This is a genomic window from Halomonas halocynthiae DSM 14573 (assembly GCF_000425725.1).
Lineage (GTDB): Bacteria > Pseudomonadota > Gammaproteobacteria > Pseudomonadales > Halomonadaceae > Halomonas > Halomonas halocynthiae.
Window position 1 is genome coordinate 1 of the sequence record NZ_AUDZ01000015.1, and the last position, 56,561, is coordinate 56,561.

The window sequence follows — 56,561 nt, forward strand, 5'->3', positions numbered from 1 at the left end:
TCCCCGAGGCCTTGAGCCTCCTGAAGGGCCCAGCAAGACTAGCTGGTTGATAGGCCGGGTGTGGACGCACCAATAGGTGTTGAGCTAACCGGTACTAATTGCCCGTGAGGCTTGACCATATAACCCCAAGCCGTTTGATCACGAGACACACGGCCGGATACGCAACTACAGTGCCAACAGTGGCCTGTTGAGACGATCTCACAGCATGATTTACCCCTTTTCGCCTGACGACCATAGCGTGCGTGAACCACCTGATCCCTTGCCGAACTCAGTAGTGAAACCGCTCCGCGCCGATGGTAGTGTGGGGTCTCCCCATGCGAGAGTAGGTCATCGTCAGGCACTTATACCAAAAAGCCCCGAGCGCAACGCGTTCGGGGCTTTTTTTATGCCTGGGGTTGGTGTTTACTGTCGGCGTTAGCCCATAAACTGCCCACCGTTGATATCAATATTGGCACCGGTAATAAAACCCGCATTATCTTCAGAAAGATACACCACCAGTCGGCCGATTTCTTCTGGCTTACCGAAGCGCTTCATCGGGATAGTTTCACGAATTGATTCGCGGACTTTTTCTGGAATCTTCATGATCATATCTGTAGCGATGTAGCCGGGTGAAATAGTATTCACCGTGATGCCTTTACTGGCTGTTTCCTGTGCTAGTGACATAGTAAGCCCATGCATCCCCGCTTTAGCGGCTGCATAGTTAGCTTGGCCAAATTGTCCTTTGCGGCCATTGATAGAGGAAATGTTGATGATACGGCCATAATTGCGATCAAGCATATCCTCAATGACGCTGCGACACGTATTAAATGCCGTTGTTAGGTTGGTATCGATGACCTCGTTCCATTGCTGTTGCGACATCTTCTTTAACGTGCCGTCACGAGTAATGCCTGCACAATTGACGAGCATATCAATCTTGCCATGCTTTTCACGAATATCTTGGGCTTCAGCTAGGCAGGCATCGAAGTCAGAAAGATTGACACCTGACAGTGCAATATTACTGTAGCCATCAGCTTGCTGGGCTTCGAGCCAAGCTTTGGCTTTTTCTGGATTATGATATCCCGCAACTACAAAGTGGCCAGCATCAGCTAGAGCGCGACAAATCGCTGTACCAATACCACCGGTACCCCCTGTTACCCAAGCCACGTAGCTTTTTGATGTTGTCATTAACTGCCTCCTAGTTTCTGAACACACCTGAGCGAATTCTGCTCAGCCCTCGAGTCACACTATGTCAGAAATAAACAATGTATCAACGTAGTAGACATCAATAGTATGGACTATTTTGATCGACATACACGTTATGGCGAAAGATAGGTTGACGAAACTTACTAAGTCTGTATAATATGCCTCACATTGATGCGGGGTGGAGCAGTCTGGTAGCTCGTCGGGCTCATAACCCGAAGGTCATCGGTTCAAATCCGGTCCCCGCTACCAATTTTTTAGAGGCAGATCAGTAATTTACTGGTCTGCCTCTTTTTTCTGTTGCTCGGTAATCCCTTCGAAACACCATGCTGCTCAAAAGTAGAATTTTCCGTAAGCTAAACGCAGGGAGATTCTGTATGAAAAAATCACGTTTTTCTGACAGCCAAGTACTGTCCGAAAATGGCTAGGTGCTGTGATGGCGGGCATGCGTAGCCTGGTCAACATGGAGCGTAATATTATGCGTGCCCAGTATGCGAAACGCGCAAAAGATATGGATCAAGTCGCGGAAAACATGCAGTTCGACAAGAAGACTACAGATAGAGCAAAAAAGCCAACAAGGACATGGGAGTGAGTGACAGTAAGACTGAAAGCGATATAGACGAGAAAGGCAGCGTGAAGGCTGATGGCAAAAAGACTGAAACCGAGCTAGACAAAAAACCTAACGCAGCCCCCCGAACTCGCCGTGACCACAGGCGTATGCATTGAATGGCGAAAAAGATAGCAACCACGCAGAAGGAGGCAGCGAGATCAGGGTCATCCTACGGACGACGCGCTATCCCTCTCGGCACTAAAAGTACCGAGCATCTCGCGCAAGTTTATGAGAAAAAAAGAGCTTATTGCCTTAGCTGGAGTGGCAGCCATGACGCTAAGCGGATGTGCAAGCGGCCCTTATCATCACCAGAGCGATAGGGCTGACTCTAAGGGCATCGATGATTTTTTCGCTGGCGAGGGGTGTGCCATCGGCCCTACGACGCGCCATGCAGCACTGGCTGAGGGTTTTCAGGAAAGCGATATTGATGCCTTGGTCAGTGCAGCAAAGCTCGATGAGCAAACCGTGGTGACCGGAGAGTGGGTTGTTCTTCCACCCGACATGTGCACGATACGTCTTCCAAGCCCTTTAGGCGCACTGGCGCTTAGCGATCCTGAGGTCATGGCGGCCACCTCCTCGACGAGTGCTTACTATAATAGCGGGACCTATCGCAATACAGAGGACTTGGGCTGTTTTTTATCCAGCCCAAAACTACATGACAGCTTAAGGCAGTCACGCGGTTGGGATGATCATACTATTAGCATCGAATATACGCGGATGCTCGGTAGGGCAATTGCCCAGGGCAACGCCGCGTTTTACTCCGACTCGCCACTGCGCACTCCACCCGGCTATCAGATACTCAAGGGAAACTGTGCCAACGTGCCGGCGATGCCGGAGATCCGCGAGAGCAATGCATTTTTGCGCGATCATTTCGATGGCTTGGTTCGCGCGCTTGGTCAGTCACTGGCATGCGACTCAGATGTTAACCTCATCATGACATACAACGAAAACGTTGCTGGTACTTTACAGGAAAACACACCCTTTAATGCATGGCGAGGTCTGGAGATTATGACTGTCGCAATGGGCGCAGGCTGGTACGAGAACATGAGTGCCACGGCCCCAGGCGCTCCGCGGCCACCACTCTGTCATTATCCGTGACCGAAGTAGCACTCAGAGATGCCGATAACCCCATCCGCTGGGTGCTGCCTGCACGCGGTAGAAACCGTATTCGCGATGACAGTACACAAATCCCAAGGCTCGGAATTCTTACACACCGCCCTACTGCTACCGCCCACCATCAACCGGATCCTCACCCGCGAACTGGTCTACACCGGCATCACCCGCGCCCGCGACTGGCTCACGCTAGTGGAAGCCAAACGCGGAGTGTTGAATGAGGCGGTGGTCAGGGAGGTGATGAGGGTGAGTGGGGTTAAAATCTAAAACGTCAAACTATAAAACTAGTATATAACTAAAAAAAGAAATACAATGACAGCTTCACCAACCCCAATACTATTTACCCCAGCCAAACAGAAGCAGCTTTAAACTACCGAATGAATCAATTCAGAAACCATAATCAAAATTTAATTAGAGCCATCGAGAACATTGTAGATAGCGAAGATTCAAGCCAGCTATTTGATCTAATTGACTTAGATGGTATAGATTTAATTGCTCGTCAACTGCTAACATCTGAGGAGATGAAGAATGCTGGTAGTTTTTTCACAGGACAAGCTTTATCCAGTAGATTAGTAGCCGACATAAAAAACACTATCACAGAAAACTCGGTAATACTTGACCCAACCTGTGGCACTGGAAACTTACTTATTGAAGCATCACGTCAACTAGCTATAAAAAAAGGGCTCAAAGATACTCTATCAAAATGGGGAGAGCAACTATCTGGTTATGATATAAACCCATCTTTTGTCGATGCTGCAAAACTAAGAATTATTCTTGAAGCTATCAGTCGTGGTGCAAATAAAGATTGCACCATTGATGAGGCCATGTTGTCACTTAAAAAAATATTGGCAAAAAACACATTAGAAACCACCAAAAAAGATCTTAAAAAGGTAACGCATATATTAATGAACCCCCCTTTCTCAAACTGGCAACTAGATACTCCAGGTTACTTTACTAGTGGAAAAACGAACGCTGCAAGTGTGCTTTTGATTCATTTCATAAGAGAGATGAGGGAAGGCTGTTATATCAACGCAATTCTTCCAGACGTTATTAGATCTGGAAGTCGTTATGTAAAAACTCGACAATTTAGCAATGATAACATTGCTGCCGTTTGTACTGTATGGGGAAGATTCAACAAAAAAACGAATGTTGATGTATTTATTTTGGCAGGAAAAAAAACCAATAAGGAGACTGGAATCAAATGGCAAAAAGAAAACCATGAACGCCCCGCTATTTCTTCACGTTATTTAATAAAAATAGGCCCTCTCGTTTCATATCGAGATAAAGAGGAAGGACCGTTAGCGCCTTATCTGCATCAAAAAAATTCTCCGCATGGTAAAGCTATATCCTATATCTCTGAAAAGAGAAGGTTTAAGGGAAAGTTATATACGCCACCTTTTGTGGTAGTCAAAAGAACGTCTAGCCCAAAAGATAACCCAAGAGCTTCAGCAACATTGATACTAGGAAAGAAACCTATCGCGGTTGAAAATCACATGGTAATAATCAAGCCTTTTAGTGGTTGTTTAGATGAATGCTTAAAGTTATTCCACATTCTAGATAAAGGATCCACTACCGATTTCTTAAATGAGAGAATCCGCCTTAGACACTTAACAGTCAAAGCCATTGGAGAAATTCCACTTTGAAGCACCTAATTACTACCTAAGATACTCTTTGTTAGCAGCGGCATTTATAACAATATTTTGAAATGTCATTATCATAGTCAGCAAGTCATCTTCAAGCTCACCGTAAATCCGCTCCAAATCATCATTACTTAGCTTTTCTCCATGTGCTATTTTATTTCTATTATCAACCATTACCACATCAATAAAATTTTCTTTTAGCGAAAATGGTTTTGTATCTAATGCTAACTGATGCATTATGTTAAACAAAACGCCAGTTTTTAGATTAGACTCAGTATCAACAACCCTTTTCTCATTTATTTTCAACTTGTCATTATCAGCATATATAATATATTCAAATATTTCTTTCTGTGAAGGGTGTTTTTTTAGCGAAAACCCCTTTGAAAATCTATCAGCCAGGCTTGACTGTAGAAAATTTTCTTTTAAATCTCCATATTTAGGAGATATGTAATTTAAATAACACACATAGGCTTGTGATCCGCATTTTAAATAGCCTTCCCAATGAGAATAAAGCAACGCTACAGCTGATTTATACAATATAAACTTTTCGTTTTTACTTGCTTTTCCTATCATAAACTTAATAGTTGTAAGCTCGCGTTTTCGCCACGCCAAATCTTCATCTAAGATAGACTCTAACGCATATAATGATCTAACCTTCATTAAAAACCTCAACACCTAACTGATTCATTTTAACCATCCTATCAAGGGGTCTTGCACGCCGTGTTAAGGTATTAGTAAACTCTTCTTCAGCTGTAAGTTTTTTAGATTTTTCATTTACTTTTCTTATAATATCCTCCTCATTTTGACCACTCTCAAGCGCACTAGAAACACCCTTAGTTAGCGCCTCATATACAGGCAAGGAAACAGCTCCCTCACGCTTATTCTTTACGTGATTAAATTTTTTAAACGTATCCTCTCCTAGAGATTTATTAAATATAGAAAATGTTTTCTTAAAAACCTTAGCCTCTCGATCATAATCAAAATCACTTTCTTTTTTGAACATATTATTCAACTGCTCATCTAAATACGGCCCAACATCGACATGATCGCCTCTAGTCTCAGGTGAAGAATATCTATGCACAAAGAACCTTAAAGCAAGTTCTTCACCATAACATTCCTCTTGCTGTTTTTCTGAAATTGGAATAGTAGCCTTAAAGTCTTCTGATTGCGCAATACTTTGCAACCAAGAAAAGGCTTCACTATTAATCATCAGCAACATACAGTTTCTCACCTCTTGATCTGAAAGCTTCGACCCCCCAGTATTAAGCCTCTGAAATAACTCAAATTTAGTATCGCCTTCACTTTCTTTTTTTATAATTTTGATATCTACTTTCTCTCTTTTGAATATCCGCTTTATCTCAACATGAATTTCATTATCAATATTTTCTTCATCACTCCATCTTTTACCTTCCAAAGCTGGCAGATACCTTGTCTTTTTCAGCTGCAATGGTGGAAGAATTTCACCATCTTCTCCCCTTAATTTCCCTAAAAAAGAGAAAATAGTGGATAACCTTTGTAGTCCATCTACCACATCCCAAATACCATCATCTCTTTGAGCCACAAAGATAGAGGGCAACGGTATACCAAGTAATATTGACTCGATTAATTTACTTTTTTGCTCTTCGCTCCATCTATAAACACGTTGAAATTCTGGATGTATGTCTAACTCACCATCTTCATATAAATTAGAAATTTCTCCAATAGACATCGGATATGCATCGGTATGGACTTGTACACGAGCGGCATCAATTTGGCTTCTCAAATCTTCCATATTCACTCCTAAAATAAAACCGTTAAAACAATGTAGTATCATACATTTCTAAAAACTCAGCTATTACTCAAATTATGATACGAATATACCATTACTAAGCACTTCGTAACATTCACAATATGATTAAACCACATTCAATAACGAAACTTCCGCACGTCTTCACGTGAGAAGTAATGGCATGACGGGTAGTCGCGTTCGCGGAGTTGGATGGTGTTAATGGAGTCGGCGATTAACGTGCCATCAACATGCGCCTGCACGCGTTGGCTAATAGGGTGAAGCTCAATGCGTGGGGGATTTGGCATTAGGTTGTTCCCTGGGGCCTGGGGGCGTTGTTCGCTCTAATGCTTCGAGCCTAGCAGTTAAATTATATTAAGCCTACTTTGTATACTGGGTTTTTAGTTGATAGTGGACACTTCTTGACTTGGGTCATTCATCACGTCCACGCTGCCGCTCGGCCTACTCCTCCGGTGGGGAAAGGTGGGCATCGGCCAGGGTACGTGGCGGGTACTTGCACGCGGTATCAGCCCAGCGCTTCCATACACTCTCATCGACGGAAATATTCACCGCTGGCAGCCCCTGCATGCCCTGCGCATACTGCCGGTAAAGCCGGCCGTCGCCCTTGTATCTAAGACGTGCATACTTGGCGTAGAGCCCGTTTAGAAAATCAGCAAACGAATCTTTCGGTGCCATTTTCCAAGCATCCTCTGCAGCATTGAAGGGAGTCACTTTTAGGCCTGTCTGCTGCGCTTTGGTTAACATCCTGCTCAGCGGTATGTCGGCCAGTGTGTCGCCAGTGCCAGAGCTGCCACGGTTATATTCTGGGGCGGTGATAACTTGGCCAGTATGGCTGTTTTACGCTCGTTAGAATAACGAGGCACTATTAACACCTGAGTCGCCTAATTGGTTAAAAATTAAGCAGTGTTAATTACTCTGACAGCGGCAGCGTTTATTCTACCCCCGCTGCCTGCACTTCTTCGGTCATCTCGGTGGCCAGCTCCCCGACAGTACGAACCGCTTTTTCAATCTCCGGGGTTAGTGTAAATGCGTAGTTAAGTCGCAAACACTGGTGAAACTTACCCGAGGCTGAAAACAGCGACCCCGGCGCCACGTGAATGGCGCGCTGGGCCAGTCGTTCGTTAAGGCGAACGCAGTCTACGGCGGCAGGTAGTTCTACCCACAGCAGAAAACTGCCCTGCGGATAGCTGATGCCAGCGCCCTTGGGGAAGTAGCGCTGCACCCAGCTGATCATGATATCGCGCTGGCGCTGATACTGGCGGGTGGTATAACGCAGGTGACGCTCGTAATGGCCTTTGGCGACGAACTCCGCTACCGCCAGCTGGGGCAGGGTGGCTGACGCGCCGGTCGAGACATACTTCATATGCAGTGCTTTATCTCGATAACACCCCGGCGCTAACCAGCCCACCCGTAGCCCTGGCCCCACCGTTTTGGAAAAGCCGCTGCAGAGTAATACGCGCCCATCGTCATCGAAGGATTTGATCGTGCGCGGCCGCGGAAGGGTGTAGGCCAGATCTCCGTAGATATCGTCTTCGATAATCGCCACATCAAAGCGTTGGGCAAGCTGGAAGAGTGCCTGTTTGCGGGCTTCAGGCATGGTGTATCCCAGTGGGTTATTGTAGGTCGGGGTGACCTGGATGGCGCGGATTGGCCACTGCTCCAGCGCCATTTCCAACGCTTCCAGACTGATACCTGTTTGCGGGTCGGTCGGGATTTCCAGCGCTTTTAAACCGCTTGCTTTAAGGATCTGCATGGTGCCGTAGAAACTGGGCGAGTCCACCGCGACCACATCACCGGGCTGAGTGAGTGTGCGTAGCGAAATGGCCAGTGCTTCCTGGCAGCCAGTGGTAATCATAATATCGTCGGGGTGCAGCAAACAGCCGGAGGTGATGGCCAGCCGCGCAATCTGCTGACGTAGCTCGGGGCTTCCGCTCAGTTTGTCATAGTTAAAGCCATTCAGATCGTTCTTACGGTGCAGCCCCGCTAGTATTTTCGACAGCGGCTTAAGCGTTTCATAGGCTAGGTTTGGCACGCCACGCCCCAGTAAAAGCCGAGAGTCATCGTGCTGGGTAGCAACCAGTTCCAGCACTTGATCCCACTGAGAGACATCCAGTGGGCACTGTGCCGGACGGGAGACGGAAGGCAGCACCGAAGGCACTCTGCTAGGAAGGACGAAGTAACCAGATTTAGGGCGCGAATCAATCAGCGCCGCATCCATCAATTGGCGATAGGCTTCCTGGGCCGTTGAGATACTGACACCAAACTCCTGGCACACTGCTCGAATAGAGGGCAGTCGGTCACCCACGCGGTAAATACCGTGCTCGATACGCTCTCGTACCGTGCCAGCAACTTCCTCGTAGCGTGTCATGTTCCTGCCTCTCTGAGTCTAAAATACGGTCTGTAGTACGGTCTTCAAGACGCTCTCCAGAATAGCCCTCATGACAGCTACCAGTACAGTTTTAAATAAAATAATAAAAACAATACAGATGCTTTCACTCACCAGCATACAGAGGCATCACATAGGCCAACTGTATCTTTAAAAGATAAAACCCTATATCTGTATCGCTTGGGTACGGCTGGGTAATCTGATTGGGCACATCGCCATTGAGGAGAACCACCATGCCACGCTTCAGTTTTACCCAGCTTCGCTGCCAATGGCGCCAATATCGTTTGCGTCGTCGCAGTCGCCGTCAGTTACTATCGCTTGATGATCGACTGCTGGAAGATATCGGCATCACACCTGCTCAGGCGAAAAAAGAGGCGCATAGAGGGTTTTGGCAGCACATTTCACATAAAAGGGGGCCGCATGAAGAGCGCTAACTATTACCTGCTCGACGTCTTTACCGACCAGCCGTTTTCAGGCAACCCGTTGGCGGTGTTTTTAGAGGTAGGAGAGCTTGATACCCGCACAATGCAGTCGCTGGCCAATGAGCTAAACCTTGCTGAAACGGTATTTTTAAGCGCTCCCACGGCGCCCAACCACTATCCAATGCGGATTTTTACACCAACCCGCGAATTGCCTTTTGCCGGCCACCCAACGGTAGGCGCCGCGCACTTGCTAGCGGAGCTGAACCTGGTAAAACCTGATCGCCCTTTGGTGCTTCAGCCAGCTATTGGCGAGTTAACGATCCGTTATCAGCAAGGTAGGGCAACGTTTACCACGGCTCAGCCCGTCATGATCAAGGAGAGTACGATTGACCGGATCACCGCCGTTGAGCTACTTGGGCTGGACAGTCACCAGGTAGTTGGTGACCCGGTGATAGCTTCCTACGGCCTGCCTTTTCATCTGATTGAACTCGCCAGTCAGCGTGCGCTGGAGAGCGTGAGTCTTTCCTCCGCTCACTGGATGGATACCGTTGCATTTAGTGCTGCTGAGCAGGTCTATCTGTATGTGGTTGAACAACAGAGTGGGGAAACAATGCAGATTCGCAGCCGTATGTTCTGTATGCACGACAGTATCTGTGAAGACCCAGCTACCGGCAGCGCCGCCGCAGCGTTAACTGGCTATCTGGCATCACTTAGGCGAGATGCCTTGCAGTGCAAGATTCAGCAGGGGGAAGAAATGGGGCGTCCCAGCGTTATCCACACGGCGGCCAATGGTGATATCAAACCTGGCCTTGCAACGGTGAGTGGACATGCCGTCGTGGTGGGGAAAGGGGCGTTCTATGTGGCTAAGTGATGGCCCGCGCGAGTGTTTCTATCGGTTCGGGTTGACAGCAGCCGGTATCGCCGCCTGTTTAGCATACCACTTAGGCTCTTTGCTGCCTCATGTGGACTTGGCCTGATCAAATAGCTGGGTGACGTCACTGCTGGGTTGCGCCCAAGGCACCTCTCATACGTTGATACGTTTGACGCCATGTTCAGGAGGCTTTGTGCGAGGGGCGCGAGCATGTAGGTAATAAATGATGTTGGAAGAAATGCAGGTGCCGCGAGGTTTTGTTAGCAGCGTCGCGGGCTTGGCAGACCTTACCGCACTCTGAACAGTGATAGGGACTGCCACGCACTCGCTCTCCTCGAAAGTCCCCTGCGGAGATAAACACTGACTCCCTCATCCACAAGGATAGCGATACAAGTGCTACCACTCTCTTATAGCCATAGAGTCAAGACATTGAGAGGGCAGCACGCCATTAGTCTCTGAGGTTATTAGCCTCTGAGCCAGTTGGTTTTGGCTAGGTCCAGCACCTCGTCTCCGCGCCCGTTCATGACGGCACGCAGCATGTAAAGGGAGAAGCCACGTGCCTGCTCAAGCCCGATGCTTGGCGGCATCGACAGTTCCTGCTTGGCCGTGCGTACGTCTACAATAGCTGGCCCGTCATGGGCAAAGGCTTCATTCAGGGCATCATCAATGGCACTTGACGACGTGATACGAATTCCCTTGATGCCCAGCGCTTCACCCACTTTGGCGAAATCCACTTCGGGAATATCTGTGGTTTCATCAATGTAGCCTGCGGCTTTCATTTCCATGGCCACGAAGCCGAGAGACGCGTTGTTATAGATCACGACCTTGATCGGTAAGTTTTCTGCAGCCAAGGTGATGAGGTCACCCATCAGCATGCTGATGCCGCCGTCACCGCATAGTGCGATCACTTGGCGCTCGGGAAAGCTTGCCTGCCACCCAAGCGCCAATGGCATGGCAACCGCCATGGAACCGTGCTGGAAAGAGCCGGTTAGTCGCCGTTGGTGGGTCATTTTAAGATAACGCGCAGCCCACACTGTTGGCGTGCCCACGTCAGCGGTAAATACGGCATCGTCGGCGGCCAGCGCGCTGACGCGGGCGGCAAGATACTGAGGGTGCAGCGGTTTGTTGTCGGCACGCGGCTTGGCAAGATCATCCAGCCCTTGGCGTGCACGCTGATAATGGGACTGGGCCGTTTCCAGAAACTTGCGATCGGTTTTTTCTCCTAGGTGTGGCATGAGGGCCGTGAGTGTGGCGCCGACGTCGCCGACTAGCCCCATCAGCAGAGGGCTGCGTCGCCCTAGGTGGCTGCCGTTGATATCGATCTGCACAACTCGCCCGTGTTTGGGGAAAAAGCCGCGATACGGGAAGTTGGTACCGAGCATGATCAGCAGGTCACATTCGTGCATGGCGTGGTAGCCCGACGAAAAGCCGATCAGCCCTGTCATGCCAACATCAAAAGGGTTGTCATATTCCAGCGACTGCTTGCCACGCAGTGCATGTACGACAGGTGCCTTGAGATGCTCTGCCAGCGCAACGACTTCGTCATGGTAGCCATCACAGCCATAACCGCCGAATACGGTAATCCGCTGGCTGCTATTGATCAGCCTAGCAAGCTCAGTCAGCGCGGATTCAGGGGGCGTCACTACGGGTCGAACAGGAGGGTGCCAGCTGATGTCGCTGACCGGAGACTCCTTCAGCGCCACATCGCCAGGTAGCACGATAACCGCCACGCCGCGCTGGGTAATCGCGGTGTTCATGGCCGCCTCGATGATGCGTGGTACCTGCTCAGGGCTAGACACCAGTTCGCAAAAGTCACTGCATTCTGCAAACAGGTTCTGAGGGTGGGTTTCCTGAAAGTAGCCCAGACCAATTTCGCTGGAAGGAATCTGCGCAGCGATGGCAAGCATCGGCACGTTGGCACGCTGGGCTTCGAACAGGCCGTTGATCAGGTGCAGGTTGCCTGGGCCACATGAACCTGCGCAAACACTCAGGTTGCCGGTCGCGTCTGCTTCTCCCGCCGCAGCCAGTGCTGCGACTTCTTCATGGCGTACTCCGCGCCAAGTAATGCCTTCGCAGGTGCGCAGCGCTTCAGTAATGCCGTTAAGTGAGTCGCCGGGTAAGCCCCAGATATTTTTTACACCAGCTTGCTGTAATAGCTCAATAACCGTATTGGCGATATTTTTTTAGCCATGTACGTCTGCCTTCGGTAGTTAAGACGAGGTTGAGTTGCGGCCCACAGCCTGTTAAGGCATGACGGCCAGCAGCATGAAAATGGCAAAAATAACGAGGTGAACGGCACCTTGCAGGATGGTTGTTCGGCCGGTGGCTAGCGTAATGGTGCCAATGAATAGTGAGAGGAGGAGAAGTACCATTTCCTCAGAACGCAAACCTAGCGCCAGTGGTTGGTCTAGCAAGACGGCAGCAAATGCCACCAGTGGAATAGTTAAACCAATGGTTGCCATGGCGGAGCCCAGGGCCAGCGTCAAACTGGTTTGCAGTCGATTGTGCTTTGCGGCGCGAACCGAAGCAATGCCTTCGGGCATTAATACCAGTGCTGCGATAACGACGCCGACAAGGGAAATTGGCAAATCGGCTGCAAGAACAGCTTGAGTGAGTGTTGGTGCTAGCAGCTCGGCCAGGATGACAACAGAAAATAAGGTCATGATGAGCAGTGCTAGGCTAACCAGTGTCGTCCGTTTTGAGGGAATCGCATGGTGGCTGGAGGTGTCACTGTTATCAGTGCCCAGCGCTGACGACTCATCTAACAGAAAATAACTCCGGTGACGTATTGTCTGCACAAACAAGAAAATGCCGTAAAGGACTATGGAGAACACGCCGATCAGGACCAGTTGAATCGGCGCATAAAAAGGGCCTGCAACGGCAAGTGTGTAGTTAGGCAATATCAGAGCGATAACGGCTAATGTGCCTAGTACGCTGAGGGCTGCTGCGGTTCCTTGATTCTGGAAAGACTGCTCTAAATGACGCATGCCGCCAACAATGAGACTCAGCCCGACAATGCCGTTCAGTACGATCATGATAGTGGCAAATACGGCATCGCGAGCCAAGGTGTCATGGCCGCCGTCAGGCGACAACATCACTGAAATGATCAGGGCTACCTCGATAATAGTGACTGACATCGCCAAGATGATAGAGCCGAAAGGTTCGCCTACTTTGGCAGCAATGATCTCAGCATGGTGTACTGCTGAGAAGATAGCACCGCCCAGTAAAATCGCCGAGATAAGCAGGACAATGGTGCTTGAGGTGTCAATCAGTCCTGATACCTCTGCCCCGATCAGCAGCCAAGCGGCCAGTGGCGCCAGCCAAGCCCAGTGAATAACGCGGTTGATACGACTGTTTTCGTTGCTTTTAGGGGTAGTCATGCAGTCTTTCCTAGAGGCTGTTGCCTGAAGTAGATGTTGTCAGCGTCAGAGCCAGCGGTGGTGTTGGCGGATATGTTCGAATATGGCCGTTTTAAACATTCACGGATGTTCATGCTATCGTTCTTTCATTGTGTATGAATGTTGAGAACATATCAGGCTGGTCTTGAATGTTCGATATAGAGGTTCGGTGAGACAAACACAAACAACTCGTATAGGTAATATCACATGAAGAAAAGCAAGCTGAGTGTGGTGATGGCAGCGATGGTGCTGGTATTTACCAATGCATTAGCTCAAGAGCCTGAGGTTAATCAAGCGTTACTGGATGCGTCTAAGGCGCAACAGGAGGCATTGATCGAATCCTTGAGAGACATGGTTGAAATCGAGTCGGGCTCCGATGATATCGAAGGGTTAGAACGAATGGCGCGCTACACGGAAGAAAGCCTGCGCGCGCTAGGCGCTGAAACACAGCGGATTACCGCGACGAATGATGTGCCCCCAGGGCTTGTCAAAGGAGTGTTCAAGGGGTCTGGCACACTGAAAGTCGCGCTCATCGCACATATGGACACCGTCTATCAACCGGGCATTCTGGAGCTAGAGCCTTGGCGTCGCGATGGAAACAGGATCTATGGCCCGGGCATTGCAGACGATAAGGGAGGGATTGCCGTCATCCTGCATTCGTTGGCGATTCTTCAAGACGCTGGCTGGGATGACTACGACACCCTGACGGTGCAGTTCAATGCCGACGAAGAAATTGGGTCGGTAGGCTCTGGTGCAATTATCACTGAGCTTGGTAGTGAGAATGATGTTGTGTTGTCTTACGAGCCCAGTCCGTCGAAAGAGGTTGCCGGTGCTGAAGGTGTGCTGTTGGGAACCGCTGGTACCGCCAGCTTATCATTGGTTGTGCATGGGCGTGCCGCTCATGCGGGCGCGGCGCATGAGGAAGGGCGTAATGCGTTGATTGAGCTGGCTCATCAGCTTGTGCAAACACGCGATATTGCAAACAGTGTGCCGGGCTCTCAATTGAATTGGACATCTGCGCAAAGTGGTACCGCGCGTAATCAGATTCCAGGGTTGGCAGAGGCCGGTGCTGACGTGAGAATTACCCAGAAAGGCGCTGCTGAAGCGCTACTTGAAGCGGTTAGGACTCAAACAGAAAAAAACCTGCTGATTCCAGATACCTATACAGCCGCTGAGTTAGAGGTTCTTCGCCCGATGTTTGAAGCTGATGAAAGGGGGCGCGCTCTTGCTGAGCTGGCGGAATCGATTTATGCAGAGCTTGGCGAAGGAAAGCTGGGCCAAGAGAATGCTCGTTTGATGCCAACAGAAGGTGTTGTACGGCGCAGTTTGTTGTTGATTCCGGGGACGACGGGCGGTACGGATGCGGGGTTTGCTGCAAGCTCAGGTAAGGCAGCCGTGCTGGAAGGGTTGGGGCTGGCTGGCTGGGGGTATCATGCCAGCCATGAACATATTGAGGTAGATTCAATAGTACCGCGTCTTTACCTAACGACTCGGATGCTGGAAATACTGGGACGCAATTATAGCGAAGCAGAATGACGCCAACGCCGCTGCTCACGGATAACGCTTTTTAGAGAGGTAAGAAGCGTTATCCTCCCAGCCGCTGTGCTCTCTCAACACTTGGCCCTCAGTGCGTGGCATTTTCGTTCTTGGAACCTCGACACTTAAAATCCCTGCACTTAAAACGTCAGTACTTAAAATGTTAGTACTTAAAGCGTTAGTACTTAAAACCATAGCGCTGAGAGGTGATCGACAGCACTTGGAAAAGCACCGCTGTTGACCACCCGAAGAGAAGTACACCGTTCATTGCTGTCATTGGCCCCATCACCATCCAAGGCTCGACGGGCAATATATCGCCATAGCCCAGCGTCGTGTAGTTGACAAAAGCAAAGGTGAAATCTTCCGCTGGGTTCGGCGTGACACCCAGAAAAGCATAAGCCAAGCCCCATAGCCAGATTTCAACGAAATGTGCACCCATAAGAATGGAGGCAGCAAGCACCATGGTTACGATGATTCGCAGCGTTGGTCGAGCGTGATGCTTCAACATAAGGTTGTTATGCACAGTTCGTACCATGAACACTGTCAAAAGCCCGTGGATTGCGATGTTGGTCAGGCTGATCAGAATCCCGCTGAATATCGCAAGCAAAGTTATATGCCTCTGTGATTGGTAACGGTTGCCGAATAGTGAACACACTACTCGATGAATAGTTGGGTCGCGCGCTTGGGTCCTGTATCTTTTATACGTCCAGTGACGAGCAGCGACGAGATACAATATACCCGTTTTCTGCGTGTAAATGCTGAGCAGTGAGCACTCTGGCTATTCGTTGCCAAGAGTGTCGCCGTGTCGGTGCATACGCTGCAAGACTTGCACAAATCGCCGTAGCCCGAGGTTATAGACTTAGCTTGGCATGATGTTAATAGGAACAGATTACGATGAGTAGAAGGCGCGGAATGCTGGGCTCAGATGCCGCAAGGAAAGCTCCTTTTCTGGTACGTTCTTGGTTACTGGTGGCTTTGTTGATGGTGGCAACACCAGCGCTGTCAGCGGCACCTGCCGTCGGAATGTTTGGTAGCTTTTTTCCATCATGGTTACTCTCGCTGTTTGCGGGTGTTGTGGCCACGATTGTCATCCGCGTCCTGTTTGTGGTGATCAAGCTAGATGACATCATTCCGTGGCGTGTGCCGGTTTATTTGTCCATGACGCTTGGAATGACGCTGCTATTTTCCTTTCTATTTTTTGGGCGCTGAACCATGAAAACTCATGCTTCTAAAAAGGCGGTCTCTATTGTTGGGGCAGTGATTGCTATTGTTATCATTGTGGGTGCTGCTGTTATGGCTTACCAAAGCTACGAAAATGCAACGGCCAACCCACTGTCAGATGATGCTGCTTTAATTGCGGATGTCGTGCGTGTTGCTCCATCGGTAGCGGGTCGTGTTACGGCGCTGCACGTTGAGGAAAACGATTTTGTTCGCGAAGGCGAGCTGTTGTTTGAAATTGATGATACGGCTTACCAGCTAGCGCTGGAGCAGGCTGAAGCGGACTTGGCTATGGCGATAGCGGCCGGTGGCGATCATGCACGAAATATTTTAGCCGAACAGGCCAATGCGGAAATTGCCGAGGCTCAGATTAGCCGAGCCAGAGCGAATCTGGCGTTGGCAAATCAAACGCTTGGTCGGCTGCTACCGATGGAGTCTAAAGGCTATGTTTCCACGCAGCAGATCCATGACGCTCGCACGGTGAAGCGTAATGCTGAAATCAGCCTGCAAGAAGCGCTTAAGCAGCGTCAGGCCGCTGATGCATTGGTGGGTAATGACGAGGCAACTCGCGCGCTGATTAATGCTCGGCAGGCCGCAGTGGGAATCATGCAGCACGAACTGGCAGGCACCCGAGTTTATGCGCCGGCTGATGGACGGATTGTTGGCGTGAGAGTCTCAGAGGGGGATTATGTCATGCCGGCCCAGCCCCAGTTCAATTTGATCAGAACGGATACCTGGTATGCGTCAGCCAATTTCACTGAAACCATTCTTGAAAATATCGCCGTAGGTAACTGCGCCACAGTTTACGCGCTGGCCAACCGTCAACGAGCGATCAAAGGCACAGTCGTTGGTATAGGCTGGGGGGTTGCTTCGAAAAGCTTGATTGAGCTGCCAGTGTCGCTGCCGATTGTGCCGAAATCTCTTGATTGGGTTCGAGTTCAGCAGCGCTTTCCGGTACGTATTCGGTTAGAGAACCCACCTGCCGAATTAATGCGGGTTGGTGCTTCAGCTGTGGTTACTGTGCATCATGCCGATGATTGTTGATTCTGCGTGGGCAAAAATTGCCCGCCAGGCTTGGGAAGACATTCAGCCTTTTCCGGGCCGGTTTGGGTTAAGCTGGCGCGTGGCGCTGTTGTGCACCCTGGTTTCCGCAACGGCTATGTTGCTGAAAATCCCTGAGGCGGCAATCAGCTGCTACTTGGTGATTTTTTTGTCTAAGCAGGATGCCGTGCAAAACTGCATTCTGGCGTTTGGCGTCATTCTGATGGCGTCTTTTGTTGTCCTGTTGATGATTCCTATTATTAACGTCAGCGTCGATAGTCCAGCAATGCGGCTAGCGGTCATGTTTTTTGCTTCGTATGTTTTTCTGTTTCTCAGCTCAGCGACGCCTCTGGGTGAGCAGGCAGCCATTGTTGGTTTGATTATCGCTTTTATCATGACGCTGGTGACTATGGTGCCGGTAGGGGAGATAGCTGATAAGGGCTTGCTGATGGCATGGAAAATGGCCTGCATGCCGATGTTCTTGATGATTCTTTTTAATCTACTGTTCGGCACACCGTCGCAGACGCTGGTACGCCGACGGATTGTCGAAAGGCTGCAAGGTGCAGCAGAGCGTATTGAGATGCAGCAAACATCAGTATCATTTAATACGCTGGTGAGTGAGGGTAATGATGCGTCGTTACAGCAGATGCAGCTCGTTAAGCTGTTACATCTTATCTCTGCCGCGCGCTTGCGCTGGCTGAATGGCGCGGTGGAAACCAGTTATCGCATCTTGATTATTGCTGAAACGTTGCCCGATGACCTGGATATCAAAGAAAGGGCAAGTTTAGTGGCACGGCTTCGTCAAGCGGCAGATGCGATTAATGGAGGGGAGCTTCCGGCCCTATTGCCCGACTTGTCAGTGCCGGCAGACGCGAGCCTACAACAGATTCAAGCGGCGTTATCTGGGTTGTCACAGCCAGATGGAGGTGCCGTTCAGCCGCCGCGACCAAGAAAGATACCCATGCTGGCTGCTGATGCGTTTTCTAACCCCATACATCAAAGATATGCACTGAAAACATCCGCGGCAGCGGTACTCTGTTATCTGATTTATACCGGTATGCAATGGGACGGCATCCACACCGCGATGATCACCTGTTATGTTGCTGCACTTGGCACCACCGGCGAAACGCTACGTAAACTGACATTGCGCATTGTTGGTTGTTTGATAGGTGCTGCGCTTGGGTTCTTCTCGCTGCTCTTCCTTATGCCGCATTTGACCTCTATCGGCGGACTGATGGGGCTGGTGTTTTTTGGTGTGCTGATCGGTGCTTGGGTGTCCTCTGGCGTTGAGCGGATCTATTATGCTGGCGTGCAGATTGCTTTGGCTTTTTTGCTGACTACCCTCAATGGGTTTGGTCCTAGCTTTGACTTCTCTCAGGCCAGTGACCGCATCTACGGCATATTGCTCGGCATCTTTGTGATCTATGTTATCTTCACCCAGTTCTGGCCGCGCAGTGTGGTCAACCAAGTCGTGCGTCAACTTAACGATGCGCTGAGCGCCTTGGGTGAGCTCAGTGTGCTTTCTCGACAAGACCCGCAGGCGCGTACTCAAGCCGCATCATCTGCGCACTTTGCTCTTGGTCAGGCTGAAGAGTTGCTCGATATGGCACCTTTCGAGCCGTCTCGGTTGCGCGCTACGGCTGGTGAGTTAGAGCGCTTGCATGCCCTTGTTGACGCGCTGCACGAGTTCACCGGCCAGCTTTATGTGTCAGGATCATCACAAGGCGCAATCAGTGAACGCTTGCGGCGACTCCAGGAGCAGTTAGCAAGCGGCGGGGAGAGTCCGCTGGAAAGCCAGCACAACGGCCTGGCTCCATCGCTTGCCGATGACCGGGTCGACCATGAGAGCAGCGATAATGGTATGGAACAGCAACTCACCCAGATAGAGCGGATTGTGAATGTTGAGGGAAGCTAATGTGTTCGGGTCAATTACGCTTAGGGCCAGCCTTGCTCTGGCTATCGCTCTGGGGCTTCAAGGCTGTGCAACAGAGGCGCTGAAAACTACGTCTGCTTCGCCCAGTACGCCTTGGCATCCGCAAGGGGAAACTGCTTTGCCAGGTGATTTTTCGGTATCAGGGTCAGCGGATATTGCCGCGCTGCCTTCGTCGGTGTCGGTTGACCTGCAGCCCGGCAATGTTTATCAATTGCCTGAGTTGATAGACATTGCGCAACGCAATAATCCGTTAACCCGAATTGCTTGGGAGCAGGCGCGTCAGTTGGCGCTGGCATCTGGCATGGTTGAAGCAACATTTTTGCCGATCCTGACGGCTAATGTCTTTGCCGGCAGGCAGCAAACCAGTATCCCTTATCGCGGGCTACTGGATGGTGACACGCATTATGTCGATACGACGGTCAGTGGGGTTGCGCCAAGCCTTGCGCTGCAGTGGTTAGTGTTTGATTTTGGGCAGCGTGAGGCGCTCAGCGAAGCCGCAAAGCACACTGCCTATGCAGCTAACGTTAATTTCAACGGTGCTCACCAGCTGCTGATCTACAACGTGGCGCGTAACTATTACCAGTACGGTGCGGCCAAGAGCCGGTTAGCCATTGCCGAGCAGGTGTTGGTGAATAGCCAACGTCTACTGGAAGCGGCGGAGTCGCGCTACGCTAATGGCACGGGGACAACCATTGCCGTGGCGCAGGCACGCCAGCACGTCGCCCAGTCTAATCTGCGTGTTGTTCAGGCTCAGGATATGTTGCGTGACCGCTACCAAGGGCTGCTGGGAGAACTGGGTGTATCACCGCGGACGCAGATAAACATTGCCAGTTCTTCAGAGCGGCCGCTGCCGAAGGCCGATGATTTGGCATCGCTAGATTCGGAGATTGAGGCAGCGCTTAGCAAACGCCCTGATGTATTGGCCAGTTATGCGGAGTGGAAAGCTGCTCAGGCGGGGGTGCGCGCTGCTGACGCTGACCTCATGCCTAAGGTATTTGTTGCTGCCGCTACGGGAACCAATAAGAAAGATTTGAGCATTGGCCACCTACCAAGTATAGGCAATCAAACGACTGGTACCGGAGTATTTCTCGGCGTGACGATGCCAATCTACGATGGTGGCCTTCATGCCGCTAAGCGGCAGCAGGCCCTATCTGTTGCTGCGTCAGCCGAGGCAGCTTTCGAAAAAGTCCGCAATGGAGCGTCACGTGAAATCATTGTGGCTGCTGATGCATTGCGCTCTTCGTTGGCGGCGTTTGATGCCGCCGATAGCTTGGTTGAAGCGGCAGCAGTGACCCACGACGCCGCTTATGAGGCCTATATCAACGGCGTAGCGACTATTACTGATGCCACTGCCGCTGAATCAGGACTACTGGATGCTAAGCTAGCGCGTTCAGAGGCCCATACCGCAAGTTTGATCGCCGCATCAACGCTGGCATTTACGTTGGGCGCGATGACCTCAAGTGCTTCACCTGAGCAAGCCATTGATTAATAGCTGTGGCTGGCTCAGGTGGTCGAGCGGCTGGGGTGTCAGGCAGTAGAGCGATGACGCTTCTGCATCTTTTTCAGTACGCGCTCGCGTTTCAGTGGTGAAAGGTAGTCAACGAACAGCACGCCCTCTAAGTGATCACACTCATGCTGAATACAATGTGCCAGTAGGCCGTCAGCCTCCAGCGTGTAGGGGTTGCCGTCGCGATCCAGCGCATTAAGCCTGACGCCTAACGCTCGTTGGACATCCGCATAATACTCTGGCACAGAAAGGCAGCCTTCCTGCATCGGTTCGCGCTCGTCGCTGATTGGCGTATAGCTGGGGTTGATCAACACCAGTGGCTGAGTCTTGTCTTCACTGACGTCAATCACAATAACGCGACGATGTACGTCCACTTGGGTGGCCGCTAAGCCGATACCAGGTGCGTCGTACATGGTGTCAAACATATCATCGATCAGGCGACGCAGGTCGTCATCAACGGACTCGACCACCGTTGCTTTGGTGCGCAGGCGCTCATCGGGGAATTCGAGGATATTGAGTATAGCCATGGGGTTACTGTCACCACTCGTTATGCTGTCTTGGTACGTCAACTTGCCGGCCGGCCAGCTTGGACGTCAATCTGTACCGTAATGGTATCGTATCGCTTCAGATCGCACCATGATTGGCTTGTGGTGTGCTAATAGCTGAGCAGGCGTAAAGAACAACGGCTAACCTGCTATTGAGATCGTCTGATAATGCAGGGATGCCGTGTGATGACTCTTGGCGCGCGAGAATGGTTGCTGCTGTCACAACTCCCCAGGCTGGGTGTCGTCACTTTGGCGGGCTTTGCTGAGGCTCGGCTCGACTGGCCGGGAGGCTGGCTGGCTAGGTTGCCACACGAGGCCGCTCAAACACTGCGCTTGGCGCTAGACCATCCGTCACATAGCACGCTAGCGTCTCTTGTTGAGGCTCAGTTGGCATGGTGTCGGCCGGAGGCGCATCGTTACCTTTTGTACCCCGGCCACGCCAGTTGGCCACGGTCCCTCTCGGCGCTAAGTGATCCGCCCGCGGTATTATGGGCGCAGGGTGACCTGGCCGCACTTGAGCCGCCTCGGTTAGCCATGGTCGGCACTCGGCGCGCTACGCGTGAAGGTCTGCATAACGCGGCGTCATTTTCTCAGGGGCTGGTAGAACAAGGGTTTTGTGTGGTTAGCGGCATGGCGCTGGGGATTGACGGAGCTGCCCAGAGAGCAGCGCTGGAGGCGGGGGGGTGTAGCATTGGCGTGTTGGGCTGTGGGGTTGATGTTATCTATCCGGCGCGTCACCGGTCGTTGTATGAGCAGCTTGGGCGCCCCGGCCAGCCTGAAAATGGCCGTGGTCTGTTATTGTCGGAGCATCCGCCAGGTACCCAGGCACACCCCTCATTTTTCCCCAGACGTAATCGTATTGTGACAGGCATGTCGTTGGGCGTGTTAGTGGTTGAGGCAGCTGAGCGGAGTGGGTCGCTAATCAGCGCACGGCTTGCCGGTGAACAGGGGCGCGAAGTATTTGCTATGCCTGGTTCTATCCACAACCCTGAGGCTGGCGGTTGTCTACGGCTGATTCGTGAGGGTGCGGTGCTGGTGCGCGATGTTGACGACATGGTTGCTGAGCTACCGGCCTGGGCACTGACCTTGGGGGCTGACCAAGCATTGGCATGCTCCAGTGGTGGTCAGGCAAGCTTCTCAGCGTCGGATAACTCAACACAAGACCCGCTACTGGGCTTGCTCAGCGCGACACCGGTACCGATGGATGTGTTAGTAGAATTGAGTGGTTTGGCCTCATCTGAGTGCCAGCGTCAGTTAATTATGCTGGCATTGGATGGGGTCGCTGATCAGGTGCCCGGTGGCTGGGTACGCCTGCCGACCCGGTCTTAGGCGTGATATGATCGATGCCCCTTGATTCTCATGCCATCAAATACCGATATGCTATCAGCTACGCCTTTGGACTCACTGAATAACGCCGTTACGGCACTTCGTCATTCGGGCGTTATTGCCTATCCAACCGAAGCGGTGTGGGGGCTAGGTTGTGATCCTGATAACACTGCTGCGTTGACGCGCCTGCTGGCGCTTAAACAGCGTGATCCTGCTAAGGGTATGATTTTGGTGGCCGCGGGGCTTGAGCAGTTGCTGCCTTGGCTTGATGGGCTTGCTACTGATCAACGCCAGCGGTTGGAGCAGCCATGTGAGACGCCGACGACCTGGCTGGTACCCGATAATGGGCGTGCGCATCGGCTAGTGCGTGGTGATCACCAGCAGGTAGCGTTAAGGATTTCTCGTCACCCGCTAGTCGCGCAGTTATGTCAGGCATTCGGTGGTCCGTTGGTGTCAACCTCGGCCAACCGTGCCGGAGAGCCTGCGGCGATGAGTCTGGCCCAGCTGCATGCCAGCTTTGGTGAGTCGCTCGATGCGGTGCTCGGGGGGGCTTTGGGAGGGTATGAGCGCCCCAGCACGATTCGCGACTTACTGAGCGGGCGAGTGCTACGTGCCTGACGCTCCCCACGACTGACTCTGTTGATAGCAGTGTTCCTTTGCGACCTACTCTCCAAGGAGGCCCTGTGGCCCACGCGCATCTCGATAATGTTAAAACCTATCTGCTCGATCTTCAGGAGAGGCTTTGCGCTGGCTTGGCTGAAGCCGACGGAGGCACGGCTTTCCGTGAGGATGCCTGGAGTCGTGAGGAGGGCGGTGGCGGACGCTCGCGGGTGATAGAAGGTGGCGCGCTATTTGAAAAAGGCGGTGTTAACTATTCTCATGTGCATGGTGCAACGCTGCCACCATCGGCCAGTTCAGCTAGGCCGGAACTGGCTGGGAGAAGCTTTCATGCCATGGGTGTTTCTTGGGTGCTGCACCCTGAAAACCCCCATGTGCCAACCAGTCACGGCAATGTTCGTTTCTTTATTGCTGAGAAGGAGGGAGAGGCGCCCGTCTGGTGGTTTGGTGGGGGTTATGACCTGACACCGTTCTATCCGGTGCTTGAGGATGTGCGTCATTGGCATCGGACAGCCAAGAATGCCTGTACGCCCTTTGGTGAGGATGTTTATCCACGCTATAAGTCCTGGTGCGATGACTATTTTTGGCTTAAACATCGTGGTGAAACACGCGGCGTTGGTGGGCTGTTTTTTGATGACCTTAACGACGGTGGCTTTGAGCGGTGTTTTGCTTTTCAGCAAGCTGTCGGTGATAGCTTTTTGGACGCTTATCTGCCGATTGTTCAGCGCCGCCGTGAAACACCGTGGGGTGAGTATGAGCGTGATTTTCAGCTCTATCGCCGAGGGCGTTACGTGGAGTTTAACCTAGTGTGGGATCGCGGCACGTTGTTCGGCTTGCAGAGCAACGGTCGCACGGAGTCCATTCTGATGTCGATGCCGCCGCTGGCTCGCTGGGCCTATCGCTGGGAGCCTGAGCCAGACAGTGCCGAAGCCCGTCTGACCTACTATCTGCAGCCACGCGACTGGCTGGGCGAGGCCGAGCGCCATGGAGAAACCCTATGACAGACCGCTACGCAGTCTTCGGCCATCCTGTCAGCCACTCAAAGTCACCGTTGATTCATGCAGCTTTCGCTGAGCAGACCGAGCAGGACCTATCCTATCAAGCGATTGACGCTCCGCACGATGGCTTTGCTGAGGCGTGGAAGACGTTTATTACACAAGGTGGGCGAGGTGCGAACGTTACCGTGCCTTTCAAGGAGCAGGCCCATCTGCTGTGTGACCAGTTGAGTGAGCGGGCACAGCGGGCTGGGGCAGTGAACACTCTATGGTTGGCCACTGATGGCACGACGCATGGTGATACGACAGATGGTTTGGGTCTCGTTGCCGATCTTCAGCGCAATAACGTGCGGCTTACCGGCGCACGAATACTGCTGTTGGGTGCTGGAGGCGCGGTGCGCGGGGTATTGGAACCGTTACTGAATGAACAGCCGGCTGCACTGTTTGTGGCCAACCGCACGGCAGATAAAGCCTGTGCGCTGGCCGCTGACTTCAGCGACCTTGGTGCTGTTAGCGGCGGTGGCTTTGCGTCTGTGACGGGCCAATTTGATGTGATTATCAATGGGACCAGCGCGAGCCTGGGCGGTAAGCTTCCCCCCTTGTGCGATGGGTTGTTTGCCGATGGTAGCGTGGCTTACGACATGATGTATGGGGCTGAGCCAACGGTATTCATGCGCTGGGCTGATGCACAGGGTGCGAAAACCCTGGATGGCCTGGGCATGTTGGTTGAGCAGGCTGCGGCGTCGTTTTCTATTTGGCGTGGCAAGCAGCCTGATGTTACGCCGGTGCTTGCCACGCTACGCCAACAGCTGAGCTGACTCAAGGCGCCTTGAAATAGGCGGTTGGTTGACGCGATGTACTAGACGCCGCGTGCTCAGCGCCGTTTAACGTATAGCCCAGCCATACACAACAACAGACCAAGCACCGACACCAGCAGGCTACCATTGACCAGCCAGGGTTTGCGCGTAATGAACGGCACGTTGGGCTGAGGTGTCGCTGTGCAGACGCCATTAAGGTAATCCCAGTGCCCTTGCCCATTTAGCACGCAGTCGCGCACGCCGTTCAGCTCAATGAAGTACAGGCTCATCAGCACGATAATGGGTACGACCAGCAGCACAAGGCCGATGCGAAGCATGATGTATCTCCTGGGTTAACGCTGACAGTTCGGCTGTCGGCCCGCTTGTTGTGCCTGCTGGTACCTTGGCATCACTGCGTTCATCTCATCTTCGAGGTTGGTGATGCGCTGGTCGCCGCTGGGGTGAGTCGACATCCACACCGGTGGTTTGCTGCCGCCTTCGGCGTTCATATTGCGCCACAGCTCAACGCTGCCTTGAGGGTTGAAGCCAGCGTCAGCCATCAGTTCCAGGCCGATGAGGTCTGCTTCACTTTCATGTGCGCGTGAGAATGGCAGCAGGATGCCGTATTGGGCGCCCATGCCCAGTGCGGCACTCGCCATTTCAGCCTGTGCACCCTGTAAGCCAGCAGCAGACGCTGCCACGCTCAGGCCAATGTTGGTCGCATTCTGTGTGGACATACGTTCGTTGGCATGGCGTGCCAACACATGGCCGACCTCGTGGCCAATAACGGATGCCAACTGATCCTGGTTCTCAGCGATATCCAATAATCCCGTGTGTACGCCAACATAACCACCGGGCAGTGCAAAGGCGTTGGCAGAGTCGTCTTTAAACACGCGAACCTGCCAGTCATATTGTGGGCTGCCGGGGGGAAGAGCTGCGACGATGGCATCCGTGACGCACTGCACATAGGCCTGGGTTGCCCCTCCGGCCGTGGGCAGCTCTTGTTGATACTGTGAAAATGACTGCGCACCCATCTGGTCAAGCTGGTCATCAGGCATCATGGTGAGCTGCATACGCCCCGTTGGAGAGGTGGCGCAGGCAACGAGGCTGGCGCTGACTGCGCCGATAGCAAATGTTTTTAACCAACGCATAGGGCATCCTTGTGTGACGTCGGTAATATTTCCTCTAAACGAGGGCATGTGAGGCTCTCAAGATACCTTGATCGCAGGCTGTCTCCAACCGCTATCGATACCGATGATTGATAAACTATGATTGTTAACAAGATGTTGTTGGATCACTTTAGACGTCGTTAGGAGAACACCATGGATGAGGCATTGAGTCAGCGCCTGTTAAGCCTGTTAGAGCGTATTGAGCCATGGTTGCCACCAGCTCCTGTGCCCGTTGACTGGCATCGTGATGTCGCCGCGTTGTGGCAGCGTCATGCCTTGGGAGGTCAGCTGGTGCCGGTGCCTCCGCGTGACAGCTTGCGGCTGGATGACCTGCTGGGTATTGAGCGTCAGAAGCTGGCGCTGGTTGATAACTTACGCGCTTTTCTGCATGGCTATCCGGCCAACCATGCCCTGCTGTGGGGGTCGCGAGGCAGTGGCAAATCATCCTTGGTGCGTGCGCTGCTTAACGACCTGGCCGATGAAGGTATGCGCCTGGTTCAAGTCGACCGTCATGACCTGGTCGGGCTAACCGCGTTGATAGAGCGTTTGCGTTATGAGCCGCACCGTTTTGTGGTTTATTGCGATGACTTGTCTTTCGAGGGACATGATGATGCCTATAAAGCGCTGAAAAGTGTGCTGGATGGGGCGCTGACAGGGCCGCCTGACAATGTGCTGTTGTTGGCAACGTCTAATCGGCGGCACCTGCTACCTGAGTCGATGCAAGATAATCAGGGCACGCGGCTGGTCGGAGATGAGTTGCATCATGGCGACGCGGTAGAGGAAAAAATTTCACTGGCGGATCGCTTTGGCCTGTCGCTGGGTTTCTATCCGTTCAATCAGGACACCTATCTAGAGGCGTGTTGTCACTGGATTGCTCGGTTGGGAAATGCTGACGACTGGTCGCCTCAAGCCCGTGCAGAGGCTATTCGGTTTGCTACTTTGCGGGGCAGTCGCAGCGGGCGAGTGGCTTGGCAATTTGCCTGCCAATGGGTCGGGCAACGCCAACTCAATGGCTGAAATTTCGGTAGGCACTGGTGAGGCGCTGGTAGGGAGAGTGCTCATCTGACAAAGCGCGGAAGCGTCAGGCCTCCGCGCTTTGTCGTTGCGTTAGAACTTGTCCAGTTTTGGGGCTCGTTTAGGTGAAAGAATGCTGATGTCTTCTCTCAGTAGGCCTTTGGTCAAGGCGAACACCATGGCAAATACCATGATGAAGATTGGCAAGCCGATGACGGTAATCACCTGCTGCAGTGCAACTAGCCCTGCCTCACCTGCCAGTACAATCAGCATGGCTGCCACGGCACCTTCCGAGACACCCCAGAACACTCGCTGGCGTAGTGGGCCGGGGTCGGTGTCACCTGTGCACAGTAAGTCGACCACCAGCGAAGCCGAGTCTGACGAGGTGGCAAAGAAAATGGCCACGATGACAACGGCTAGACCTTTAACTAACGTCGCCGCGGGGAAGTGGTCGAAGAAGGCAAACATCGCCAGTGGAACACTTTCTTGCACGGCGGCCGTCATCATCCCTGCCTGTTCACCCAGCTGAGCGCGCGCTGCTTCGCCGATGCCATCTATTTCCATGGCAGACCAGCCAAAGATAGCGAACCACACCAAAGTAAACAACGACGGCGCAAACAGTACACCAAGAACAAACTCACGTACTGTGCGGCCTTTGGAGATGCGCGCCACAAAGAGACCGATGAAGGGCGACCAGGTCACTGTCCAAGCCCAGTAGAATACGGTCCAGTTGCCTTGCCAGCCCCAGTTGCCGCTCTCGCGGGTGTACTGTGCCAAAGTGTCATTCCAGAACGCCATCGGCACGATGTTAGACACATAGATACCTAACGTTTCGATGATGCCGCGCAGTAAAAAAACAGTAGAACCGGTCACCAGGACAAAGATCATCAGCCCGGTGGCCATGGCAATATTGATGTTGGACAACAGCTTGACGCCTTTATCCAGGCCACCCGCAATCGATGCCACAGCAACAGCTGTCAGTACCAGAATGATCAGCACTTTGGTGGTGACGCCATCGGAAACACCGAAGAGCTCGGTTAAGCCGCTATTGATTTGCGACGTTCCCAGGCCGATAGAAACCGCCACACCGAATAGCGTGCCAAGTACAGCGAAAATATCAATCGTCTTACCAATCGGCCCGTAGATGCGTTCTTTAAGCAGTGGGTAGAACACTGAGCTGATGCGCAGTGGCAAGTTATAGCGGTAGATAAAATAGGCGAAAGCGAGGCCCGGTAGAGTGAAAATTGTCCAGGTATGCAGGCCAAGGTGGTATAGCGAGAACCCCATGGCTTCACGAGCGGCTTCTACCGAGTAGGGCGCAATATCGCCATGGGGCGGGCTTGAGAAGTGGAAGATGGGTTCTGCAACGCCCCAAAACATCAAAACGGTACCAATGCCGCCAGCAAACAGCATGGTAAACCAGGAAACGTTGCTGTATTCCGGCCGGTCGTTGTCGCCGCCTAAGCGGATGTTGCCGTAACGGCTTAATGCGACCCACAGTAAAAATAGTAGCCAGACGTTAACGCCAAAAATAAAGAACCAGCCAAGATTGGTGACGACCCATTGGCGGCCTGTGGCAAAGGCGTTGCCAATAGCCTCTGGGGCAATGACTAGTGCCAGCAGGAAAAGGATCATTAACCCTGCCGAGACAAAAAATATCGTCGGGTCTGTACGCAACCCGAGGCGGTGAGCGAGTCTTTCCATAACCAGCTTCCTCATTATTATTGGAGATGTAGCGGCTAGCGTGAGCCCGTGGCTGTCTGCCAGTCGCACAGATCAGAAGTTTACAAGTGAAAAAAATCATCGGCCAGAAGCGCTGAAATCAATGGAAGCGTCAGTGGTATCGGCGTTTTCTGGCGTGCAGAAGTAACTTCCCTCGGGTGGAAAAATCACAGAACAAACATGGTTGCCTGGGGCTAAGAAAAGAAAAATTGCGTCGCTGCGATTAACGCCGCAATTGGTTGACTGAGTGGGTGGCGTGATTTTTTCTGCAAAGCAGGGCAAAAACAGGAGATATTTTCAGTTGGATTACGGCGCAAACTGTCGCGCGATAGCTGGGGGTGAGGGTGGGGTGTTGGGACCGTCAATAAAAATGCCGCGTCAGAAATGAGGCGGCATTGGTTTCAAGCGAGAAATGTGTGTTAGGCAGGCTAACGTCGATTGCGGCGGGCATCTTTAGTGCGGTCGAGCTCGCGCTGTTTGGCTTTTCTACGGTCGCTGTCACCGGCTTGGTGATCAAAAGGGTTATCGCCTGAGCGGAACTCGAAGCGCATCGGCGTACCTCGCACCTTGAGCACCTTGCGGAAGGTGTTGATTAGGTAGCGTTTGTAGGCTTCGTTCAGCGAGTTGGTCTGTTTGCCATGCACAACAATGACCGGTGGGTTACTGCCGCCCTGGTGGGCCATTCGCAGCTTGATGCGACGACCATGGACCATCGGTGGCTGATGTTGTTCCACGGCGTCATGCAGAATGTTGGTCAAACGGTTGGTTGACCAGTGGCTGGTGGCCGAGGCAAAGGCGCGTTCCAGCGACGGGTACAGGTCTCCCACAGCGGTGCCGTGCAAAGCGGAAATGAAGTGCAGCTCGGCATAGTCGGCAAAGCCCAAGCGGCGCTTGATATCAGAGCGCATTTTGTCGCGCACCTCACTTTCCAGGCCGTCCCACTTATTGACCACCAATATGAGAGCGCGGCCGCTGGTTAGTACGTAGTCCAGCAGGTGAAGGTCTTGCTCTACCAAACCGCTGCGAGCATCCAGCACCATGATGGCAACATGGCACGCTTTGATCGCCTCCAGAGCTTTGATGATCGAGAACTTCTCAACTGACTCAGAGACGTTTTTGCGCCGCCGTACCCCCGCCGTATCTACCAGCACATAAGGTTTGCCATTGCGTTCGAAGGGAATCTCGATGGCATCGCGGGTGGTGCCTGACTCGTCATACACCACCACACGGTCTTCGCCCAACATGCGGTTTACTAGCGTTGATTTGCCGACGTTAGGACGGCCGATTACCCCGATGCGAATACCCTTGCTGCCGGTATCAGCTGGGATATCGGGATCACGGTCAGGGAAGGGTGACAGTACTAACTCAATCACCGAGGTGACATTGCGCCCGTGAGCGGCGGCAATGGGCAGAGGGTCTCCCAGACCGAGCTGCCAGAAGTCTGCGATGGCGGAATGCTCCTCCATGCCATCTACCTTGTTGACTACCAGCCAGGTTTTTTTCTGGTTGGTACGCAGGTGATTGGCAATGGCTTCGTCAGCTACATTCAGGCCTGCACGAGCATCGACCAGAAACAGCACGATATCAGCTTCATCAATGGCCAGTAGTGACTGCTCGGCCATGGCGGCATCGATGCCTTCTTCGGTGCCGCTGATACCGCCGGTATCAATCACCGTGTAGGCTTTTCCGCCAAGCATGCCGTTGCCGTATTTACGGTCCCGGGTTAACCCCGGGAAGTCGGCGACCAATGCATCGCGGCTGCGCGTAAGGCGGTTAAATAACGTTGACTTGCCAACGTTCGGGCGGCCAACGAGTGCTATTACTGGGTTCATCAACGAATATCCAAGGCCTGAAGCGTGCCGTCATTGGCGAGAACGTAAACACGTCTGCCGTCGGTTTGTGGCGCTACGCTGATGCCGGAGCCATCGACATGGCTGCGTCCGCTAAGCTTTCCTGTATTGGCGTTGATCAGATGCACATAGCCATCATAGTCGCCTAGCACAATCTGCCCACCGGCAAACTCTGGGTCCGTGAGTGAGCGGCCCTCAAGATCTTTCAGACGCCATAGCTCGTCACCGGTTATGGCATTCAACGCAACCACCTGGCTGGCTTCATCAACCACAAACAGGGTCTCGCCAACCATTAACGGGGAGCGATAGCTGGAAAGTGGCCGTGACCAAGCAACTTGGCCGCTGGTGGCCTCTAGGGCAACAACTCGGCCGTTGTAACTGGTGGCATAGAGACGTCCGTCGGGGGTTAACAGAGGCTGGCCAGACAGGTCAGACAAGCGCTCGATGTCGGAGTTGCCGGTAGGGTTAGAGATGCGTCTTTCCCATAGCGGCTGCCCGGTGCGGTTGTCCAGAGTCACCAGGCGGCCGTTGGCGAGCCCAGCGATGGTAACGGCATCGATCACTCTGGGAGTGGCGCTGGTGCGCAGGCTCAGTAGTGGCTGAGATGCACTGTAGCTCCAGAATTCGGTGCCGTTGTTACGGTTTAGAGCGGTGATGCGCCCATCCACAGACTGAACGATGAGTAACTGGTTGTTAGCTTGTGGTGCCGCCAGTACTTCGCTGCTGATGGTAGATTTCCACAATACCTTGCCGGTGCTTTGGTCCATGGCAACGACTTCACCGTTACGCGTACCAAAATACAGCTGGCCGTCGACCGCTGACAGGGCACTGGACGCGCCACTGCTCAGGGTCGTTTCCCACAGCGTATTGCCCGTGTCGGTGTCCAGTGCTGTTACCAAGCCTCGGTAATCCGCAGCGAATACCCGTGCGCCATCTTGGGCAGGTGCCATTGGGTAGCTGCCTTTGCCCAGGCCTGAGCCAATGCTCTGGCTCCATACCTTAGTCGCTTGAGCTGTTGCGCTCAGGTCGCGAAGCTCTTTGGGTGGGTACTGAGGTTCTACTTTGCCCGAACAGCCGGCAAGTAATGAAATAGAAATAGTGGCTAGTGCAGCAATTATCAGTCTTGGGGTCATGAGCTGGTCTCCTCGACTCCTAGGTCATCGAGCTTGAGGCGTATGGCGTACTGGGCCTGGTCGTTGTCGGCATTAAGCGTGAGAGCTTCACGCCAGGAAGTTGCTGCCTTTTCATGCTGCGCTAGTGCCAGGAAAGTATCGCCGCGTAGCTCAAGCTGTATGGCAGCCAAGGCGCTGGGGATCTCAGTATCCAGGGTGGCTAAGGCGGCATCTGCATCGTTTTGGGCAAGCTGCAGGCGTGCTAACCGTAGTCTTGCAACACCTTGCATATACGGGTGCTTACTGCTGTTAGCGATAGTGTTCAGTGGTGCCATGGCATCGCTGATGTTGCCGTTATCAACGGCGAGACGGACTTCGATGAAACGGCCCAGGTCAGCATAAAGCGTGCTGTCGTGCTGTTCTTCAAGTTCGTCAATTAACAGGTGTGCGCGTTCACGGCTTTTGGCATCGAGATCACTCTCGCGGCTCAGGGAAAGCAGCTCCTGATAACGCTGTGAGGCGGCTTCAGATTGATTGAGTTGATACTGCTGCCAGGCTTTCCAGCCAAATATGCCAGCGGCGGCGACTGCCACGCCGACGACCAGCGAGGTACCGTTTTCTTTCCACCAGCGCTTGATGGCCTCGAGCTGTTCTTCATCGCTGTTGATATCTGCCACGCACAGTCTCCTTGTTCGGTCAGCAGGTTGTCAGGCGCTTGAGCCTGACAGCAAGGCATTCAGTGTTTCGGTGAGTGACGCCTGAGCAATATCCAGCTGCTCACGGTCTTCACGCAAGAATTTGATGGCAACGCTGTCGCGAGCCAGCTCGTCTTCACCGATCAGTAGAGCCAGGCGCGCCCCACTACGGTCGGCTTTTTTAATACGGCTTTTGAAGCTGCCTCCACCGCAGTGTAGCTGCAGGCTGAGCGCTGGCAGAGCGTCACGCAAGCGCTCGGCCAGCAGCAGGGCCGCAGGCTCAGTTGCTTCACTCATCGGCAGCAGATAAGCATCAAGCTGCGTTAGCGCATTATCGGGCACTAACTTGAGCGTATCGAGCATTAGTATCAATCGCTCGATACCCATGGCAAAGCCTACCGCTGGTACGGATTTGCCGCCAAGCTGTTCAACAAGGCCGTCATAGCGACCGCCAGCACACACGGTGCCTTGGCTGCCCAAGGTGGTGGTGGTCCACTCGAACACGGTGCGTGAGTAGTAGTCCAGCCCGCGCACTAGGCGTGGGTTAATGACGTACTCGATACCGGCCGCCTTGAGCAGAGCGGTAAGCCCGTCGAAATGCTTGCGGGAGTCGGGGTCGAGGTGGTCGATCAGCTGTGGTGCGTTGCCCAGCATTTCGGCCATGTCGGGATTTTTGGAGTCCAGGATACGCAGTGGGTTGCTGGTTAGGCGGCGTCGGGAGTCTTCATCGAGCAGCTCGTGGTGTTGCTCGAAATACGCTACCAGCTTATCGCGGTAAGCCGCCCGTGCCTCGGTGGAACCCAGCGAGTTTATTTCTAGGGTGACGTGTTGGTCGAGGCCTAGCTGTTTCCACAGGCGTGCTGATAGCAAGATGACTTCAGCGTCGATGTCGGGGCCGTCTAGCCCAAAGGTTTCTACACCGACCTGATGAAACTGGCGGTAGCGGCCTTTTTGAGGGCGCTCATGGCGAAACATCGGCCCTTGGTACCACAGGCGCTGAGTTTGATTATGCAACAGGCCATGCTGCATGGCGGCGCGTACACAGCTGGCGGTGTTTTCAGGGCGCAGGGTTAGGCTGTCGCCGTTGCGGTCGTCAAAGGTGTACATTTCTTTTTCGACGATATCGGTCACTTCACCGATGGAACGCTTGAACAGCGCCGTTTGCTCGACAATTGGCGTGCGAATCTCAGCATAGCCATAGTGACGCATCAGAGCGCGTACTTGGCCTTCAAAATACTGCCACAGTGGTGATTGGTCGGGCAGCAGGTCGTTCATGCCACGAATGGCTTGGATCTTGTTGCTCAAAACAGGCTCCTGGATAGTATGGCGTCAGGCATCACGGATGATGATGTCTTGTTCAGCCTGCTGTTTTTGGCGGACCTTGTCGCGAATCAGGCGCTCTAGGTCATCGACCAAGTTGTCGTTAGTCAGCTTTTGCGCAGGCTTGCCGTCAAGGTAAAGCAGGTTTGACGGACTGCCGCCGGTAAGCCCTAGGTCACTCTCCTTGGCTTCACCGGGGCCGTTGACGATACAGCCGATAATGGAGACATCAAGCGGTGTCATGACGTCTTCAAGGCGCTCTTCAAGCTGGTTCATGGTGTCGATTACGTCAAAATTCTGCCGTGAGCAGCTTGGGCAGGCAATGAAGTTGATGCCCTTGCTGCGTAACCTGAGGCTTTTGAGCATATCGAAACCCACTTTGATTTCTTCAACGGGGTCAGCGGCCAACGATACGCGAATGGTGTCACCGATGCCGTCCATTAATAACAGCCCAAGGCCAATGGAGGATTTTACCGTGCCGGAGCGTAAACCACCGGCCTCGGTGATGCCTAGGTGAAGGGGTTGCTCAATGCGTGTTGCCAAGTCGCGATAAGCGGCGACGGCCATGAAGACGTCGCTTGCTTTGACGCTGACCTTGAAGTCGGCGAAGTCTAGCCGCTCGAGGTGGTCGATATGACGTAGCGCTGACTCAACCAGGGCGTCAGGTGTTGGCTCGCCATACTTGCGCTGTAAAGACTTCTCAAGCGAACCGGCGTTGACGCCGATACGGATAGGAATACCGTTGTCTCTGGCGGCGCTGACGACAGCGCGTACGCGATCCTCACGGCCAATGTTACCTGGGTTAATGCGCAGGCAATCAACACCTAGCTCGGCAACGCGCAGAGCAATTTTGTGGTCAAAGTGGATGTCTGCAACTAGAGGTACGTCAACCGACTGGCGAATGCGGCCGAAGGCTTCAGCAGCATCCATGCAGGGAACCGATACGCGCACAATATCTGCGCCTGCCTGCTCCAGTTGGCGAATCTGCTGAATGGTGGCGTCTACATCCAGAGTGTCGGTGTTGGTCATGCTCTGCACCGAAATGGGGGCGCCGCCGCCGACCGGCACGTTACCCACATGTATTTGGCGTGAGATGCGGCGGATGATGGGCGATGTGGCGTGCATGGTCAGACTTATTCTCCCAGTGTGAAGCGTGCGACATTACCGGCAGTCGCGCGACTGCCAACATTCTCAGTATCACCGCGCCATGTCATTTCAACGCCGTTGGCATTGCCAATCGTCAGATTCAGAGGCGGAGTGCCTTCAATCGTGGCATCGGTGCCCGCTTTCTGAAGGCCGGTAAATATTGTCTTGCCACTGGCATCAACAATTTGTACCCATGATTCTTTGTTAAACACCAGGGTAAGCTGGTTGGCGTTAGCCTGGGACGCTTCTGCGTTAGCTTCTGCGCCTGTGTCAGAGGTGGCTGCCAGGGCGGCGGCTTCTTGGCTTGGTGTGGCACTGGGCTCTTGCTCGCCAGCTACCGCAGCGTCTGCCACGGTTTCACTGGCCGACTCCTGATCTGCCGATGGCTGATCAGTGGTCATCGGCGTGCTGAGCTCGGACGACTCTGCTGTTGCCTCAAGGCTGCTGTCGGCGGAGGCCTGTTGCGTTTTGGCCGGCTCATTGAGGGTGATTGTGCCGTTCCGGCTGTCTACCGCTACCGGCTCGCTGTCGCTGGCCGTTGGGGGTTCGTTACCCCCGCGGCTTTGCCACCACATCCACGTTAGTCCAGCTAAGCCAATAATCACAATCAGCGTCATCAGCCGAAACAGCCAAGTGCCGATGCTTGAAGGGCGCTTTTGTAGCTGCAGTGGGCGTGTCTGGATATCAACGGCGTGGTCAGTATCGGCATGGCGAGCCTGATACGCCGCCAGTACGACGTCTGGATCCATGCCCAGCAGGTTCGCGTAACTGCGCAGGTAGCCGCGCCGATAAATCGCCACGGGTACCTCGTCATAGCTGTCATCTTCCAGTCCCTGGATGACCGCTGGGCGAAGGTTGAGGGCAACGGCAACGTCTTCGCGGCTGATTTCCAGTGCCTGCCGTCCATGACGTAGCATCTCGCCCGGGCTGCTCTGTCCTGTGAGCGCATCGGTTGGCGGAAGCTGAGAGTCGTTCATGGGGTCGCATCCTTCATGAAAAATTAGTGTTGTAGCACACGTTGGTTAAACGTTTTACATCAATGAGCTGTGCAGGTTCTGCCGTTATCTTGATGTCGCGTTTTGAAGCTGAGTTGCGTGACTGTTACTAAGCTGACGCTGGCATTGCTCCAGATTGTCGAGCAATTGGGCCCGATGCGCATAGTGGCTGTCATCAGCTGCTCGCTCGAACTCTACGCAGGCGGCGGTAACATGTCCCTGTTGGTATAAAAAAACCGCATAATTGTTACGTGCCTGAGTCATCTCTGGGGCGGCGGTAAGCGCTTTCTGGAACATCGCGTCAGCTTGGTCGATCTCTCCCTGACGGCTATACACAAGGGCCAGTGCCTGGAGTGCTTCGGCATTGTGTGGGTCTGCCGTCAGGGCATGTTTCAGCGCCGTCGTCGCTCGCGGTAAGTTATTGTTTTTGAGGTAAGCTGTACCAAGGCGGGTGTAGGCCGCCGTTACCTCAGCAGTACCGTGTGGTTGTCTGTCGTTGTCGCCAGACAGATTAGCACAGCCACTCAGCAGTAAACCGGCCGAAAAGGCGATAATGCTGAAGCGTAACCGACCAAGGGCGCGTGTGCATCCTGTCATGACATCCTCGTGTTGATGCTGCTCAGAGTCATCGTTTGAAAGCCGTGGGATGCGTTCATCAAAGCGTTGAGGCGTGATGAAGTCAAGCAGACATCATGGTCAATCGGCATCGATCTGAATCGACTGTATATAGCGCTCATGGCGTCGGGTACGATCTTTGACACGTCCAACCAGCTGCCCGCAGGCGGCGTCAATGTCATCACCTCTGGTTGAACGAACCGGTGCAACAAAGCCAAGCTCGTAAAGCCATTGCTGAAAACGCATGACCTGATTGCGTGACGGCGTTTCGTAGCCTGAATGCGGAAACGGGTTAAATGGAATCAGGTTGATCTTGCAAGGCAGCTCTTTGAGCACCTCGGCAAGTTCTTGAGCATGCTGTTGCTGATCGTTGACATCTTTGATCAGGGTATACTCGATGGTGACGATGCGGGCATCACCACACTTGTCCAAGTAGCGTTTACAGGCTGCTAGTAGGGTACTGATGTTATATTTGCGATTAAGCGGAACCAGTTCACTACGCAGCTCGTCGTTACCTGCATGTAGCGAAATGGCAAGGCTGACATCCAGGTCATCGCCCAGTCGCTCGATCATCGGTACCACACCCGAGGTCGAGAGCGTGACACGGCGCTTGGACAGGCCATAACCGTTATCATCAAGCATTAGCTTCATGGCAGGCAAAACGCTGTCATAGTTCAGCAGCGGCTCGCCCATGCCCATCATTACCACGTTGGTTACTGGGCGGTGCGTGCTGCCTTGACGAGGGCCGTCGCTATTGCTGGCAGCCCAAACCTGGCCGATGATTTCGGCAGCCGTCAGGTTGCGCTGAAAGCCTTGCTTGCCTGTAGAACAGAAACTGCAGTCCAGAGAGCAGCCCACCTGTGATGAGACGCACAGGGTGCGGCGTTTACCGTCGTCGGCAGGTATCAGCACGGTTTCCACATAGCTGCCATCTTCCACTTCCAGCACCCACTTGCGAGTGCCGTCACTGGACTTGCCTTCGTAGGCGACACGCGGGCCGCGAATTTCTGCAACTTCATTCAAGCGAGTGCGCAGCGCTTTTGAGAGATTGGTCATGGCGTCAAAGTCGCTGCATCCTTCGTGATGAATCCACTTCATCACCTGGGCTGCACGAAATTTCTTTTCGCCGATGGCTAGGAAGAAAGCTTCCATCTCCTCGCGTGTCATGCCGAGCAGATTCTGGCGTTGGGGGGCTGTGATGGTCATGTTGGTCAGCGGGTTGGTGTGCGGGGCGGGAGACTGCTCTCCCGCCAGGCAGAACTCAGGCGCGCGGGCAAATTTCGCTGGCCTGGAAGAAATAGTCAATCTCACGCTTGGCTGACTCGGGAGAGTCAGAGCCATGAACGGCATTAGCGTCGATAGACTCAGCGAAGTCAGCGCGAATAGTGCCAGCTTCCGCTTCTTTGGGGTTAGTCGCGCCCATCAGGTCGCGGTTGGCAGCAATAGCATTTTCGCCTTCAAGCACCTGAACCACGACGGGGCCAGAGATCATGAAGCCGACCAGGTCGCCAAAGAAAGGACGTTCGCTGTGCTCTGCGTAGAAGCCTTCGGCTTGTTCACGCGAGAGGTGGATCATCTTGGAGGCGACGATTTGCAGGCCGGCTTTTTCAAAGCGGCTCTTGATGTCGCCGATAGCGTTTTTAGCGACGGCGTCGGGCTTAATGATAGATAACGTGCGTTCAGTTGCCATTGGGAGTCTCTCCGGTTGAGTTCGGTGTGTATCTCGCGCTACGGCCAAACGCCACGCCGGATGACCCGGGTGGCGTCTGGCAGCAAATCAGCAGCGAATAAAGTGGAGCGGCGCTAACCGACAAGGCGCAGAGTATAACGCTGTGCGTCGTCAATGAACAATCAGCGCGTCAGACGTTGAAACTCTCGCCGCAGCCACATTCGTCAGTCACGTTAGGGTTGCGGAAGCGGAAGAACTGGTTTAATCCCTCTGAGACGTAATCAACCTCACTACCGTCGAGAACTTCCAGCGCGTCTTGTGCCACAAATACTTTGACGCCGTGCTCTTCAAAGGCAATGTCATCAGTGGTTGCTTCATCAGCGAAGTCGAGCACATAACTGTAGCCCGAACAGCCGCTGGGTTTAACGGAGACACGTAGCCCTAAGCCGTGCCCACGCTCATCAAGTACATGGCGAATCTGGCTGGCAGCGGATGAAGTGATAGAAAACTGTGCCATGAGAACCTCCTTCAAGGCAGTGGTATGTCTGTCAGACCCTAGCGGCGCAGGCCTGTCAGGGCATGGTGCAAGGCGTCTAGAGCATGGTCGATATCGGCCTCGGTGGTAAAACGCCCGATGCTGAAGCGAAGTGATGCCAGCGCCAAGGGGCGAGGTACACCGATCTCCTTTAATACATGAGACGGCTCAACGCTTGCGGAGTTGCATGCAGAGCCGGTGGAAATGGCGATGTCGCGTAATGCCATCAGTAGTGATTCACCGTCGACCTTGTCAAATGCTAGGTTGAGAATGTTGGGAACCGCGCTGTCTGTCTGCGTGTTGCAATGTACGCCGTTAATGTCGGACAGGCCTTGCAGCAGCCGGTCGCGCAGTTGCCGAATGCGTTGCTGGTCTTCATTGTGCTCGGCAGTCGCGATGGCCATCGCCTCGCCCATGCCAGCGATTTGATGAGTGGCCAGAGTGCCGGAACGCATGCCACGCTCGTGGCCGCCACCGTGAATTAGCGCTTCCAGGCGTAGTTGCGCGTCACGTCTGACATATAACGCACCGATACCTTTGGGGCCATAGGCCTTATGGGCAGAAAGAGACATCATATCGATGCCTAGGTGCTTAACGTTCAGCGCTATTCGGCCTAGCGCCTGGGCGGCATCCGTATGAAAAATGGCGCCGTTGGCATGAGCAACTTTAGCGAGGGCAGCCAGATCATTGATGCTGCCCAGCTCGTTGTTTACTGCCATCAGCGACACCAAAAGGGTGTCGTCGCGCATGGCATCGCTCAGCGAGGCCGGAGAGATGCGGCCGTCAGCGTCGGGCTTTAGCCAAGTGACATCAAAACCTTCTTCTACCAGGGCCATGGCCGAGTCGATGATCGCTTTATGCTCGATAGTCGAGGTAATCAGGTGTCGCCCCCGGGCTCGATTGGCACGCATGTAGCCGATTAGCGCTAAGTTGTCGGCCTCGGTAGCGCCGCTGGTCCAGACAATTTCGCGGGGGTCGGCGCCAATGGCGTCGGCCACTTGGCGGCGGGCATTTTCTACGGTTTGTTCCGCTTGCCAGCCCAGCATATGGCTGCGTGATGCAGGATTGGCGAAAATACCGTCCATGGTTAAGTGGCGGCTCATAAGGTCGGCAACCCGAGGGTCTACAGGCGTGGTTGCGGCGTAATCGAGGTAGACAGGTGAGTTCATTGTTTGGGCATATCCAGAGTCAAGTAGACAGGGAATCAGGGAGAGGTCGCCGGAATGCGTTTGTCACCCATGTTGCGGTGCTGGCGAAGAGCAATTTGACGTGTCTCTTCGCGTTGAGCCAGTGAGCCCAGTGTGACGCTGGTAAGGTACGTATGAATCTCGTCAGACAGCTCGCTCCACAAGTGGTGCGTCAGGCAGGTATCACCCTGTTGGCAGTCAGACAGCCCACCGCAGCGGGTTGAGTCGACTGACTCATCAACGGCGTCAATGATGCTGGCGATCGAGATGCTAGCTGCGGGCATCGCTGGGAGATAGCCGCCACCGGGGCCGCGCACGCTGTTAACTAGCCCTCCTCGCCGTAAGCGAGCAAACAGCTGTTCTAAGTAAGACAGCGAAATTTGCTGGCGCTGGGAAATGTCGGCCAGGCTGACGGGATGGCTCTCGTGGTTGAGTACCAGATCAAGCATGGCGGTGACGGCATAGCGTCCGCGGGTGGTCAGGCGCATGGGGTCTTCACCTCGGCGCCGAGAGCGTCGGCGAATGGTCTGTCAAAATAACCTGAAAGATGCCGCATGTTGCGTCCCGCACGCTGCACAAAAAGAGGCTGAACAGTGCTAGGACAGCGATTGGCGGCAATCACGTTCCTGTCATTATCGTTAAACCCGACCATATTGGTCAACCTTTGCGCGTTGGCGTCTCCGTCGGGGCCGCGTGATGGTGCGTTGTTTGGTGGCTGCCTGTTGCGTTTGCTGCGCTATTTTTGGGAGGTTCTTCGGGGTCAGCCAAGACGCCATCGAAGTCGGCGTCGCGTAGTTCAGGCAGCTCATGGTCCTGAAAGTTGGCATCCATTTTGCTGAGCGCTTCGCACATCTGTTCCATGCGCTCGTCCATGGCATGAATATGGTTGAGCATGGCTTGCATCGAGCGCGCGACGGGATCCGGCATATCTTCGCTGATGCCATAGGCATCAAAGCCGAATTTTTGGCAGATCGCTTCGCGGTGTGCGGGGTCGATTTCGAGTGTTTTCTCGATATCGGGTTCGGCACGTTTGACGATCTTGCCGGGAATCCCAACCACCGTTGCCCCCTCGGGAACCTCTTTGGTTACCACGGCATTGGAGCCTATTTTAGCATCTGCACCCACGGTGAATGGGCCAAGAATCTTGGCGCCAGCGCCAACGATGACACCATTGCCTAGCGTTGGGTGACGCTTACCCTTATTCCAACTGGTGCCGCCCAGGGTGACACCCTGATAGAGCGTGACGTCATCACCAATTTCGGTGGTTTCACCGATAACGACACCCATGCCGTGATCGATAAAGAAACGGTGGCCAATGGTGGCGCCAGGATGAATCTCGATGCCGGTTAGCCAGCGAGCAAGGGTTGAAATGCTACGCGCTAGCCATTTTGCGTTGTGTCGCCATAGCCGGTGGGCCAAACGGTGCCAGAGTAGGGCGTGCAGGCCCGGATAGTTGGTTAGTACTTCCAGGACATTGCGTGCCGCAGGGTCTCTGTCGAATACGCTGTTGATGTCTTCACGCAGGCGTTGAAACATGAAAAAGCAATCCGGGTCTCGACGATATGAGTCTCGTCAGGGTGAGTGGGAGTAACATATTTAGTGTGGCTCGTCGGAGCGATGTCTCGCTTTATCCTGCGGCGACGGGACGTTGTTCATGGTTTGGCGTTCGGTTGCGGTAAGAATGCCGCGCAAGATGTTGAGTTCCAGACGCTCAGGGCGCGCTCGTAGAGTAAAGCGGCGCAGGCGTGCCATCAATTGCCGAGGAACGGCGGGATCATGGAAGCCTATTGTAATCAACGTGCGCTCAAGGTGGGAAAAATAACTCTCAAGCTCTTGGTGGCTTGCCGGAGCCAGGTCATTGCTCTGGGTGTTATCGTCATCACTTGCGGCGAGGGGGCGACTTAGCGCACGGTTTTCGGCATCAAGCCAGGCCAGTCGGCACTCGTAAGCCAGTACCTGCACAGCAGCTGCTAGGTTAAGTGAGCTGAAATCTGGGTTAGTGGGTATGTGAACATGGGCGTGACAGCGTTGCAGCTCATCATTAGACAGGCCACTGTCCTCGCGGCCGAATACTAGTGCGACGCGGCTTGCTGTGCCACTAAGCTCGTCAGGCAGACGCTCTCCCAGGGCGCGCGGTGTAATCATTGGCCAAGGCAGGGTGCGTGAGCGAGCACTGGCACCAACAACCAGGGTGCAGTCGGCGACAGCGTCTTCCAGGGTGCTGGTTTTGCGCGCGGAGTGTACTAGGGCGTCAGCGCCAGATGCGCGAGATACGCAGTCGGCCGTAATGACCTCACAGCGTGGTGCCACCAAGGCAAGGTCGGCCAACCCCATGTTGTGCATGGCGCGGGCGACGCCGCCAATATTGCCGGGATGGCTGGTGCCGATCAGAACAATGCGAATACGTTCGAGCATGTTGGTGGGGGGCATAAGTAGTGAGCCTAGCGTTGACAGGGTGATAGGAAAGCTTGGTGATAACAGTAGCAGGGTTGCCAACCGCTATGATGGCAGAGACGCCAGGGTGCGGCGACTATCCAGGAGAGATACCCCACGCTTGTGCTAAAACTTTCATCAGGTGATGCGTTGTAAACCAATGAATTGGCGATTTTATCATGAGTTTTCATGCACACGGTTGAAGAACCGCTGTTTATGAGTGTGTTTCTGGCATGGCGTCGTTTATTGGTATCTGCTAGGATTCGCGCCGGTAAGTACCGTCGACCGAGCCCCAGGCTTGTTGACTGAGTACCCTCGTTCTTTAACACCTCCGACTCCCAAGGCCCGATCATGCATCCGATGGTCCAATATGCGCTGCGCGCCACGCGCAGTGCTGGTGAACAGTTTCTGCGCATCCGTGAGCGTATCGAGAATGCGCGCGAAGAGCATAATCTTGAGCGCTTGCTGGAAGAAGCGGCGCGCAACGCTGAGACGTTGATCGTGCGTCAATTATCGCGCGGCTATCCTCAGCATGGCGTGGTAGGACGCTTTACTCCGCAACGTGATGGCGAAGGCGAAAGCCGCGACGTAATGTGGCACATTGAGCCCTTTCACGGTTACGCCAATCTAAGCGTGGCGTCGCCTGGTTTCGCTATATCCGTGGTGTGTGCCATCAAGGGCCGTGTGGAGCATGCGGTGGTGATTTGTCCGTTCAGTGATGATGAATACCTGGCAAGCCGTGGCGCTGGCGCGCAACTTAATGGCAAGCGTTTGCGCGTGCGTGCGACAACTGCGATTGAAGGGTCTCGGGTTGCGATGGGTTTACCAGTAAGCTGGTTACGCTCACGTTGTTTGCCGGACTACTTGAAGCTAACAGAACTGCTGGCCCCCCAGGTTGAGCAGTTCCGTGCTAGCGGAAGTGGCTTGTTGGATATGCTTGAGCTTGCATCGGGGCGCGCTGATAGTGTTCTGGTCGCAGGCCTTGAGGAGCAGGACTTGTTGGTTGGCAGCTTAATGATGAAGGAGGCTGGCGCATTGGTCAGCTCTCTGGACGGTCAACCAAGGGTCGTTGCGGAGGGTGGGTTGATGGCGGCCAGTCCGCGTCTTTACAAGGCGATGCTTAGGCAGCTTCAACCGCATTTTTCTTGATACTGTGATGCGCGCGCTCGATTAATCGATTGCTGCACTCTACTGCGCCCCGTAGCCTTTGGCTGCGGGGCGCAGTGCGTTGTAACAACGCTGTTACTGAGGCGCTAGGGCGTGTAACGTAACCTGTTCGGTATGCCAATCTGTCTGTGCCGAAAATGATGACGATGGCTGAGTCACTGAGACCAGTCGCGAACTTCTCTACGTTACGAGGAGCAACGATGCAGCCGCTGAATTACTACTATTACAATGTGCTGGAGAGCTTTGAGAAGCCCAGTGATGTTCCTGCGGTTCAACTTCAGGAAGGTTATGATTTGCTGTATCACTATGGCGGCCGGGTAGAAATAGACCTGGTTGAGCGTGCGCAGAAGGCTCACGCCGACGGCCAGTCATTCCCTTGGTATGAGGCGCTGGATGACGAGCAGCGTGATAAGTTACGACAGGCGCTGAGTGATACCAATCCCGCCAAGATTCTTAAGCTGATGCAGCGAAATGGCTATGCCAGTGTGCTGTATCAGCACGCGCGAAAAGGCTATCCGCCGGAACCGGCTGAGCAAGCTGGTGCATCTTAGGCTGCTTTCGGCGCCATAAAGCCAAAGGATGTTCAGTGCGACACTAAACAGCCCCGGTGCGTTGGATGGCGCATCGGGGCTGTTTTTTGTGCAACCTGTTGATTGGCGAGCAGCAGGTTGTGTGAGGCCTGCTGTGGCGTTAAGGCAGTTCTTCTTCGTGTTCTTCCTTGGGTGGCGGAATCAGATCCGCGCGCTTCAGCTTGAGCGGCAGCAGCAGGGCTGACGACACATAGATCGAAGAAAAGGTGCCGATAATGATGCCGAGTAGCATAGCGATCGCAAAGTTATGGATCATCTCCCCGCCGAGAAAGACCAGGGCAAGTAATACCAGCAGTGTGGTGCCTGATGTAGCCAAGGTTCGCGATAGGGTCTGGTTGATCGACTCGTTGAAAATCTGCGCCATGTCATCAATGCGGCTGCGGCGAATGTTTTCGCGTATCCGGTCATAGATGACAATGGTGTCGTTCAACGAGTAGCCAATAACAGCGAGTACAGCGGCCAGCACCGTGAGATCAAACTCTATGTCAAATAAGGCAAAGGCCCCAACCACAATGATGACATCGTGTACCAGTGAGAGCAGTGCACCAATGGCAAACTTGTATTGGAAGCGTAGCGCGACATAAACCATAACGACGCCAAGGGCTATCAGCATGCCCATGCCGCTTTGATCGCGTAGCTGGTCTCCCACTTGGGCACCCACGAACTCTGCGCGTATCAGTTCTACCTGTGTGCCGCCTTGATTCAGGAGATCAGTTACCTGAGCGCCGACTCCAGCGTCAAACGCTTGCTGTAGGCGGATCAGTACTTCGGTAGAGGCGCCGAAGGTTTGTACCGACACATCCCTGAAGCCTGCGCTTTCAAGTACCTGGCGCACTGTTTCCAGCGCTGGAGCGCTAGCGTAACGAACTTCGATCAAGGTGCCGCCGGTAAAGTCGAGGCCTAGGTTTAGCCCATTAATGGCAATGGCGAGAACCGAGACCAGCAGCATAATGGCTGAGGCCACAAAGGCCAGCTTGCGCCGACCCATGAAGTCGATTTGTCGATTAACGAGGGTTGTCATAGCCGCCCCTGAAATGGATAGAGAAGTTGAGAGCGCATGATCAGATCCATAGTTTCTTCACCGGTTTGCCGCCATAGCGCCAGTTAACGATGGCGCGCGTTACCATTAGTGACGTAAACAACGACGACAAGATGCCCAGTGACAGCGTTACAGCAAAGCCCTTGACGGGGCCGGTGCCTACTGAGAACAGGATCAATGCGACCAGCAAGGTCGTGATATTGGCATCGACAATCGACGTGAAGGCGCGCTCGTAACCGGCGTTGATGGCTTGCTGAATCGAGAGTCCGTTGCGCAGCTCTTCACGGATACGTTCGAATATCAGCACGTTAGCATCAACGGCCATGCCCAGTGTCAGCACGATACCGGCAATGCCGGGCAGTGTCAGAGTCGCACCCAGCAACGACATGGCAGCGAGCAGTAATGTCAGGTTGAACGTCAACGCAATGTTGGCGAACAAACCAAACATCTTGTAGCGAAGCACCATGAAGATTAGCACCAGTAATAGGCCGACCTGGACGGACAGTACGCCGCGTTCGATATTTTTCTGACCGAGGCTAGGTCCGATGGTGCGTTCTTGCGCAAAGTAGATAGGGGCCGCCAGTGAACCGGAGCGCAGTAGTAGGGCCAAATCAGAGGCTTCGGTGGGCGAGTCCAGTCCAGTAATACGGAAGCTGTTGCCCAGCGCGCTTTGAATGGTGGCCAGACTGATGATGCCGCGCTCCGTGTAAGGTGTACGAACAATGACGGGCTCGCCATCCTGAAGCACGGTGCGGTCGCGAGTCTTGTGCTCGATGAATACCACTGCCATGTTACGCCCGATGTTGGTGCGTGTGGCGCGGTTCATCAAGGTGCCGCCTGTGCCATCCAGGTTGATATTAACCTGAGGGCGGCCGTTTTCATCAAAGCTGTTGTTGGCGTTGGAGACGCTGTCGCCGGTGATAATGACATCGCGCATCAGTGCGGCTTGGCGGCCTTGCTGATTACGAAATCCAAGTGATTCGGTCTCGGCGTCAGGCGTGTCGCCACGTGCTTCGAGGCGGAACTCCAGGTTAGCTGTGGCGCCAATGATGCGCTTGGCGGCGGCGGTATCTTGCACGCCGGGCAGTTCAACTACGATGCGGTCCGGCCCTTGGCGCTGAACCAGTGGCTCAGCCACACCCAGCTCATTGACGCGATTACGCAGCGTTGTCAGGTTTTGATTGATAGCGTAGTCCTGAACCTCATTGACCGTTGCCTCTGACAGCGTCATAACCAAGCGCGCGCCGCGTGCTCCAGTCTCTTCGCTCTGGTACTGAAACCCAGGAAAGCTACGGCTGATCAACGCGCGTGCCTTGTTGCGGTCTTCGCTGTTCATGAAATCCATGCGGATAGAGTTGCCGCTGATTTCGGTATTGCGATAGCGAATGCGTTGACCGCGGAGCTCTTCGCGCATAGCGCTGGCGTTGACCTCCAGGCGCTGCTTAACCGCAGCTTTCATGTCAACTTCGAGCAGGAAGTGCACGCCGCCACGCAGGTCAAGGCCCAGCGTCATCGGTGAGGCGGAGAGTGACTCCAGCCAAGCAGGTGTTGATTCTGCGAGGTTCAGGGCGACGGTGTAATTTTCGCCCAGTGCGTTGTTGATTATGTCGCGAGCTCGGATTTGGTCGTCTGCATTTCTTAGACGAATCAAGGCGCTATCGTCACTCAGCTCAACGCTTTTCGTGGTAATGCCGGCATCGGTGAGCGCGGCCTCGATCTGCGTCAGACGCTGGTCGTCAATGATGGCAGCCGGGCCATCGCTGCTGATTTGTACCGCCGGGTCCTCAGGGTAGAGGTTGGGCAGAGAGTAGATCAGGCCGACAGTGAGGACCAGAAGTATCAATAGATACTTCCATAGGGGATAACGGTTGAGCATGGGCGCTCTGCCCTCGGGTTGCTGATGATGGGTGCAGCGTCTTGCCATCACGAGCATCGGGCAAAGCGGCTAGGCGGGCCTCGCCACGATGATTGCAGGCAGCTCGCGCTGACTCAGTCAGCGCGAGCAGACGCAGCGGGTCAGGTCAGATGGACTTGATGGTGCCCTTGGGCAGTACGGCGGCTACGGCGTTCTTCTGCACGTTGACCTCAGTACCATCGGCGACTTCTAGAGTCAGGAACTCGCTGTCGTCGCTCACCTTGGTGATGCGTCCTAACATGCCGCCACCGATGACGATCTCGTCACCTTTGGTCAGGCCGCTGATCAATTGCTTGTGTTGCTTGGCGCGCTTGGACTGTGGGCGCCACAACAGAAAGTAAAAAATAAGCACAAAACCGACCAGCATAACGATCTGGGCGATACCGCCACCGGCAGCCGCGCCTTCTTGAGCGAGAGCCGGAGAAATGAAGAAGTCCAACATGGGGGAGTGTCTCCTGAGGTCACGAAAAAAGTGGCCATTAACTGGTCATGCAAGGTGTTATAGCCGTTATGTCAGGGGTGCAGGAGGAACCGGCAGACCGCGCTGCGCGTAGAAACCTTCTACGAAGTTCGCCAATGTACCCGCTTCGATGGCACCGCGCAAACTGGCCATCAGCCGCTGATAGTAGCGTAGGTTGTGAATCGTGTTGAGCATGGCACCTAGCATTTCGCCGCAGCGATCCAGATGGTGCAGGTAGGCGCGCGAGAAATTCTGGCAAGTATAGCAGTCACAGTCTGTTTCTAGTGGGCCCGTGTCATGGCGATGTTTGGCGTTGCGGATTTTTATCGTGCCGTCAGCGGTAAACAGGTGGCCGTTCCTGGCGTTGCGGGTTGGCATTACGCAGTCAAACATGTCTACGCCGCGGCGCACGCCTTCAACCAAGTCCTCTGGCTTGCCGACACCCATCAGGTAACGCGGTTTGTCGGCTGGCATCCAGTTGGGCAGGTAGTCGAGCACTTTAATCATCTCTTCTTTGGGCTCGCCCACTGAGAGGCCGCCAATGGCGTAACCGTCAAAGCCGATTTTTTCTAGCCCCTGAAGCGATGCCTCGCGTAGTTCGCTGTACATGCTGCCCTGGATGATGCCAAACAGCGCTGCGGGTGAGTCACCATGGGCGATGCGCGAGCGTTCGGCCCAGCGCAATGACATTTCCATGGAGCGCTTAGCAACCTCGAAGTCGGCAGGGTAAGGCGTACACTCATCAAAGATCATGACGACGTCAGAGCCGAGTGAGCGTTGCACGGCCATGGATTCTTCAGGGCCCATAAAAACCTTGGCGCCGTCGACGGGTGAGCGAAAATGCACTCCTTGCTCGGTAATCTTGCGCATGGCACCGAGAGAAAACACTTGGAAGCCGCCAGAGTCGGTCAAAATCGGCTTGTCCCATTGGGCGAAGTCATGCAGATCACCGTGGGCTTCAATCACCTCAACCCCAGGGCGCAGCCACAGGTGGAAGGTGTTGCCAAGGATGATGTCGGCACCGATGTCTTTGATTGACTCGGGCGTCATGCCCTTTACGGTGCCGTAAGTGCCAACAGGCATAAAAGCGGGTGTTTCCACTGTGCCGCGTGGAAACGTTAGCCGCCCTCGGCGTGCGCGGCCCTCAGTGGCCAGGCGCTCAAACTTCATGAAACACTCGTTTCGCATGGGGTCTCTCAGGGTCAACGGGTTCGAGTCAGGTACATGGCATCGCCATAACTGAAAAAGGCATAGCCCTCGCGGACCGCCTCTTTATAGGCAGTCATCACTGTGTCAAAACCGGCGAAGGACGACACCAGCATTAATAGGGTCGACTCTGGTAAGTGAAAATTAGTGATTAGTGCGTCGACAACGCGCCATTCATAACCTGGGTAGATGAAAATGTCGGTATCGCCGCGATAGGGGGCAATCTGGCCGTCGCTGCTATTCAGGCAGGCTGATTCCAGGCAGCGTACGCTGGTCGTGCCGACGGCAATGACGCGGTTACCACGTGCTTGAGCGGCACGGACTTGCTCGCAGACGGTTTCGTTAACCTCAATCCATTCGCTATGCATGGCATGGTCGCGAATGTCGTCAGCGCGTACGGGTTGAAAAGTGCCGGCTCCTACATGCAAGGTAACAAAAGCGCTTTCCACTCCGTTGGCTGCTAGTTTGCTGAGTAACGTTTCATCAAAATGTAGCCCAGCGGTAGGGGCGGCCACAGCGCCGTCGCGGCGTGCGTATACGGTCTGGTAGCGTTCACGGTCAGCCAGTTCATCTTCACGTGTGATATAGGGTGGTAGCGGCATGTGGCCATGGCGCTCTAGCAACTCAATGAGTGGCGTTTCACCCGCGAAACGCAATTCAAATAGAGCTTCGCGGCGGCCTTCAACTACCGCTTTGATGCCGCCTTCAAAAATCAGCTCGGTACCTGGCCTGGGCGATTTGCTCGAGCGTAGGTGAGCGAGACCACGATGAGCATCCAGGGGGCGCTCTAGTAGCATCTCAACCTTGCCGCCGCTGGCCTTATGGCCATGCAGGCGAGCCGGAATGACTCGAGTGTCGTTGAATACCAGCAAGTCGCCTGGGGCGAGTTTGTCCAGCAGGGCAATAAAGCGCTGATGTGAGAGCTCGCCACTATGGCCATCGACACACAGCAGACGGCAATCGCTACGCTGTTGTGATGGGTAGCGGGCAATTAATGTGTCAGGAAGTTCGTAGTGGAAGTCGGCGCGCTGCATGCGGGAATCCGTGGTCTGGCGGCTGTTTTATGCTAATGGAAGTGGCCGACTGGCTGCTCGGCAGGCCGCAAGGATACCGTTTTTCGTGCTTTAAGTCAGGTCTTTGATTGACCTGAGCCAAGACATGAGTATAATTTGCATCCGTTGCCGGTGTGGCGGAATTGGTAGACGCAGCGGATTCAAAATCCGCCGCTGGAAACAGTGTGTCGGTTCGAGTCCGACCACCGGCACCATTACCATTGAAATGCAGCGTACTTGCATTGCTGATTTCTCTCTCCGTTTTTTATCCCGATACCTATGTTGCTTTTGGCCTGAGTCATTTTTTGACCTGAGCCTCACTCGTTGGCTACGCTATTTTTCTTGCGTGGCTACTCATAGCTATTGTGATGTCGTACAGTATATTTCTTGTCAGTCCTTCGCTCTCCAATGGGTGAAGGGCTTTTTCGTTGGTGAATTACTTCGCGGCTATGAAGCCGGGTGTCGGTAGGAGCTATCTATGTCTCAGCGTCCCCCTTTGATTATTAACCGGCTTGATGCCGAGCGATTACAGCGTTTGATTGATGACGCTGAAACGGGTTTTGATGTGGTCGATGCGCTGGAGGCAGAGCTGGAGCGCAGCGACGTGCTGGAGCCCGAAGACATGCCTGATGATGTGGTGAGTATGAACAGCCAGGTAGAGTTTACGGATATTGGTAAGGATCGGCGCTTCACGCGTACGCTGGTTTATCCGCATTCGCTGGCTACCACAGAAGACGGTATTTCGGTGATGGCCCCAGTAGGTGCCGCATTATTAGGGCTGCGTGTTGGCGAAACGATAGAGTGGCCGTTGCCGGGTGGCCAAACCGCTACGCTGCGTATAGAGACTATCTTGTGGCAACCTGAGCGGGAAGGGCAGCTGCACCGCTAAATGAACCGAGTGCTGAAGGGAAGACAATGTCGCTGACCTTATGGGCGTCACTGGTTGCCATCTGTGCCATGGGTGCCATGTCGCCAGGGCCCAGCTTGGCAGTTGTACTGCGTCATACCTTGGGTGGTGGTCGTTTGGCGGGTGTGATTACCAGCGTTTCACATGCTTTCGGTGTGGGGTTTTACGCGCTGCTAACCGTCTGGGGGCTGGGTGAGTTGATTGAGCGCACCCCGTTACTGTTTCGCGCTATTACCTGGAGTGGAGCGCTGTATCTGGCCTGGCTGGGCATTAAAGCGCTGCGAGCTGGTAAGGCGGGTGCGTTAGAGGCTCAGCCTGCTCGGGCGGGCTACTGGCAGGCGGCAAGGGATGGCGTGTTGGTGGCGCTGGGTAACCCGAAGCTCATCGTGTTCTTCGTGGCGCTGCTTAGCCAGTTTGTTACGCCTGGTATGAGCGATATGTCGCGGCTAATTATCATACTGACGGCCATGGTCATTGATGGCGGCTGGTATGTGTTAGTGGCGATAGGGCTGTCGCACTCACGCGTGCTGCCCTGGCTGCAAGCCCACGCTCACTGGATTAACCGCGCCACAGGTGTGATGTTGTTGCTAGTTGCAGCGCGGATTGTGTGGGCAGCAGCAGGTTAGGCGTTTGGCATGGAGTGTGACATGTCGCCCATGGGGGCGACCTCAAATTCTACGTCGATATCTTCCCGTGCTTCGAACTCTAGTGTGATGGGGAATGTCTGCCCTTCGGTCAGCGGGGCTTCCAGACCGATCAGCATCAGGTGGTAACCGCCGCCAGGGCGCATAGTTAGCGGTTCGTTTTGGTTGATATCAATGTGTTTGACCTGGCGCATGACCATGGTGTCACCTTCCATGCGCATGATATGCAGCTCGACCACTTCGCTGGCGGGTGAGCGGGCGCTGACGAGCGTGACTGGGTCGCCGGTAACGCGAATGTCGGCATAGGCACCAGCATTGGTTGCGCCAGGTGGTGTGGGGCGAGCAAAGGCGTTGGTGATATCCAGTTCGGACGGGCTGGTGCTTGCCAGAGCTGCCGCAGGGAGTAACAACGAGCAGAGTAGTGCTGATGCCAGGTGGCGCATGATAGTGGGGTCCTTGCTCATGGTGAGTGAGGGCGCTGTGCTGCAACTGAGCTGCAGTAGAAAGCCGTTTTGTCAGCGTAGGATAGTGCGGCTGTCGCGCAGCACAAGTGACAGAGTGCCGCAACTAAAGGGCGCTTCATGGCGTTGCGCTGAGGCGCTGGGGAGGCTTAGGGGACGGCATCGCCGCGCGAGATCATCAAGCGCTCGGTTAGCTCAATCCATCGCTGTCGAGCCATCATGGTGGTAATGCCTGAAAATAGTGCCCACCCGCTGCGCCGCCAGCCGGTCAGGCGCAGATTGTGTGCCACCAGTTGGCGCATGAGCTGGTAATCATCACGTTGTTTCCAGTCGCCGACCAATGACATCTGCCGCCGTGACATCACAGGCGCCAGTTCCAGACGAAAAATCCATTCCAGCTCTTTGATAGTGAGGTGGTGGCGCTCGATGACCTCGATCATGCCGAGATAGTCGGTTTCGCGTGGCTCGCGATCTAGCCATAGCGGTGCTAAAGCCAGCCATAAATCGCCGCGTTGATCGACGAGTTCCTGAGCGTTCATATCACGTCCTCATGAGTGTCCGTGTATCCTGCATCAGGCTTCGGAATCTCTCAAGGGCGGACAGCCCGAGCCAGTATCGCTAGAATGTGCCCATCGTCGAGTTGCCTGGCAGCGCCAGGTCCTCAGTTTGCTGTGAAAAAAAGGGGTCTGTCGTGATTATTAAGCCTAAGGTCCGTGGTTTTATCTGCACTACTACTCATCCTGTTGGTTGCGAGAAAAATGTGCTTGAGCAAATCGAAGCCACTCGAGCGCGTAAACTGAACGCCTCCGAGGGTCCTAAAAAAGTGCTGGTGATTGGTGCTTCAAGCGGCTACGGCTTGGCGGCGCGAGTTACGGCTGCTTTTGGCTACGGCGCGGATACGCTGGGTGTGTTTTTTGAAAAGCCTGGCACGGAAACGCGTCCGGGTACGGCGGGCTGGTACAACAGTGCTGCTTTCGACAAGTTCGCTAAAGCCGAGGGGTTGTATAGCAAGTCGATCAACGGTGATGCATTTTCCCATGAGGCGCGCGCTAAAGCGATTGAGCTGATTAAGCAGGACATGGGGCAGGTTGATCTGGTGGTTTACTCGCTGGCCTCGCCGGTACGTAAGCTGCCTGATTCTGGCGAACTTAAGCGTTCCAGTCTTAAGCCGATTGGTGAGACTTATCGTGCGACCGCTATCGATACCAATAAAGACGTCATTATCGAAGCGGAAGTAGAGCCGGCCACCGAACAGGAAATCGAAGATACCCGCATTGTGATGGGGGGTGAAGACTGGGAGCTATGGGTTGATGCACTAGATAGCGCCGGTGTGCTTGCGCCTGGCGCACGTAGCGTGGCTTTCAGTTATATCGGTACAGAGATTACCTGGCCCATTTATTGGCATGGCGCGCTGGGCAAGGCCAAAGAAGACTTAGACCGTGCCGCTGGAGAAATTAACCAGCGCCTCGCGGCCAGCGGTGGCGGCGCTAATGTGGCGGTACTCAAGTCTGTTGTTACCCAGGCTAGTGCTGCAATTCCTGTGATGCCGTTGTATATCGCTATGGCCTACCGAATTATGAAAGAGCAAGGCTTGCACGAGGGTACCATTGACCAGCTAAACCGTCTGTTTGGTGAGCGCTTGTACGCACTTGGCGACGAAGGCATGGTCACGGATGACAAGGGGCGTTTGCGCTTAGACGACTGGGAATTGCGTGAAGATGTGCAGCAAGCTTGTCAGGCGTTGTGGTCACGGGTGACGACGGAAAATCTGTTTGAGATCACCGATTATGCGGGCTACAAATATGAGTTTCTTAAGTTGTTTGGTTTTGGGCGCGATGATGTTGATTATGAGGCGGAAGTCAGTCCCGTCGCTGAGTTTGACGTAGTCGCACTCTAAGTTGAATTAGCACACGCCTGCGGCTGTGGTTTATCAGACGTTTGGGTAAGATAGCTTCTCACCTTTTTTCTGAGCACAGGCCGCAGACGTTGCAACACATGCCCAACACCGCTTTTTATCGAAAGCAGCCCGTCATGACACGCCATATTGGTGTGGTGGCGTTGCCGGGGTTTTCGTTGCTCGCTCAGGCATGTGCCACAGAGCCTATGCAGGTGGCGAACCGGTTGGCCGGTCAAACGTTGTATCGCCTTTCGATGTTTGCTGTTGATGAGCGCCCTGTCGTTAGTGCGTCGGGTCAGATGTTGATGCCTCAGTCTATTGTGGGGCAGTCATCAGAGCCACTGGATATGCTGATGGTATGCGCGCCGGTTCCTCTGGTGGCGAGTGTGCCGCAGCCTCTGCTTGAGTGGCTACAGCATTTGAGCACGACGCGAGTGGTGTTGGCAGGTATTGGTGGTGGCACGGAAGTGCTAGCGTGTGCTGGTGTGCTGGAGGGCTATCGTGTGACATTGCCTTGGCCTGGCTTTGCCGCCTTTGCTGATGAATTTCCAGGCATACGCCTGTCTCGTCAACTGTTCGAAATTGACCGCGAGAGGCTGAGCTGTGGTGGTGGTACGGCAGCCATGGACATGATGATGACGCTGATTGGCAGCCAGCACGGTAATGAGTTGGCGCAACAAATCTCGGAATACTTTGTGTTGGAGCGCATTCGCATGGGGGATGAGCCTCAGGAAGTGCCCATGAGCACTCGGCTACGGCATGCCCCTCAAAGCTTGACTGATGCGCTGGCGCTGATGGAGGCCAACATCGAAGAACCGCTGACAACGCATGAGTTATCAGAGCACTTGGGTATCTCACGCCGTCAGCTGGAACGGTTGTTCAAGAAATTTCTGCAGGTGGTGCCCAGTCGCTACTATTTGAGCCTGCGTTTGCAGGAAGCGCGTCGACTATTGCGTGAAAGCGACCGTAGCGCTGGTGATATTGCGCTCTATACCGGCTTTTCTTCGGCGGCTCATTTCTCTACGGCCTACCGTAACCACTTTGGTATGACGCCCCGAGAAGAACGGCTTCGATAAGCTTAAGCTGTTGTACTGCACGTCAGATAAATACGCTAAGTAAGGTTCAGAGAGTTGTTTTTTTGGGTTCTGTCGGCTGACAGCATTATTATTGATGGCACACTCTCCTGCTTGTGCTGTCTTCATTCGTAACGGTTTTTTCATGGCATTGGATAACAGCGATACCCGTCTCAACAAATTTATCAGCGAAACTGGTATTACCTCGCGCCGTGAAGCCGACCGATTGATTGAGGCTGGCGCGGTTAAGGTGAATGGCCGTCGCGCAGAGATGGGAATGCGGGTGACGGACGCTGACCATATTACGGTGCGTGGCAAGCCGTTACGCGCTAAGCCTCGGCCCGTTTATCTGCTTTATAACAAGCCCGTCGGCGTCACCTGTACGACCGATCCCGCTGATCCGACCAATATTGTTGATGCGGTTAAGTATCCCCAGCGAATTTTTCCCATTGGTCGCCTCGATAAGCCTTCTCAGGGGTTGATACTGCTGACGAATGACGGAGATATCGTTAACAAGATCCTGCGGGCGGGTAATGCTCATGAGAAGGAATATCAGGTAAGAGTTGACCGCCCGATTAATCAGGACTTCATTGATCGCATGGGGGCGGGTATTCCGATTATGGGAACCGTGACAAATCGTTGCGCGGTACGTCAAACTGGGGCCAACAGCTTTACTATCGTGTTGACCCAAGGGTTGAACCGCCAGATTCGCCGCATGACTGAGTACTTGGGTTATGAAGTGACCTATCTCAGACGAGTCCGGTTGATGAATATTCAGCTTGGGCGAATGTCGCCTGGCCAGTGGCGAGAGCTGAGCAGCCAGGAGATGGCCACGCTGGAGAGCATGCTTGGCGATTCGAGCAAGACGCAAGAGGCGTCAGTGTCTAAGCGTCGGGCTTCGTCGAAAAAGACAGCAGTCGCCAAGGATGGGCAGAAAACCCAGCGTGCTCGAGGTCCTAAAGGCAACGCAAGGGCCGGCGGAACGACAGAGCATAAAACGGGCCAGGCGCGTTCGGCTTCAAAACGTCAAAGTGCCAAGAAAACAGCCCCAGGCAAGAAAAAATCTACCCATGCTGCGCCAGGTAAATCACGTGTTCGCGCGCGCCGTAGGCCGTGATTCACGGCGTTGATTTTTTCGCTAGGAGTGCGCGAAACAGCGAACCCATCAGTACGGGAGTATCACGCTCAATCATAAAGCCAGCGCTTTCCAGCAGCGGGCGTGCCTGCCGGGTAATATCAGTGGCGATGGTTGTAGTGATGGTATTCAGGGCTCGCCGTATTATGCCGGCGGGACGCTTGTCTGACTGAAACTTGTCTAAAACGCATAGCTGGCCGTTAGTTTTTAATACCCGGTGAGCTTCCGCCAGTCCGCGCTCTGGGTTGGGGATCACCGCCAGCACCAAATGCGCAATGACCACATCGAAGTGGTCATCAGGATACGCAAGTTGCTCTGCATCCATTTCCTCTATCTGCACGTCTCTGCCCAGTGCTTCAGCGCGCTGCCTGGTGCGTTGCACCATGGCTGGTGAAAGGTCGGTGGCATGAAGCTCAACCTCCTTGGGTAGCCAAGGTAAGTCTAGGCCGGTTCCAGCGCCCAGTAAGAGCACGCGCATGCCTGTTTGCCATTCCACTTGTGCCAGGGCCGCCTGGCGTGGCTGGCGAAATACCTGGTCAGCCACGGCGTCGTAGACAGGAGCATAAAGTCCGTAGCGAATGCGATTCCATGCGGTGGTGTTAAACATGACGGTGGCCTTTTGCTCTGAATTA

The 56,561-nt window shown here is 53.9% G+C and carries 56 protein-coding genes, 2 tRNA genes, 2 rRNA genes and 1 pseudogene; 26 read left to right on the forward strand and 35 right to left on the reverse strand.

Features of this window, described 5'->3' with window-relative positions; all coding sequences use genetic code 11:
* Nucleotides 1-119: ribosomal RNA gene (locus tag H616_RS0102890) — 23S ribosomal RNA — on the forward strand; the annotation flags it as partial.
* Nucleotides 120-223: 104 nt separating this feature from the next.
* A 5S ribosomal RNA gene (gene rrf / locus H616_RS0102895) occupies nt 224-339 on the forward strand.
* Between the two features lie 75 nt (nt 340-414).
* Here the strand turns inward: rrf and phbB are convergent.
* On the reverse strand, nt 415-1,164 hold the full coding sequence (gene phbB, locus H616_RS0102900; RefSeq protein ID WP_027966014.1) for an acetoacetyl-CoA reductase: 750 nt from the start codon (nt 1,162-1,164) through the stop codon (nt 415-417).
* A gap of 190 nt (nt 1,165-1,354) precedes the next feature.
* On the opposite strand from phbB, the gene H616_RS0102905 reads away from it, so the two are divergent.
* From H616_RS0102905 to H616_RS0102930, 4 genes and pseudogenes are all read left to right on the forward strand, one after another.
* Nucleotides 1,355-1,431: transfer RNA gene (locus H616_RS0102905), tRNA-Met, on the forward strand.
* A gap of 628 nt (nt 1,432-2,059) precedes the next feature.
* Nucleotides 2,060-2,887, forward strand: coding sequence for a hypothetical protein (locus H616_RS0102920; protein ID WP_027966015.1), 828 nt, complete (start codon nt 2,060-2,062; stop codon nt 2,885-2,887).
* Nucleotides 2,888-2,904: 17 nt separating this feature from the next.
* Nucleotides 2,905-3,169: pseudogene (locus H616_RS0102925) on the forward strand (ATP-binding domain-containing protein); the annotation flags it as partial.
* A 110-nt stretch (nt 3,170-3,279) separates the two neighbouring features.
* Nucleotides 3,280-4,545 (forward strand): N-6 DNA methylase, encoded by a 1,266-nt coding sequence (locus H616_RS0102930; RefSeq protein WP_027966017.1) that lies wholly within the window; start codon nt 3,280-3,282, stop codon nt 4,543-4,545.
* A gap of 12 nt (nt 4,546-4,557) precedes the next feature.
* On the opposite strand, the gene H616_RS0102935 is transcribed toward H616_RS0102930, so the two are convergent.
* The 5 genes from H616_RS0102935 to H616_RS0102955 all read right to left on the reverse strand — a co-directional run bounded on the left by H616_RS0102935 (nt 4,558) and on the right by H616_RS0102955 (nt 8,696).
* Nucleotides 4,558-5,202 (reverse strand): MAE_28990/MAE_18760 family HEPN-like nuclease, encoded by a 645-nt coding sequence (locus H616_RS0102935; protein WP_027966018.1) that lies wholly within the window; start codon nt 5,200-5,202, stop codon nt 4,558-4,560.
* Nucleotides 5,192-6,313, reverse strand: a complete 1,122-nt coding sequence (locus H616_RS0102940) for a GmrSD restriction endonuclease domain-containing protein (protein WP_027966019.1) — start codon at nt 6,311-6,313, stop codon at nt 5,192-5,194. Before H616_RS0102940 ends, H616_RS0102935 begins: the two co-directional genes overlap by 11 nt.
* 134 nt (nt 6,314-6,447) lie before the next feature.
* Nucleotides 6,448-6,615: a DUF427 domain-containing protein gene (locus H616_RS15350; RefSeq protein WP_084155679.1), complete on the reverse strand. Its 168-nt coding sequence runs from the start codon at nt 6,613-6,615 to the stop codon at nt 6,448-6,450.
* 154 nt (nt 6,616-6,769) lie between these two features.
* Entirely contained in the window at nt 6,770-7,072 is a 303-nt protein-coding gene (locus H616_RS0102950; protein WP_027966020.1) for a hypothetical protein, read from the reverse strand.
* A 187-nt stretch (nt 7,073-7,259) separates the two neighbouring features.
* Nucleotides 7,260-8,696, reverse strand: coding sequence for an aminotransferase-like domain-containing protein (locus tag H616_RS0102955; RefSeq protein WP_027966021.1), 1,437 nt, complete (start codon nt 8,694-8,696; stop codon nt 7,260-7,262).
* A 251-nt stretch (nt 8,697-8,947) separates the two neighbouring features.
* Between H616_RS0102955 and H616_RS14070 the strand changes: the two genes are divergently transcribed.
* Both H616_RS14070 and H616_RS0102970 read left to right on the forward strand, forming a co-directional pair.
* Nucleotides 8,948-9,148, forward strand: coding sequence for a DUF1127 domain-containing protein (locus tag H616_RS14070; RefSeq protein ID WP_035572445.1), 201 nt, complete (start codon nt 8,948-8,950; stop codon nt 9,146-9,148).
* On the forward strand, nt 9,135-10,007 hold the full coding sequence (locus tag H616_RS0102970; RefSeq protein ID WP_027966022.1) for a PhzF family phenazine biosynthesis protein: 873 nt from the start codon (nt 9,135-9,137) through the stop codon (nt 10,005-10,007). The genes H616_RS14070 and H616_RS0102970 overlap by 14 nt, the downstream gene beginning before the upstream one ends.
* Nucleotides 10,008-10,471: 464 nt before the next feature.
* On the opposite strand, the gene poxB is transcribed toward H616_RS0102970, so the two are convergent.
* Together poxB and H616_RS0102985 are read right to left on the reverse strand one after the other, a co-directional pair.
* Nucleotides 10,472-12,184, reverse strand: coding sequence for a ubiquinone-dependent pyruvate dehydrogenase (gene poxB, locus H616_RS0102980; RefSeq protein WP_027966023.1), 1,713 nt, complete (start codon nt 12,182-12,184; stop codon nt 10,472-10,474).
* A gap of 66 nt (nt 12,185-12,250) precedes the next feature.
* Entirely contained in the window at nt 12,251-13,387 is a 1,137-nt protein-coding gene (locus tag H616_RS0102985) for a calcium:cation antiporter (protein ID WP_035572448.1), read from the reverse strand.
* Between the two features lie 225 nt (nt 13,388-13,612).
* Between H616_RS0102985 and H616_RS0102990 the strand changes: the two genes are divergently transcribed.
* On the forward strand, nt 13,613-14,941 hold the full coding sequence (locus H616_RS0102990) for a glutamate carboxypeptidase (RefSeq protein ID WP_027966025.1): 1,329 nt from the start codon (nt 13,613-13,615) through the stop codon (nt 14,939-14,941).
* A gap of 178 nt (nt 14,942-15,119) precedes the next feature.
* On the opposite strand, the gene H616_RS0102995 is transcribed toward H616_RS0102990, so the two are convergent.
* Complete coding sequence (locus H616_RS0102995; protein WP_035572449.1) at nt 15,120-15,548, reverse strand: ion channel; 429 nt, start codon at nt 15,546-15,548, stop codon at nt 15,120-15,122.
* A gap of 287 nt (nt 15,549-15,835) precedes the next feature.
* Here H616_RS0102995 and H616_RS15190 point away from each other — a divergent pair, with 287 nt between their 5' ends.
* The 4 genes from H616_RS15190 to H616_RS0103015 are packed head-to-tail and all read left to right on the forward strand — an operon-like array spanning nt 15,836 to nt 20,622.
* Nucleotides 15,836-16,150 carry a YtcA family lipoprotein gene (locus tag H616_RS15190; protein ID WP_084155681.1) on the forward strand — a complete coding sequence of 105 codons (315 nt, stop codon included), beginning with the start codon at nt 15,836-15,838 and terminating at the stop codon, nt 16,148-16,150.
* A gap of 3 nt (nt 16,151-16,153) precedes the next feature.
* The gene (gene mdtN / locus H616_RS0103005; protein WP_035572486.1) at nt 16,154-17,203 is read left to right on the forward strand and encodes a multidrug transporter subunit MdtN; all 1,050 of its coding nucleotides are present in this window, start codon (nt 16,154-16,156) and stop codon (nt 17,201-17,203) included.
* A complete protein-coding gene (locus H616_RS0103010; protein ID WP_027966028.1) occupies nt 17,187-19,115 on the forward strand; it encodes an FUSC family protein in 1,929 nt (642 codons plus the stop codon). The genes mdtN and H616_RS0103010 overlap by 17 nt, the downstream gene beginning before the upstream one ends.
* A 1-nt stretch (nt 19,116) precedes the next feature.
* Nucleotides 19,117-20,622, forward strand: a complete 1,506-nt coding sequence (locus tag H616_RS0103015; protein ID WP_205619052.1) for a TolC family protein — start codon at nt 19,117-19,119, stop codon at nt 20,620-20,622.
* Nucleotides 20,623-20,660: 38 nt separating this feature from the next.
* On the opposite strand, the gene def is transcribed toward H616_RS0103015, so the two are convergent.
* Nucleotides 20,661-21,167 carry a peptide deformylase gene (gene def / locus H616_RS0103020; protein ID WP_027966030.1) on the reverse strand — a complete coding sequence of 169 codons (507 nt, stop codon included), beginning with the start codon at nt 21,165-21,167 and terminating at the stop codon, nt 20,661-20,663.
* Between the two features lie 204 nt (nt 21,168-21,371).
* Here def and dprA point away from each other — a divergent pair, with 204 nt between their 5' ends.
* The 4 genes from dprA (at nt 21,372) to aroE (ending at nt 24,942) form a co-directional block, all read left to right on the forward strand.
* Nucleotides 21,372-22,514: a DNA-processing protein DprA gene (gene dprA / locus H616_RS0103025; RefSeq protein WP_027966031.1), complete on the forward strand. Its 1,143-nt coding sequence runs from the start codon at nt 21,372-21,374 to the stop codon at nt 22,512-22,514.
* A 30-nt stretch (nt 22,515-22,544) separates the two neighbouring features.
* Complete coding sequence (gene tsaC / locus H616_RS0103030; RefSeq protein ID WP_240470518.1) at nt 22,545-23,129, forward strand: L-threonylcarbamoyladenylate synthase type 1 TsaC; 585 nt, start codon at nt 22,545-22,547, stop codon at nt 23,127-23,129.
* A gap of 65 nt (nt 23,130-23,194) precedes the next feature.
* Entirely contained in the window at nt 23,195-24,130 is a 936-nt protein-coding gene (gene hemF, locus H616_RS0103035) for an oxygen-dependent coproporphyrinogen oxidase (protein WP_027966033.1), read from the forward strand.
* Nucleotides 24,127-24,942, forward strand: a complete 816-nt coding sequence (gene aroE, locus H616_RS0103040) for a shikimate dehydrogenase (protein WP_027966034.1) — start codon at nt 24,127-24,129, stop codon at nt 24,940-24,942. The genes hemF and aroE overlap by 4 nt, the downstream gene beginning before the upstream one ends.
* Before the next feature lie 56 nt (nt 24,943-24,998).
* On the opposite strand, the gene H616_RS0103045 is transcribed toward aroE, so the two are convergent.
* A complete protein-coding gene (locus H616_RS0103045; protein WP_027966035.1) occupies nt 24,999-25,259 on the reverse strand; it encodes a hypothetical protein in 261 nt (86 codons plus the stop codon).
* Nucleotides 25,260-25,274: 15 nt separating this feature from the next.
* Entirely contained in the window at nt 25,275-26,072 is a 798-nt protein-coding gene (locus H616_RS0103050) for a M48 family metallopeptidase (protein ID WP_027966036.1), read from the reverse strand.
* Between the two features lie 171 nt (nt 26,073-26,243).
* Between H616_RS0103050 and H616_RS0103055 the strand changes: the two genes are divergently transcribed.
* Nucleotides 26,244-27,107, forward strand: a complete 864-nt coding sequence (locus tag H616_RS0103055; RefSeq protein WP_027966037.1) for an ATP-binding protein — start codon at nt 26,244-26,246, stop codon at nt 27,105-27,107.
* Between the two features lie 90 nt (nt 27,108-27,197).
* Here the strand turns inward: H616_RS0103055 and H616_RS0103060 are convergent, their stop codons facing one another.
* The 15 genes from H616_RS0103060 to H616_RS14085 all read right to left on the reverse strand — a co-directional run bounded on the left by H616_RS0103060 (nt 27,198) and on the right by H616_RS14085 (nt 42,365).
* The gene (locus H616_RS0103060; protein ID WP_027966038.1) at nt 27,198-28,808 is read right to left on the reverse strand and encodes a BCCT family transporter; all 1,611 of its coding nucleotides are present in this window, start codon (nt 28,806-28,808) and stop codon (nt 27,198-27,200) included.
* Between the two features lie 446 nt (nt 28,809-29,254).
* Nucleotides 29,255-30,658 carry a ribosome biogenesis GTPase Der gene (gene der / locus H616_RS0103065; protein ID WP_027966039.1) on the reverse strand — a complete coding sequence of 468 codons (1,404 nt, stop codon included), beginning with the start codon at nt 30,656-30,658 and terminating at the stop codon, nt 29,255-29,257.
* On the reverse strand, nt 30,658-31,809 hold the full coding sequence (bamB, locus tag H616_RS0103070; RefSeq protein ID WP_027966040.1) for an outer membrane protein assembly factor BamB: 1,152 nt from the start codon (nt 31,807-31,809) through the stop codon (nt 30,658-30,660). Before bamB ends, der begins: the two co-directional genes overlap by 1 nt.
* Nucleotides 31,806-32,465 (reverse strand): YfgM family protein, encoded by a 660-nt coding sequence (locus tag H616_RS0103075; protein WP_027966041.1) that lies wholly within the window; start codon nt 32,463-32,465, stop codon nt 31,806-31,808. The genes bamB and H616_RS0103075 overlap by 4 nt, the downstream gene beginning before the upstream one ends.
* A 30-nt stretch (nt 32,466-32,495) precedes the next feature.
* Entirely contained in the window at nt 32,496-33,788 is a 1,293-nt protein-coding gene (gene hisS / locus H616_RS0103080; protein WP_027966042.1) for a histidine--tRNA ligase, read from the reverse strand.
* Between the two features lie 24 nt (nt 33,789-33,812).
* On the reverse strand, nt 33,813-34,928 hold the full coding sequence (ispG, locus tag H616_RS0103085) for a flavodoxin-dependent (E)-4-hydroxy-3-methylbut-2-enyl-diphosphate synthase (protein WP_027966043.1): 1,116 nt from the start codon (nt 34,926-34,928) through the stop codon (nt 33,813-33,815).
* A gap of 8 nt (nt 34,929-34,936) precedes the next feature.
* Nucleotides 34,937-35,926: a RodZ domain-containing protein gene (locus tag H616_RS0103090; RefSeq protein ID WP_027966044.1), complete on the reverse strand. Its 990-nt coding sequence runs from the start codon at nt 35,924-35,926 to the stop codon at nt 34,937-34,939.
* Nucleotides 35,927-36,010: 84 nt separating this feature from the next.
* On the reverse strand, nt 36,011-36,541 hold the full coding sequence (locus tag H616_RS14075; RefSeq protein ID WP_051233927.1) for a tetratricopeptide repeat protein: 531 nt from the start codon (nt 36,539-36,541) through the stop codon (nt 36,011-36,013).
* A gap of 99 nt (nt 36,542-36,640) precedes the next feature.
* Entirely contained in the window at nt 36,641-37,765 is a 1,125-nt protein-coding gene (gene rlmN, locus H616_RS0103100) for a dual-specificity RNA methyltransferase RlmN (RefSeq protein ID WP_027966045.1), read from the reverse strand.
* Between the two features lie 55 nt (nt 37,766-37,820).
* The gene (gene ndk, locus H616_RS0103105) at nt 37,821-38,249 is read right to left on the reverse strand and encodes a nucleoside-diphosphate kinase (RefSeq protein ID WP_027966046.1); all 429 of its coding nucleotides are present in this window, start codon (nt 38,247-38,249) and stop codon (nt 37,821-37,823) included.
* 169 nt (nt 38,250-38,418) lie between these two features.
* Nucleotides 38,419-38,745 (reverse strand): HesB/IscA family protein, encoded by a 327-nt coding sequence (locus H616_RS0103110; RefSeq protein WP_035572452.1) that lies wholly within the window; start codon nt 38,743-38,745, stop codon nt 38,419-38,421.
* Between the two features lie 38 nt (nt 38,746-38,783).
* Complete coding sequence (locus tag H616_RS0103115) at nt 38,784-39,932, reverse strand: aminotransferase class V-fold PLP-dependent enzyme (RefSeq protein WP_027966048.1); 1,149 nt, start codon at nt 39,930-39,932, stop codon at nt 38,784-38,786.
* Nucleotides 39,933-39,967: 35 nt separating this feature from the next.
* Nucleotides 39,968-40,438, reverse strand: coding sequence for an Rrf2 family transcriptional regulator (locus tag H616_RS0103120; RefSeq protein ID WP_027966049.1), 471 nt, complete (start codon nt 40,436-40,438; stop codon nt 39,968-39,970).
* Between the two features lie 169 nt (nt 40,439-40,607).
* Nucleotides 40,608-41,486 (reverse strand): serine O-acetyltransferase, encoded by an 879-nt coding sequence (gene cysE / locus H616_RS14080; RefSeq protein WP_084155685.1) that lies wholly within the window; start codon nt 41,484-41,486, stop codon nt 40,608-40,610.
* A 60-nt stretch (nt 41,487-41,546) separates the two neighbouring features.
* The gene (locus tag H616_RS14085) at nt 41,547-42,365 is read right to left on the reverse strand and encodes an RNA methyltransferase (RefSeq protein ID WP_084155699.1); all 819 of its coding nucleotides are present in this window, start codon (nt 42,363-42,365) and stop codon (nt 41,547-41,549) included.
* 369 nt (nt 42,366-42,734) lie between these two features.
* On the opposite strand from H616_RS14085, the gene H616_RS0103135 reads away from it, so the two are divergent.
* Nucleotides 42,735-43,532 carry an inositol monophosphatase family protein gene (locus tag H616_RS0103135; protein ID WP_027966050.1) on the forward strand — a complete coding sequence of 266 codons (798 nt, stop codon included), beginning with the start codon at nt 42,735-42,737 and terminating at the stop codon, nt 43,530-43,532.
* Nucleotides 43,533-43,750: 218 nt separating this feature from the next.
* Nucleotides 43,751-44,101, forward strand: a complete 351-nt coding sequence (locus H616_RS0103140) for a hypothetical protein (protein ID WP_027966051.1) — start codon at nt 43,751-43,753, stop codon at nt 44,099-44,101.
* Between the two features lie 139 nt (nt 44,102-44,240).
* Here H616_RS0103140 and secF read toward each other — a convergent pair whose 3' ends face one another.
* The 5 genes from secF to queA all read right to left on the reverse strand — a co-directional run bounded on the left by secF (nt 44,241) and on the right by queA (nt 49,794).
* Entirely contained in the window at nt 44,241-45,161 is a 921-nt protein-coding gene (gene secF, locus H616_RS0103145; RefSeq protein ID WP_027966052.1) for a protein translocase subunit SecF, read from the reverse strand.
* Between the two features lie 40 nt (nt 45,162-45,201).
* Nucleotides 45,202-47,055: a protein translocase subunit SecD gene (gene secD, locus H616_RS0103150; protein WP_027966053.1), complete on the reverse strand. Its 1,854-nt coding sequence runs from the start codon at nt 47,053-47,055 to the stop codon at nt 45,202-45,204.
* Between the two features lie 145 nt (nt 47,056-47,200).
* Entirely contained in the window at nt 47,201-47,536 is a 336-nt protein-coding gene (gene yajC / locus H616_RS0103155; protein WP_027966054.1) for a preprotein translocase subunit YajC, read from the reverse strand.
* Nucleotides 47,537-47,602: 66 nt separating this feature from the next.
* Nucleotides 47,603-48,724 carry a tRNA guanosine(34) transglycosylase Tgt gene (gene tgt / locus H616_RS0103160; protein ID WP_027966055.1) on the reverse strand — a complete coding sequence of 374 codons (1,122 nt, stop codon included), beginning with the start codon at nt 48,722-48,724 and terminating at the stop codon, nt 47,603-47,605.
* A 32-nt stretch (nt 48,725-48,756) separates the two neighbouring features.
* A complete protein-coding gene (queA, locus tag H616_RS0103165) occupies nt 48,757-49,794 on the reverse strand; it encodes a tRNA preQ1(34) S-adenosylmethionine ribosyltransferase-isomerase QueA (protein ID WP_027966056.1) in 1,038 nt (345 codons plus the stop codon).
* A 146-nt stretch (nt 49,795-49,940) separates the two neighbouring features.
* Here queA and H616_RS0103170 point away from each other — a divergent pair.
* The 3 genes from H616_RS0103170 (at nt 49,941) to H616_RS0103180 (ending at nt 51,345) form a co-directional block, all read left to right on the forward strand.
* Nucleotides 49,941-50,027 (forward strand) — tRNA-Leu (locus H616_RS0103170).
* Between the two features lie 263 nt (nt 50,028-50,290).
* A complete protein-coding gene (gene rnk, locus H616_RS0103175) occupies nt 50,291-50,701 on the forward strand; it encodes a nucleoside diphosphate kinase regulator (RefSeq protein WP_027966057.1) in 411 nt (136 codons plus the stop codon).
* Between the two features lie 26 nt (nt 50,702-50,727).
* Nucleotides 50,728-51,345, forward strand: coding sequence for a LysE family translocator (locus H616_RS0103180; protein WP_027966058.1), 618 nt, complete (start codon nt 50,728-50,730; stop codon nt 51,343-51,345).
* Here H616_RS0103180 and H616_RS14090 read toward each other — a convergent pair.
* Entirely contained in the window at nt 51,342-51,827 is a 486-nt protein-coding gene (locus tag H616_RS14090; RefSeq protein WP_240470519.1) for a copper chaperone PCu(A)C, read from the reverse strand. The two genes, H616_RS0103180 and H616_RS14090, sit on opposite strands and share 4 nt — an antisense overlap.
* Before the next feature lie 146 nt (nt 51,828-51,973).
* A complete protein-coding gene (locus tag H616_RS0103190) occupies nt 51,974-52,363 on the reverse strand; it encodes a DUF7079 family protein (RefSeq protein WP_027966059.1) in 390 nt (129 codons plus the stop codon).
* Nucleotides 52,364-52,515: 152 nt separating this feature from the next.
* Between H616_RS0103190 and fabV the strand changes: the two genes are divergently transcribed.
* The 3 genes from fabV to rluF all read left to right on the forward strand — a co-directional run bounded on the left by fabV (nt 52,516) and on the right by rluF (nt 55,911).
* Nucleotides 52,516-53,721: an enoyl-ACP reductase FabV gene (fabV, locus tag H616_RS0103195; RefSeq protein ID WP_027966060.1), complete on the forward strand. Its 1,206-nt coding sequence runs from the start codon at nt 52,516-52,518 to the stop codon at nt 53,719-53,721.
* 134 nt (nt 53,722-53,855) lie between these two features.
* On the forward strand, nt 53,856-54,797 hold the full coding sequence (locus tag H616_RS0103200; protein ID WP_240470520.1) for a GlxA family transcriptional regulator: 942 nt from the start codon (nt 53,856-53,858) through the stop codon (nt 54,795-54,797).
* A gap of 94 nt (nt 54,798-54,891) precedes the next feature.
* Entirely contained in the window at nt 54,892-55,911 is a 1,020-nt protein-coding gene (gene rluF / locus H616_RS14095; protein WP_205619054.1) for a 23S rRNA pseudouridine(2604) synthase RluF, read from the forward strand.
* A gap of 1 nt (nt 55,912) precedes the next feature.
* On the opposite strand, the gene H616_RS0103210 is transcribed toward rluF, so the two are convergent.
* Nucleotides 55,913-56,536 carry a class I SAM-dependent methyltransferase gene (locus H616_RS0103210; RefSeq protein ID WP_027966062.1) on the reverse strand — a complete coding sequence of 208 codons (624 nt, stop codon included), beginning with the start codon at nt 56,534-56,536 and terminating at the stop codon, nt 55,913-55,915.
* Nucleotides 56,537-56,561: the final 25 nt, after the last annotated feature.

Coding starts and splice junctions, on each gene's coding strand:
- phbB (WP_027966014.1), bottom strand. CDS start 1,164: ATGACAACATCAAAAAGCTACGTGGCTTGGGTAACAGGGGGTACCGGT.
- H616_RS0102920 (WP_027966015.1), top strand. CDS start 2,060: ATGACGCTAAGCGGATGTGCAAGCGGCCCTTATCATCACCAGAGCGAT.
- H616_RS0102930 (WP_027966017.1), top strand. CDS start 3,280: ATGAATCAATTCAGAAACCATAATCAAAATTTAATTAGAGCCATCGAG.
- H616_RS0102935 (WP_027966018.1), bottom strand. CDS start 5,202: ATGAAGGTTAGATCATTATATGCGTTAGAGTCTATCTTAGATGAAGAT.
- H616_RS0102940 (WP_027966019.1), bottom strand. CDS start 6,313: ATGGAAGATTTGAGAAGCCAAATTGATGCCGCTCGTGTACAAGTCCAT.
- H616_RS15350 (WP_084155679.1), bottom strand. CDS start 6,615: ATGCCAAATCCCCCACGCATTGAGCTTCACCCTATTAGCCAACGCGTG.
- H616_RS0102950 (WP_027966020.1), bottom strand. CDS start 7,072: ATGTTAACCAAAGCGCAGCAGACAGGCCTAAAAGTGACTCCCTTCAAT.
- H616_RS0102955 (WP_027966021.1), bottom strand. CDS start 8,696: ATGACACGCTACGAGGAAGTTGCTGGCACGGTACGAGAGCGTATCGAG.
- H616_RS14070 (WP_035572445.1), top strand. CDS start 8,948: ATGCCACGCTTCAGTTTTACCCAGCTTCGCTGCCAATGGCGCCAATAT.
- H616_RS0102970 (WP_027966022.1), top strand. CDS start 9,135: ATGAAGAGCGCTAACTATTACCTGCTCGACGTCTTTACCGACCAGCCG.
- H616_RS0102985 (WP_035572448.1), bottom strand. CDS start 13,387: ATGACTACCCCTAAAAGCAACGAAAACAGTCGTATCAACCGCGTTATT.
- H616_RS0102990 (WP_027966025.1), top strand. CDS start 13,613: ATGAAGAAAAGCAAGCTGAGTGTGGTGATGGCAGCGATGGTGCTGGTA.
- H616_RS15190 (WP_084155681.1), top strand. CDS start 15,836: ATGAGTAGAAGGCGCGGAATGCTGGGCTCAGATGCCGCAAGGAAAGCT.
- mdtN (WP_035572486.1), top strand. CDS start 16,154: ATGAAAACTCATGCTTCTAAAAAGGCGGTCTCTATTGTTGGGGCAGTG.
- H616_RS0103010 (WP_027966028.1), top strand. CDS start 17,187: ATGCCGATGATTGTTGATTCTGCGTGGGCAAAAATTGCCCGCCAGGCT.
- def (WP_027966030.1), bottom strand. CDS start 21,167: ATGGCTATACTCAATATCCTCGAATTCCCCGATGAGCGCCTGCGCACC.
- dprA (WP_027966031.1), top strand. CDS start 21,372: ATGACTCTTGGCGCGCGAGAATGGTTGCTGCTGTCACAACTCCCCAGG.
- tsaC (WP_240470518.1), top strand. CDS start 22,545: ATGCCATCAAATACCGATATGCTATCAGCTACGCCTTTGGACTCACTG.
- aroE (WP_027966034.1), top strand. CDS start 24,127: ATGACAGACCGCTACGCAGTCTTCGGCCATCCTGTCAGCCACTCAAAG.
- H616_RS0103045 (WP_027966035.1), bottom strand. CDS start 25,259: ATGCTTCGCATCGGCCTTGTGCTGCTGGTCGTACCCATTATCGTGCTG.
- H616_RS0103050 (WP_027966036.1), bottom strand. CDS start 26,072: ATGCGTTGGTTAAAAACATTTGCTATCGGCGCAGTCAGCGCCAGCCTC.
- H616_RS0103055 (WP_027966037.1), top strand. CDS start 26,244: ATGGATGAGGCATTGAGTCAGCGCCTGTTAAGCCTGTTAGAGCGTATT.
- H616_RS0103060 (WP_027966038.1), bottom strand. CDS start 28,808: ATGGAAAGACTCGCTCACCGCCTCGGGTTGCGTACAGACCCGACGATA.
- der (WP_027966039.1), bottom strand. CDS start 30,658: ATGAACCCAGTAATAGCACTCGTTGGCCGCCCGAACGTTGGCAAGTCA.
- bamB (WP_027966040.1), bottom strand. CDS start 31,809: ATGACCCCAAGACTGATAATTGCTGCACTAGCCACTATTTCTATTTCA.
- ispG (WP_027966043.1), bottom strand. CDS start 34,928: ATGCACGCCACATCGCCCATCATCCGCCGCATCTCACGCCAAATACAT.
- H616_RS0103090 (WP_027966044.1), bottom strand. CDS start 35,926: ATGAACGACTCTCAGCTTCCGCCAACCGATGCGCTCACAGGACAGAGC.
- H616_RS14075 (WP_051233927.1), bottom strand. CDS start 36,541: ATGACAGGATGCACACGCGCCCTTGGTCGGTTACGCTTCAGCATTATC.
- rlmN (WP_027966045.1), bottom strand. CDS start 37,765: ATGACCATCACAGCCCCCCAACGCCAGAATCTGCTCGGCATGACACGC.
- ndk (WP_027966046.1), bottom strand. CDS start 38,249: ATGGCAACTGAACGCACGTTATCTATCATTAAGCCCGACGCCGTCGCT.
- H616_RS0103110 (WP_035572452.1), bottom strand. CDS start 38,745: ATGGCACAGTTTTCTATCACTTCATCCGCTGCCAGCCAGATTCGCCAT.
- H616_RS0103115 (WP_027966048.1), bottom strand. CDS start 39,932: ATGAACTCACCTGTCTACCTCGATTACGCCGCAACCACGCCTGTAGAC.
- H616_RS0103120 (WP_027966049.1), bottom strand. CDS start 40,438: ATGCGCCTGACCACCCGCGGACGCTATGCCGTCACCGCCATGCTTGAT.
- cysE (WP_084155685.1), bottom strand. CDS start 41,486: ATGTTTCAACGCCTGCGTGAAGACATCAACAGCGTATTCGACAGAGAC.
- H616_RS14085 (WP_084155699.1), bottom strand. CDS start 42,365: ATGCTCGAACGTATTCGCATTGTTCTGATCGGCACCAGCCATCCCGGC.
- H616_RS0103135 (WP_027966050.1), top strand. CDS start 42,735: ATGCATCCGATGGTCCAATATGCGCTGCGCGCCACGCGCAGTGCTGGT.
- H616_RS0103140 (WP_027966051.1), top strand. CDS start 43,751: ATGCAGCCGCTGAATTACTACTATTACAATGTGCTGGAGAGCTTTGAG.
- secF (WP_027966052.1), bottom strand. CDS start 45,161: ATGACAACCCTCGTTAATCGACAAATCGACTTCATGGGTCGGCGCAAG.
- secD (WP_027966053.1), bottom strand. CDS start 47,055: ATGCTCAACCGTTATCCCCTATGGAAGTATCTATTGATACTTCTGGTC.
- yajC (WP_027966054.1), bottom strand. CDS start 47,536: ATGTTGGACTTCTTCATTTCTCCGGCTCTCGCTCAAGAAGGCGCGGCT.
- tgt (WP_027966055.1), bottom strand. CDS start 48,724: ATGAAGTTTGAGCGCCTGGCCACTGAGGGCCGCGCACGCCGAGGGCGG.
- queA (WP_027966056.1), bottom strand. CDS start 49,794: ATGCAGCGCGCCGACTTCCACTACGAACTTCCTGACACATTAATTGCC.
- rnk (WP_027966057.1), top strand. CDS start 50,291: ATGTCTCAGCGTCCCCCTTTGATTATTAACCGGCTTGATGCCGAGCGA.
- H616_RS0103180 (WP_027966058.1), top strand. CDS start 50,728: ATGTCGCTGACCTTATGGGCGTCACTGGTTGCCATCTGTGCCATGGGT.
- H616_RS14090 (WP_240470519.1), bottom strand. CDS start 51,827: ATGAGCAAGGACCCCACTATCATGCGCCACCTGGCATCAGCACTACTC.
- H616_RS0103190 (WP_027966059.1), bottom strand. CDS start 52,363: ATGAACGCTCAGGAACTCGTCGATCAACGCGGCGATTTATGGCTGGCT.
- H616_RS0103200 (WP_240470520.1), top strand. CDS start 53,856: ATGACACGCCATATTGGTGTGGTGGCGTTGCCGGGGTTTTCGTTGCTC.
- rluF (WP_205619054.1), top strand. CDS start 54,892: ATGGCACACTCTCCTGCTTGTGCTGTCTTCATTCGTAACGGTTTTTTC.
- H616_RS0103210 (WP_027966062.1), bottom strand. CDS start 56,536: ATGTTTAACACCACCGCATGGAATCGCATTCGCTACGGACTTTATGCT.